Below are 57671 nucleotides of genomic sequence, written 5' to 3' on the forward strand. Positions count from 1 at the left end.
TAATGAATCCGGCCTCATCAGAACACAGGAACAACGCCAGATGTCCTACTTCTACCGGTTTCGCCATACGGCCAATGGGTTGTGTTTTACTCAGCTTTTCAAACATCTCTGCTTCTTTGCCCGGATAGTTTTTGGCAATAAATCCATCTACAAATGGTGTATGCACTCTTGCAGGCGATACGCAATTGCAACGGATATTAGCACCCAGATAATCTTTTGCTACAGATAATGTCATGGTCAATACCGCCCCTTTACTCATAGAATAAGCAAACCGGTCTGGTATACCTACACTGGAAGCAATAGACGCCACGTTGAGGATCACCCCACCGCCCTGTGCTTTCATTTGTTGAATAACGGCATACATACAGTTATAAGTACCTTTCACATTCACCTGGTATACGCGGTCGAAATCCTGTTCAGCAGTGTTTTCCAGGCTTCCCACGTGGGCAATGCCTGCGCAGTTCACCAGGATATCCAGCTTACCTGCTGCCTTCACAATACCATCCATCACGCTTTTCACCGCAGCCTGGTCGGCCACATTACAGGCATGTACTGTCGCCTGCCCACCTGCAGCTTTAATATCTTCTGCCGTGGCTTTACCACCTTCCTCATTCAGTTCTATGATATGCACCTGTGCTCCCTGTGAACCAAATGTCTTCGCTATTGCCTGTCCTATACCGCTACCACCACCTGTGATAACTGCCACTTTATTATCTAATCTGAACAGTTCCATCTTATAAAATTTTAAGGGTTCTAAAATACCTATTAAAATAAGGTGATTGCAATCCTATTTTCACCGTATTCTGTACTTTCTTGCCTAATTTTCGCAAAATTCAATAACAAAGCGCGAATTTGGGGCTTTTTCCTGACTTTTAGCCCATGAGAATATTCGGGATCATCACAGGCCTATGCGCCTTATTTTACCAGGTAGCCGCACAAAATATACCGGTCAATAAGTACGGACTGGCAGTACTAAGCAGCAAACAACAATATGAACAGCTGATCAAAGCAGACAGCAACCAACGACTGGTAAACCTGGAACATTATATACCAGGCATCCGCAAAGATGTGCGGTATGCTACTACCAACAACTTCACCAAACAACAACTCTATACCAAAACAGATATCTACCTGCGACTGCCAGCCGCCAAAGCACTGAAAGCCGTGCAGGAAGCGCTGCGTAAAAAAGGCTATGGATTATTAATATATGATGCCTATCGCCCCTATCACGTAACAGAAGCGATGTTTAAAATTGTTCCTAACGACCTGTATGCCGCCGATCCCAGGAAAGGATCAGGACATAACCGGGGAGTAGCCGTAGACCTGAGCATGGTATCCCTCAAAACAAATCAGCCCGTGTCCATGCCCACCGACTTCGATGACTTCACCTTCAAAGCACATCAAAATTATAACCCTGCAGACCCGGTAGTAGCGGCCAACCGCAAACTACTACGCGACACGATGAAACAGTTCGGGTTTAAAGGCAGTAGCACCGAATGGTGGCATTATTATTTACCGGACTATAAGAAATATCCTTTAATGGATATATTTTTCTGAGCAGAAAGCATAAAGCGGAAAGCAAAAAGCTATTGAAGCGATTGATCAACGCGAGTGAATAATATTATAATATCCGTTCTGATCAATCGCTTCAATAGCTTTTTGCTTTCCGCTTTATGCTTTCTGCTTCTTAATATATTTTATTCAAGGCATCTACATAAGCATGAACGGAAGCATTTACGATGTCGGTGGAAATACCGAAACCATAGTAAGATTGCCCGTTGTGCTTTACACGCATGTTTACTTTGCTCACATCATCGCTACCACCACGCATAGATTGGATATTGAATTCATCCAGTTCAATATCATCTTTGATGATATTATGAATAGCGTTGATAGTGGCGTTTACAGGACCGTTACCGGCAGCACTGGCTTCTCTTTCTTCGCCTTTGATGCGCAGTTTTACCGTAGCCATTGGACGCAGCGGATCACCACATACTACCTGCAGCAAAGTTACCTTGATAGCATTTTCATCGTATGTTTTGGCATCGCCATCGCCCATCAGTTCTAACAGGTCGGCGTCGTTGATTTCCTTTTTAGTGTCTGCCATCAGCAGGAAGCGTTGATATACTTCATCTACGTTGATGCGCTCCAGGTTATATCCCAGGCGGCTCAGGTGATGCTTCAACGCGTGACGGCCGCTACGGGCGGTCAGGATGATGGAATTGGAATTGATCCCTACGTCTTCCGGATTCAGGATTTCATAGTTTTCACGATGTTTCAGTACACCGTCCTGGTGAATACCGGAGCTATGTGCAAAAGCGTTACGGCCCACAATCGCTTTGTTAGGCTGTACCGGCATATGCATCATGGTTTCTACCAGGTTGCTGATTTCATAGATCCCTTTGGAATTGATCTGGGTATGATAGCCCATGGCATGATGCGTTTTCAGGATCATGGCTACTTCTTCCAGGGAAGTGTTACCCGCACGTTCTCCGATACCATTAATGGTACATTCTACCTGGCGGGCGCCATTGATAATACCAGCAATGGTATTGGCGGTAGCCAGACCGAGGTCGTTATGACAGTGTACGGAAATAATAGCTTTGTCAATATTAGAGACGTGATCTACCAGGTACTTGATTTTAGCGCCATATTGATCCGGGAGGCAATAACCGTTGGTGTCGGGAATGTTGACGGTGGTAGCACCGGCCGCAATTACGGCTTCGATCATTTGAGCGAGGTAAGCGTTATCTGCGCGGCCTGCATCTTCTGCATAAAATTCTACATCGTCGGTAAACTTACGGGCATACTTTACAGCGGCTACGGCGCGCTCCAGTATTTCCTCACGGGTGCTGTTGAATTTATATTTGATGTGCATATCGGAAGAACCGATACCGGTATGAATACGGCTACGTTTAGCAAAACGGAGCGCATCAGCGGCTGCATCTATATCTTTATTATTGGCGCGGGTTAACGCGCAAATTACGGGCTCCGTTACTGCTTTGGAAATTTCCACCACGCTCTGGAAATCGCCAGGGCTGGAGATGGGGAAACCTGCTTCGATAATATCTACGCCTAATGCTTCGAGTTTCTTTGCTACTTCAATTTTTTCTACAGTAGTCAGCTGACAGCCAGGGACCTGTTCTCCATCACGCAAGGTGGTATCAAAGACGTATACACGATTTTTATCCATGATAAGTGTAATAATTTTATGAATGATTAATTCAGATTCTCTAATACTTTAGCACCCATTGCATCGGTACCCATAACGAAATCGTTTACAATGTGCTTGTTCGCGATATCCATTGTTCTGTAGCCTTGTCTGAGCGTAGCTTCCACCGCTTTGATCACACGCTGGGATTCTGTTTTCAGACCGAAAGAAATATCCAGCATCAGGGCAGCAGATAAGATTGATGCCAGCGGATTGGCAATACCTTTGCCGGCAATATCATGCGCTGATCCGTGGATAGGCTCGTAGAAACCAATGCTGTCACCTACAGAAGCAGATGCCAGCATACCCATAGAACCTGCTATCTGAGAGGCTTCATCTGTCAGGATATCTCCAAACAGGTTACCGGTAACTACTACGTCGAAACGCTTTGGATCTTTGATCAGCTGCATGGCAGCGTTGTCGATGAACATGTGTTCCGTTTCCACATCCGGATATTCCTTCGCTACTTCCTGTACAACTTCTCTCCAGAGGCGGCTGGCTTCGAGCACATTGGCTTTATCCACAGAGCAGAGTTTTTTGCGACGCGTACGTGCTGCTTCGTAAGCTTTACGGGCAATACGTTCTACCTCATAGCGGTGATAAATCATCAGGTCAGAAGCGGTGTTGCGGTCTGCCGTTCTGATTTTTTCACCGAAATATACATCACCGGTTAACTCGCGGAAGAAGAGAATATCTGCACCACGGAGTATTTCCGGTTTAATGCTGGAGGCTTCCAGCAGTTCATCAAATAGTTTTATAGGGCGAAGATTGGCATACAATCCCAGTTCTTTTCTGATTTTCAGCAAGCCCTGTTCTGGTCTTACTTTCAGCGTAGGATCGTTGTCGTATTTAGCGTGACCAATGGCACCAAACAGGATGGCATCTGCCTTCCTTGCTTTCTGTAGAGTTTCTTCAGGTAGCGGATCTCCGGTAGCTTCTATGGCAACGTGGCCCATGATACCTTCTTCGAAGGTGAAAGTGTGCTGATAGTTTTTAGCTATTGTCATCAGCACTTTCTGGCCCCATGCGGTTACTTCCTGTCCGATTCCATCGCCGGGTATTACTAGTATTTTCTTCTCAACGCCCATATATGGTTTTAGTGTTTAGCTGTTTGTCTTTGGTAGATTAGAAATTAAATGGTCTGGTAGTTTCATATTGTTCAATTTCCTTGCGGAGACTGAGCAGGTAATCAATATCATCATAGCCGTTTAACAGGCAGGTTTTCTTATACTGATTGATGTCGAAGCTTTCTTTTTCGCCGGTAGCCACAATTTTGATGAACTGGTTTTCGAGGTCTACTTCCAGTTCAGCTTTAGGATCGGCTTCGATGGCTTTGAAGATATTGTCCAGGAAGTTTTCAGATACCTGTACCGGGAGAATGAAGTTGTTGAGGGCGTTATTCTTGAAGATATCTGCAAAAAAACTACTCACTACTACTTTAAAGCCTGCGTCAGCAATGGCCCAGGCAGCGTGTTCACGGGAGGAACCGCAACCAAAGTTTTTACCGGCTACGAGCACTTTACCACCATAGATCGGATTGTTCATCACGAAATCTGCTTTCGGTTGGTTGTTGGCATCAAAGCGCCAATCACGAAACAGATTCTCTCCGAAACCGTCTCTGGTAGTTGCTTTGAGGAAGCGTGCCGGGATGATCTGATCTGTATCTATATTTTCGATGGGTACAGGTACCGCAGATGAAACGAGGTGTTCAAATATTTTACTCATGGTGATTTTTACAATTTAAATTTTTGTGGCAGCAACTCTTAAACGTACATAGTCGGCATATAGGGCGCCATTTCTCATCAGCTGAGGCGCCAGCTCCTGCTGCACCTGTTGCAAAATGGCGGCTTTATCTTTTTCCGGTACGTTTGCAAAGAAGTGGCCACCAAACATTTCCAGCCAGTCGCTGATACCTGTTGCAGGATCTACCAGCTTGGAAGGACGATCAAAGAAATGCACGCGGTCTATTTTGAATCCGGCCTTTTCCAGCAGGGTGGCATATTCTGCGGGGGAAGGGAAATACCAGAATGGTTCGTAGGTATATCCACGTTGTGCCATGGCTTTCTCCAGTGTTGTCAGGATCTGCTGCACATTGCCTTTACCACCCATTTCCAGTACCAGCCGGCCACCTTGTTTCAGGTGGGCGTACATCCTTTCGATGGCTTGCTCTTTTTCACGTACCCAGTGCAGGGCAGCATTGGAGAAGATCGCATCAAACTGTTGTGGTAACGAGAAACTGGTAGCATCTCCCACCACAAAGGTCACTTCCGGGAAGTTGGCGCTGGCGCTTTGTATCATGGCTGGAGAAGCATCTATCCCGGTAACGATGGCGCCCTGTTGTGCCAGTTGCGCGGTTAGTTCACCGGTACCGCAACCCAGGTCCAGTATGGTTTCTCCGGCTTGTGGTTGGAGCCAGGCGTCTACCAGGCTGTTACCATATTCAAACACGAAGGCGTGCTTTTCTTTATATAAATCGGCGTTCCATTGATCCATGGCTGTTGTTATTTCCGTGCTAACTAAGCTAATAATGCTCTTACATCTGTTACTTTACCAGTGATGGCTGCTGCTGCTGCGGTGAGCGGGCTGGCCAGGAAGGTGCGGGCATTGGGTCCCTGACGACCTTCGAAGTTCCGGTTAGAAGTAGAGATGCAATACATGCCGGCTGGTATTTTATCTTCGTTCATGGCCAGGCAGGCAGAGCAACCGGGTTCACGCAACTGAAAGCCTGCGGCGGCAAATATTTTATCGATACCTTCTTCTATGGCCTGGGCTTCTACCTGTTTGGAACCAGGTACTATCCATACCACTACATCATCGGCCTTCTGTTTGCCTTTCACGAAGTCAGCTACGAGGCGGAGGTCTTCGATACGGGAGTTGGTGCAGCTACCGATGAACACATAATCCACTTTTTTACCCAGCAAAGCGGCGCCTGGCTGGAGTTCCATGTATTCGAGCGATTTTTTGAAAGAGGGTCTTTCTTTTTCGTCCAGTTGCTCCAGGGCGGGAATGTGGCGGGTGACGCCCATTCCCATACCTGGATTAGTGCCATAGGTTATTTGCGGCTCAATATCGGCCGCATCGAAAGTGAGTACTTTATCGAATTCGGCGTCCTGATCGGTGTACAGGGTTTTCCAGAAGGCGAGCGACTGATCCCAGTCGGTTCCTTTAGGCGCGAATTCGCGGCCTTTGATATATTCAAAGGTGGTGTCATCCGGTGCAATCAATCCACCACGTGCACCCATTTCGATGCTCATGTTACAGATGGTCATGCGGGCTTCCATGCTGAGGCTGCGGATGGCTTCTCCGGCATATTCCACAAAATAGCCTGTAGCACCGGAAGCGGATATCTTAGAGATAATATATAGAATGATGTCTTTCGAGAGTACGCCCTTGCCCAATTGTCCGTTCACTTCAATCTTCATGCGTTTGGGCTTGTATTGCAGGATACATTGGGTAGCCAGTACCTGTTCTACTTCGGAGGTACCGATTCCAAATGCTACTGCGCCAAAAGCGCCATGGGTGCTGGTATGGCTATCGCCGCATACAATGGTCATGCCCGGCAGGGTGATACCCAGTTCCGGTCCGATTACGTGCACAATGCCCTGGAACCGGTGTCCCAGACCATACAGTTCTACTCCAAATTCGGCGGTATTTTTAGTGAGCATTTCCACCTGGTGGCGGCTCAATGCTTCTTTGATAGGCTGATCCTGGTGCAGGGTAGGTACGTTGTGATCCGCGGTAGCCCTGGTTTTGGCAGGACGAAATACCGGAACGTTCCGCTTACGTAGTCCGTCAAATGCCTGGGGGCTGGTTACCTCGTGAATAAAGTGCGTGTTGATGTACACAGCATCGGGATGCCCCGGCTTATTCGCCACAACGTGGCCATCCCAGATTTTATCAAATAACGTTTTTCCCATCCTTTTGCTTCCTTTTAGAATTATTTATACCTTCAAATCTAACGGTCATTAATTAATTGACATATCGTTAAATTTGCTTTAATTACAACCTTTAACAGCCTCCGATACACATCAACATATTGTTTATCAGCATTTTACAAGATTTTAATAACGATGCCCAACAGTCAAAGCGACGCCTTATTCATATTAATAAAAACACTAACAAAAGCGGAAAAACGCAATTTTCAGCTGGCGTTTAATAAAAACAATACCAAGGAAGACGTATTATTCATCCAGCTTTTCACTACGCTGGACAAAATGAAAGAATACGATGAGGAGCAGATCTTAAAGAAGATCACCGATATCAAAAAGCAACAGTTGTCGAATGTAAAAGCCCATCTTTACAAACACCTGTTGTCCAGCTTACGGCAGCTATACAAGCAGAAAGACCCCCTGATCGATCTCCGCGAGCAACTGGATCATGCGCGGGTGCTTTACAACAAAGGACTCTATAACCAGAGCCTGAAGATCCTGGCCAAAGCTAAAACGATGGCGCTGGAACAGGAAGAAGTCATGCTGACCTATGAAATTGTGGAGTTTGAAAAGCTGATAGAATCCCGGCATATCACCCGTAGCCTGGAAAACCGCGCCGAAGTATTAAGCGCCGAGTCCAGACAAATAGAGCAACAACTCACGAATATCAGTCGCCTGTCTACTTTGTCGTTACGCATGTACGGCCTGTACCTCAAGCTGGGACACGCCCGCAACGAACGCGACGGAGAAATGGTGAAATCCTTCTTTGAGAGCCAGCTGCCTGCATTACAGCACGCGCACATGAGCTTTTATGAGAAAGTGTATATGTACCAGGCTTCCAGCTGGTATTACTATATTTTGCAGGACTTCGTGATGTATTACCGCTACACCCAGAAATGGGTAGACCTGTTCCGCGCCTATCCATCATTGCAACACACGGATATGGACTTATACATCAAGGCCCAGCATAACCTGCTGACCGCGCATTTTTATACGTCCAATTCAGAGAAATTTAAATCGGCGCTGCAAGACCTGGAAGAATTTATAAAAGAAAACCAGGACAGTTTCCACGAGAATACCCGCACTTCGGCGTTTGTGTATTTATACACCGCCAAAATCAACCGCTACTTCCTGGAAGGCACGTTCAGTCAGGGTTTGGCGATGGTACCAGAATTGGAAACGGAGATCAGTAACCATACCTTAAAAATAGATCAGCACCGGGTACTGGTATTTTATTACAAAATAGCCTGTTTATATTTTGGTAGCGGAGATAACAGCAAAGCCATTGTTTATCTCAATAAAATCATCAATTTAAAAATCGGTAATCTGCGGGCCGACATACAATGCTTTGCCCGCATCCTGCACCTGATTGCACACTATGAGCTGGAAAATTACAGCCTTGTAGAATACCTGATTAAATCGGTATATCACTTTATTTCGAAACACAAAGATTTGGGATTGGTGATGGAAGAAATTATGAAGTTTTTGCGCCGGTATATTTATGCCAACCCGAAAGCGTTACGTAGTGCCTTCGTAGACCTGAAGAGCCGACTGGAACAGATTTCACAGGACCCGTATGAGCGCCGTTCCTTCCTTTACCTGGATATTATTTCGTGGCTGGAAAGTAAAATTGAAAGTATCCCTGTACAGGAAGTAATTCACCGGAAATTTGTGAATAAAGAGAAGCGTATATAAATAGGCTTTTCCATCAATAAAAATATATATTCGCAGACATAAAACATCTGAGCATATGTCTGCGAAAAAAGAGTACCATTTTATTGCTATCTCCGGAAGTCTCCGTAAAGGGTCTTACAACACCATGGCGTTAAAAGCGCTGCAAAGCCTGGCGCCTTCTCACATCAAAATTGAGCAGGTACATTTTGATAATATCCCTTTCTACAATGCAGATTTACACACCGAGCAGTTACCTGAAGAAGTAGTGCCGCTGGTGAACAAAATCAAGGCAGCAGATGGCGTGGTGATTGTTTCTCCTGAATACAATTATTCTATTCCTGGTGCGCTGAAAAACTTCATAGACGTGGTTTCCCGGCACCCCGACAAACCATTTTCTGAAAAAGCGGTAGCGATTATGGGAGCGTCACAGGGGCAAATAGGCACCGCAAGAATGCAGTATCATTTACGCCAGGTGATGGTATTTCTGAATGCGTATGTGGTGAATAAGCCAGAGATCATGATTGGTCATGCGCCGCATAAATTTGATGAATCCGGTAACCTCACAGACGAATTTCTGCTCACGCAATTCCCGTTGTTACTGGAATCGCTGGCAAAGCTGAGTGATAAAATGAGCTCAGGAAGTTGATTCGATGTACGGTTCGTACTGACGATATTTTTTAAAGAAGATGATGGCCGATGCTACCTGTAACAACAGGACAGCCGGCCATTCATAATTTCCGAGCACCATGAATAATACAATGAAGGAGGTGAGCAGGGTATATCTGACATGTACTTCCGGATTCATTTTCGGAAAAAATAACAGAACGCGGAATAAGATGAGCAATGATAAAGCAGTAGCAAATACAGTGATCAGCCCCATCGGGGAAGTTTTCGTATAGGCGTTAGCGGTAATGATGATCATCTCCGGTAAAAACATAATAATATATACACCGATAAGTCGTGAATAATGTCTGGCTAACGAGATCGGCAGGTTTTCCATGAAATTGAGGTAGGTATCATCGAAAGCGCGGTGATGGACCATGAGTTGCATGTGTGTGAGCACACTCAGCATGACGCCAATTTGCAGTCCACGGAGATCAAAATATTCGCCGCGGCGCATGATCAGAAACGTGAGCCACAGCACAAAAGCAGAAAACAGCTTGGTGCTGACAATGCGGCGTGGGAAATTCGTGAGCAGTTCGTAAATAAAAAACAGTACTGGCGGTTTGGTGAAATGCCGGTTGATCCATCGTTGCAGGTGACCGGTGAAAAAGATGATATCGGGCTGCGACAATTTTCTTTCATATAATGCTAACGGCCATATGCAATTGGCAACATTAAGTATCAATATCAAGGCAGCGGGTAGGTAGTAATGTTGTTGTATGGCGAATAGGAACGCGATGCCTGCATATACCAGCACCGGCATATAAATAGCCGTATGCAGCAGAAACCAGATCCGTATGCGGGCTGTTTTTTGAATACTACCCATAGTAGGGTATAAAAAATCAAATCCCTGCAGGTTAAATGTTTTCAGGATAAATCCGCTGCATTTCAATGCGTAGGCGGTCCACAGCAGCAGTACAATGAAAAGGAAAGTATAATTTCCGAGGAAGCCCAGCATTAATCCTTTATGATAAGCTAAGAGGTTAGCGCCGTTTACTACGCCGAACAATCCATAAAACAGGACCAGGAAAAACCCGGTATTCTGAATATAAAATCGTTGTGTGAATATTTTACTGAGTATCGCTGAAGTGGTACGCATATTAACTGAGCGTAATGTTTTTATGAGCTACTTTCAGGGTGCCCGTTACCGTTAATTCTTCCGCATCCAGTGGCTGGTGGGAAGTGATACAAAAAGAAACGCCATTGGCGCTATAGGTGCGGATCAGGTCATACAATATGGCCAGTGCGCGGGTATCTATGGTGATCAGTGGTTCGTCGAGCAGGATCAGGGCGGGGTTGCCAGTAAAGGCCAACAGCAATGACAGCTTTTTGAGCATGCCACTGGAGTAGGTGCTTACAGGGTTATTAACATAGATATCCACACCCAGTCTTCCGCTAATGTCACGGATATGATCCCTGTCACCTCCTTTCGTGTTGAGATACAGGTCCAGTAAGTCGCGCCCCGTCAGGAAAGAGGGATATAATGGCTCTGCCTCCCCGTAGTTGATCAATCGGCGAAACTGCACCGGGTGTTCCCGGCTGCTTACATTGCCCTGTAGTACTATTTCCCCTTTAAAAGGGATTAAACCCGCCATCACCTTCATACAGGTGGTTTTACCGGCCCCATTTTCGCCCTGCATCCAGTAGATACCTGCAGGCAGTTCTAGCTGGGCAATATCCAGGATGGGCACATCCTGATAGTTCTTTTTAACAGCGCGAAAGGCAATAACCGGTTTGGACATACGTAATAGCTTAAAAATGTAAATATGAAAAATTAACGCATATATATACACTATATCCACCCTTTTTAACAAAAATTTTTTCCGGCGCATTTTTGATTGACCATCATAGCGTTAGGCCTGCCAGCAAAAAAATCATCATATATCGCGGTATTACCGCAGTTCCATTTTCACATGGGGATGATATTATATATAGTGTGGTTGTTCAACCCGTGAAACATGCTATGCCACTGTAATCCGAGAATGTTCTATATCTTTTTCCACACCTGTTGAAAACTAAAAAGCAGCTCCCTAAACTGGATGCTTACATTTGTAATCCTGAGCGTATGGATTTTAGGATGCAGGAATGTTGAAATATGATTGATGTGAGGAGATGAGGTGTAGATTTCAGTATGCTGACCCCAAACAGAAAAACCAAAAACCTTCGACAGTACCCATAAAATAATTAACAGATGAGTAACGAGAATGAAATTCTTTTAAAAGAGAACAAGGATCGTTTTGTGTTATTGCCGATCAAATACCCTAAAATTTGGGAGCAATATAAAAAGCACGAAGCGAGTTTCTGGACAGCAGAAGAAATAGACTTAAGCAGTGACCTGAAGGATTGGGCGGGGTTAAATGACGGTGAACGTCATTTCATCTCTCATGTACTGGCATTTTTTGCTGCCAGTGATGGTATTGTAAATGAGAACCTGGCGGTAAACTTTATGAGTGAGGTACAGATTCCGGAAGCCCGTTGTTTTTACGGTTTCCAGATCATGATGGAAAATATCCACTCTGAAACATATGCTTTGCTGATTGACACTTACGTGAAAGATGCGGCAGAGAAAGATCGTTTATTCCACGCTATTGACACCGTGCCTGCGGTGAAAAAGAAAGCTGAATGGGCTTTGCGCTGGATCGAGAACGGCAGCTTCGCAGAACGCCTGGTGGCTTTTGCCGCCGTAGAAGGTATTTTCTTCAGCGGTAGCTTCTGCTCTATTTTCTGGTTAAAGAAAAGAGGTCTGATGCCAGGTTTGACCTTCTCTAACGAACTGATCAGCAGAGACGAAGGACTGCACTGCGAATTTGCCTGCCTGCTCTATAGCATGCTGGAAAATAAGCTGAGCCAGGAACAGGTACACAACATCATCCGTGATGCGGTATCTTATGAAAAAGAATTTATCACAGAAGCCCTGCCAGTTGGTTTGATTGGTATGAACGCTGACCTGATGTCGCAATACATTGAATTTGTGGCCGACAGATGGTTAGGTGAACTGGGCTACTCCAAGATATTTAATGCGTCTAATCCATTTGACTTCATGGAAATGATTTCATTACAGGGCAAGACAAATTTCTTTGAAAAACGTGTGGGCGATTACCAAAAATCAGGTGTAATGGGTGGTACGAAAGAATCACAGACATTCACCCTGGAAGAAGATTTTTAAACTAATTGAATTACTAACCTCTTAAATTCGCAAACCCATGTTCGTAATTAAAAGAGATGGCAGAAAAGAAGCAGTGAAGTTCGACAAAATCACTGCCCGTATTGAAAAACTTTGTTACGGTTTCAATACTGAATATGTTGATGCAATTGATGTAGCAAAAAAAGTAATACAAGGTTTGTATGATGGGGTAACCACCAGCGAACTTGACAACCTGGCTGCAGAAACAGCCGCTTCCCTCACGACCAAACACCCGGATTACGCCCTGCTGGCTTCGCGCATAGCAGTAAGCAATCTGCACAAAAATACGATCAAGTCGTTTTCTAAAACGATGAAGAAACTGTATGATTACATTGATCCTAAAACCGGTAAATCAGCTGCGTTATTGTCTGATGAAATCTGGGAGATCATTGAAAATAATGCAGACATCCTGGATTCCAGCATTATCTACGACCGCGATTTTGCATTTGATTACTTTGGTTTCAAAACCCTGGAGCGTTCTTACCTGCTGAAAACAGATGGTAAAATACAGGAACGTCCACAGCACATGCTGATGCGCGTATCTGTAGGCATTCACAAAGAAGATATTGAGTCTGCCATCAAAACGTACAACCTGATGAGTGAGCGTTGGTTTACACATGCCACACCTACCCTCTTCAACGCTGGTACACCTAAACCGCAGATGTCTTCCTGCTTCCTCCTCACCATGCAGGACGATAGCATCGAAGGTATCTACGACACCCTGAAACAAACCGCCAAAATTTCCCAGAGCGCCGGCGGTATCGGATTAAGCATCCACAACATCCGCGCTACCGGTTCTTATATCAGCGGTACCAACGGTACTTCCAATGGCATCATTCCTATGCTGCGTGTATTTAACGATACTGCACGCTATGTAGACCAGGGTGGTGGTAAACGTAAAGGCGCTTTCGCTATTTACCTGGAACCATGGCATGCCGACATCTACGAATTCCTGGATCTGCGTAAGAACCACGGTAAAGAAGAGATGCGCGCCCGTGACCTGTTCTACGCCCTCTGGATGCCTGACCTGTTCATGAAACGTGTAGAAGCCAATGGCGACTGGTCATTGTTCTGCCCTCATGAAGCACCAGGACTGCACGAATGCTGGGGTGAAGCATTTGAAACACTCTACGAACAATACGAGAAAGAAGGTCGTGCCCGCAAAACCATCAAAGCACAAGACCTCTGGTTCGCCATTCTCGATGCACAAATTGAAACCGGTAACCCATACCTGCTGTATAAAGATTCTGCCAACCGCAAATCCAACCAGCAAAACCTGGGTACTATCAAAAGTTCCAACCTGTGTACAGAAATCATCGAATACACTGATGCAGACGAAGTAGCCGTATGTAACCTGGCTTCCCTCGCCCTGCCACGCTTTGTAATCGACGGTAAATTTGACCACGACAAATTATACGAAGTAACTTACCAGGCTACGCTGAACCTGAATAAAATCATCGACAATAACTACTACCCTATCGAAGAGGCCAGACGCAGTAACATGCGCCACCGCCCTGTTGGATTAGGTGTGCAAGGTCTCGCCGACGCGTTTATCCTGATGCGTTATCCGTTTGAAAGCGACGAAGCGAAAAAACTGAACAGCGAAATATTTGAAACCATCTACTTCGCCGGCTTAAACGCTTCCACCGACCTCGCTAAAAAAGACGGCGCCTACGAAACCTTCCCTGGCTCTCCTGCGTCTAAAGGTATCCTGCAGTTTGATATGTGGGGTGTAAAACCTTCTTCACGCTGGAACTGGGAAAAACTGAAGAAATCAATCGTAAAAGACGGTATCCGCAACTCCCTGTTGCTGGCGCCAATGCCTACCGCTTCTACTTCTCAGATCCTTGGTAACAACGAGTGCTTTGAACCATACACTTCCAACATCTACACCCGTCGTGTATTGAGTGGTGAGTTTGTGATTGTAAACAAACACCTGCTGAAAGACCTGGTAGAACTGGGCCTGTGGGATAATGACATGAAAACGAAGATTATTTCGCAGAATGGCTCTATCCAGAACATTGCCGAAATTCCTACCAATATCAAGGAACTGTATAAAACAGTATGGGAAATCAAACAACGTAACCTGATTGACATGGCGGCCGATCGCGGTGCTTTCATCTGCCAGTCTCAGTCACTGAACCTGTTTGTTGACACTCCTACCAATGCCAAACTGACCTCTATGCACTTTTACGCCTGGAAGAAAGGTTTGAAAACAGGTATGTATTATCTGCGTACCCAGGCTGCCGCTCAAGCCGTACAATTTACGGTGGAAAAACAAGGCGGTCAGCAAATGCAACCAGTGGTGGCTGCCGGCAGCGGTGGCAACCAGGAAGAAGAGATCATTGTGGGTGCAGTATGTACCATGGAAGAAGGTTGTGTTACATGTAGTGCATAAGGGTTTATGTAAGTATAAATGCAAATGCCCTCCGCAACAGCGGGGGGCATTTTTTGTAACAAACAACCAGCCACCACTATTTTTTGTTATTCCTACTCACCATCTTACATCCTGATTATGAAAAGCGCTTACCTTCTCTTCCTAGCCCTCTTTTTCGTTGGTTGCCAGCAAAATAACAGCAACCTCCAGGCAAAAATAGATTCGCTCCAAAATGCTTTAAAACAGGCTACTTCCGGCACTGGTGGTAATGCAATCATCACCGAACGACTACAACGCTTCGACACCCTCGACTTCGATTTCTATAGTCACCAAAAATGGGACTCTCTTAGCATCAGCCACGCAGGTGATATCATCGTCACCTATCCTGATGGACACCAAACCAAAAACCTGCCCGAACATATCAAACAACTGGAACCCATGTTCGTTTTTGCACCCGATACTAAAATAGTCAGCCACCCCGTAAAATTTGGCTCCGGCGACTGGACTTGCGTGATTGGTGAAATGACAGGCACCTTCTCTAAACCGATGCCTGTCGGTGATGGCAAAACCATTCCCCCTACCGGTAAATCCTTTAAACTCAGTATGTGTACTGTAGGACACTGGCAAGGCGGTAAAATGACCGAAGAGCTATTGTTCTGGGATAATGCAGCACTAATGCAGCAGATAGGCCTGGGTAAATGATATCAGTGATACTAACCTACTACACCAAAATAAAAATAGAGCATAGCTAGCAGGAAGATATTTATTAGCAGAAAATAAATGCTGATAAATATCTCCCTGTTGAGATACAACCAGATACTGCATCCGATCTGGAGATGCTTTCGCATCTGCTTAGCGTTTAAAAGCTATAGGTTAATTTTTGGGAGAAGAAGATTCTTCCACGAGGTTATATTTCTTAAAATATTTTCCGATGACAGAAATAAAAACAGTACCAAATATGATTCGCTCAATATCTTGATTCTCCTTATCTGTCAACCAATGCCAACGCTCGGGGGACAGAAAATGAAATGCTCTGATGAGAATCATCAAAATGATAATGGCGCCAATAACGTACATACCAATGCAGACAAGCCGATGAATATGGATACGATAATCTTCTCCCCGTATGCCCTCTTTAAATTGGCGCTCAAGTTCCTGATTGGCTAACTGGTCCCGTAAAGTATCTGGTGCATTTAATTCGTAATCTGAGCGGGATATAACATTCAACGCTTCTTCACTAATCAGACCAACTGCTTCTTCCCGGAACTCACTAGTTGCTGGCTGCTTGTTGTTCATTGGGAATACGCTGAATTTTTTGGAGATAATGTTGCCGTATAAGATTATTCGGAATAATAGCTGCGCGAAGTAGTTTTCCTCCTTTCTCATTCCAGGTAATATCCCAGGGGGTTCCAGGCTGATGGGTCATCGCGCTCAGCTGCACACCATCATATTTTTTATACACTTCCCATATCTTATTCAATAAGGGCAAGGCTGCTGAATCTGCCTGTGGATAACCATCTCCTGCCTTTATTAATTCAGTAATTTGCGAATTACCATAATGCTTAAAGTCTCTGTAAAGACTTTGAATAACAGGCCCATACTGCCAGGCTTGAATAACTTCATCCAGCAACGCTTCATTATACAACGCTAAATTCCAGCCATGAGCGATATAACATAATTTAATCAGCTTCATGGGTGTAAGCTCATCTCCAGTGTTCTGACTGGATCTAATGAAAAAATTTGCTATCTGGCGTGAATTGTATGGCATCTGATCAAAATTAGTCATAAACTACCATTATTTACAGATATTTAAAAATAAAAATCAAAGTGAAAATGCAGATACAATGCGTTGAAATGCCAGTGTTTACAAGGGCTACGCACATCATCTGCTGTTGCTAATTATATACCCGGTTTTAAAGGCAAGTGTACTATCCGGAAAATCTTTTTCCACTATTTATTTTATGGAACACTACTGTTATCCTGTATTTCCTCTGTTTCTAGATATTTCTTCCCTCCTACTACGTAGTTCATCTCTCACAAACGTATACTTATCTACCAGCTGGAATTTATTTACGAGAGATCTCCCTATACATTATTACGAACAGCCATAGCCGTAGCGCACATAAACCAGAATCATTTAAAACAACCCTTAACAATTCCACTATGAGTATGAAAAAGGTTTACTACATCTTACTATTCACGTTTTTTTATCTGGCCGCTTCGCAGGGCATACGTGCCCAAACGTACACCTGGAACCAGGTCCGGATAGGTGGCTCCGGTGCGCTGCCCTCTTTTGTGGCACACCCGGCAGTACCCGATCTGTATTTCATTACCACTGATGTAGGGACTCCTTACCGATGGAATAAAAACCTGCAGAAGTGGGAGCATTTAATGCTATTTGACAAGATACCGGTCAACTATTGGTCCTGGGATGGTAACGAACGTTGCGGCAGCATCGGCATAGACCCCAATGATGCTACCGGAAATATTCTGTATGCCACCGTAGAATATGCTGGCGGCTCTGGGCCCGGCAAAGGTGTCAACAATCCGGGTACTATCCTGAAGAGTACCAACAGGGGCGACTCCTGGACAGATCTCCATGTGCCCATCATTGTACGCCCCAATGAAACACAGGGTTATGGAGATCGCATACAGGTAGACCCAGCCAACAGTAACCGCGTATTGGTGGCCACCGACAGAAATGGTCTCTGGCAATCAGACAATGCCGGTGCTACCTGGACGCAGGTGAGCAATCTTACTACCACTGGCGTTTGCTCTTTTGTGCTTTTCGACAAAAGTGGAGGTACCACTACTATCAATGGCGCAGCAGTAAGCAGCCGGATTTATGTTGGCCGTCCTACTGGTGTATGGGTATCAAATGATGGCGGCGTTTCGTTCACCCTGATGAGCAACAGTCCATTGTTGCCACTGCGGGCTACTATCAACACAGATGGCACCCTCTATGTGTCTGCTGGTAGCGGCACCGTTCTAAAGGCAGTGTTTAAATACAAGACTGGCAGCTGGCAAAATATCTCTCCGATTGTTTTAACTGATACGACCCGGGTCTTCTCCAAAGTAGCAGTAAATCCTGCCAATTCGAACGAAATAGTGGTTACTACCCGTGGTACCTGGCAAAAAGACCCTTATTATATTTCAAAAGATGGGGGTGGCACTTATACTCCGGGGAAGTATACCCGCGACAATTCCGAAGCTCCACACTCTCCAAATGACGGCGCCGGCTATGGTGATCCTGCACATAATGCGTTTGGCTATACCTGGGACCCTTTTTATCCTAACAGGGTATGGATCAATGATCAGCTGGATGTATTGTCTACAGATAATATCTTCGATCCTGTCAGCAACTGGAAAATCCGTGTGGTGGGCCTTGAAGAAATCATGGTAATAGGCCCCATGGTGGCGCCTCCCAGTGGAAAAAACCAGCTACTCTCCGTTACAGCAGATGTTGGCGGTGCTGCCCACCGCTCTCTGACAGAGCCTTTGAACAAAGGCGCTGTTTCTTATACCTCCCTGCGCAGTAATATTTTCCATGCATTTGAAATGCAGGGAGTTGCTTTTCAGTATACCGACCCTGATTTCCAGGTACGTGTAGGCAGCGACGGCGCCGAGCTGAATGATACCAGTTTTTCGCGTGCCGGCTACTCCACCGATGGCGGCGACACCTATACCCGCTTTGGAAAAATGCCTGGTATACGTGGGCGTGTAGCCGTATCCGCTAACCGGAGAAACATACTCTGGCTGACCCAAATGGATAACAATAGCCTTGGTAACGTTTATTGGTCGGAAGATCTGGGCACCACCTGGACAAAATCCACCGGGCTTACTCCAGGGATACTGCGTTCAGGCAGCCAGTGGATGATAACTCCAGGGGAAAATCACCTGGTGGCGGATAAAGTCAATGGCGATTATTTCTATATCTGGGATCGTGGTTCCTTTTATGTGAGCGCTGATGGTGGAAAATCATTCCAGAAAGCAACGGCCGCCGGCCTGGCGGCAAATGGTGGTACCAGCCCCGATGGCTCAGCTTATGCTACTAACTCTAATATAGAGGTAACACCAGGAAAAACCGGAGATGTATGGATTGCATTTTACAATGATGATCCAACGTACAGTGGCCTTTTCCATACCTCAGACACCGGCAGAACCTTCAGCAGAGTAGGCGGCGATAATTTTAAACCTAAATGGATAGCTGCCGCTATGTCCGACACCACCGCCAATGCACACCTGGCGTTATACGTTACCAGCCAGACCAGTCCTATCAATGGCATTACTTACGGCGCCTTCCGTTCTGATGATACCGGGCGTACCTGGGTCACCATCGCGGATCGGTTGCCAGGCGTAGCCCCGAATATTACGGCCGACAACAAGGGAAGAATGTTTGTTGCTGCTGTGGGCAATGGTATCTTTTTCGGCTCTCCTGCAGGCGGCCCTGTGCAAACAGTAGAAATTACCAATGCCGCATCAGATACTATTGTAAAAGGCTTCTCCGTGAAGCTGAATGTAAAGCTCACGCCTACTTATCCGACTAATCCGGCGGTTACCTGGAGCACGTCGGATACCACCATCGCCAAAGTGGACCCATTCGGAAAAGTAAGTGGCATCAACGCAGGTACCGCCACTATTACGGTCACCTCGGTGGATGGAGGGAAAACGAATAGCCGGCAAATCGTCGTCATACCGCCGATCCTGTCAACAGGGGTTACGGTAGACAGTGTGGTGTACGGTACGATGAACACGCCTAAGCAGATAGTCGTTGCCGTTATACCTGCCAATACGACCAATAAAACACTGAACTGGTCAGTAGCAGATAGCACCATCGCCCGAGTAGACGCCAACGGCATGGTGACCGGCTTAAAGCAGGGCACTACTACCCTCACCATTGCTGCGATTGATAGTGGGTTCACCAAAACGGTACAACTGGTAGTGAACACCATTGTAACTGCCATCAACGCCGGCTCTACAGCTACCACCGGTAGCCCCTCCACGCCGTATCAGAACATAGCGATCGGTCAGTACCTACCGGAAGGACCTGCTGGCACCGATAAACTGTGGCATGCAGGATATACCTGGAGTGTTCGCAACACCGCCACCATGGACCTTAGCCAGGTGACATCGCCTGCTCCACGCCAGGTATATGAGTATATGCGCATCGCCAAAAATACCTCGGCCCAACTGCGTTACTATTTCCGTAACCTGATTCCGAATGCTAATTATTCGTTGCGCCTGCACTTCCTGGAGTCCAGTGATGTGGATAAACTAAACCGGGTATTTTCAGTAAAAACAGGCGGCGACAGCCTCGTCAACTTCAACCCTTACCAGGCTGCCGGCAATAAACTGAACACCGTAATTACACGCACCCTGCAAGCAAAAGCAGACAATGCAGGTATCATCACCGTGTACTTCTTTCCCAAGACAGGCACCAATGATCCTTACATGGCTTCCGTGGCCGCCCTGGAAGCGATTGTCATCCCCCTGCAGGCAATCAGCATCAATTCAGATAGCAGCAACTTGTATGTAAGCTATAAAGACACACTGAAGCTGATCACCACACCAGTAAATGCCACCAACCGGAACCTGGTATACAAATCCTCCAACGATACCATTGCTACGGTAGATCTGAATGGTATCGTCACCGGAAAAAAAGCAGGTATAGTTACCATCAAAGCAACATCTGCAGAAAACAATTTCACAGCTATCAAAACTTATACTGTCATCTACATACCTGTTACCACTTTAACATTGGATAGTACTGCTGCCAATGTATTTGTAGGATCTACTTTACAACTGAACGCTACTATTACACCGGCGAAGGCCAGCAATAAAGGAGTCCTATGGACTTCTTCCGATACCACCCTGGCCAAAGTAAGCAACACGGGTCTTATCAGCGGTATCAAACAAGGCAATGTCATCATCACCGCTACCTCAGCAGATAATCCCGCGATTGCCGCCGCTTCCAATATTCACGTGGCCAATGTACTGGCTACTGGTCTTACTTTGCAACCATCCACCGCCATCATCGGCGAGCGCGATACTCTGCGGGTAATACCTACTTTTATACCCGCAAATACTTCCATTAAAAAAGTAACCTGGAACAGTTCCGATCCAACATTAGCTACCGTTGATAGCGCCGGCTTTATCACGGCCATTAAACGAGGTACGGTTACCATCACGGTCAATACAATGGACAGCTCCGGCGTTTCCACCACGTTGCCTGTAACGGTGGTGCCGTTTGATTCCTGTGGAGGCATCCCTAATTACGGTTTTGAAAGTGGTCTTATTAACTGGATCACCTATAAAAATAACATCGCTACACCGGGTGTTATATATGCCGTTAGCGGCAAAGGCCATTCCGGCGATAAGGCCGCTGCATTGGGTAATAGCACAGTGGCCATTTCCATGAACATAAAAGATTCCATACCCGTAAGAGGTGGCAGCATCATTGTATTTAGTCAATGGGTAAAAGTAGAAAAAGACGCTACTAATAATTATCCCTGGTGGGGCGGATATGGAGTTGGTTTTATTGATAGCCTGGGCAAGGCTACCGGCAATGCCAGCTATCAAAAACAAGTGGATAATGTGGTGGCTTATCGCGATAACTGGGCGCAGATCAGAGATACCATCAATGTACCTGACACTGCTACCGGGCTAACTTACTGGGTGTCCAAGGTGGGACCTGGTACTGTGTGGGTAGATGATTATTGTATAGAAGTATTAAAGACCAATAAATCTGCGGTTTACGGCATCAATGCCGGTACCACCAACACGCCTCCTACTCCGTATGCCAATACTACCTTTGCGCAATATGTTCCCGAAGGTCCAACGGGCACGGATAAACTATGGCATGCCGGTTATACCTGGATTCAAAGCGTACCTTCACCGGTAGATGTATCTCATGTGATTGATCCCGCTCCACGACAGGTATATGAGTATATGCGCGTATTCAAAGACAATATCACCCAGATGCGCTACTATCTGCGTGGACTCACCCCTAACACTGTTTACGCCATTCGCCTGCACTTCGTGGAACCAGAGAATGCACAGAAAAACAACCGGATATTTAGCGTAAAAGCCACCAATGGACTGGATAGCCTGGCGGACTTCAATATATACCAGGCCGCAGGCAACAAACTGAATACCGCCGTTATAAAAACCATCCGGGCAAAAACAGATGCCAACGGTTTGATAATGGTATTTTTCTATCCTAAAAAAGGATTGTACGATCCTTACAGTGGCTCCATTGCAGCCATTGAAGTGCGGACTACCACGCCGGGAGATACGTTGCAAAGTTTGAATACCAATCCAAACACAATGGTACTCGCCAACAGCAAATTAAACACCCAAGGCAAGGTTGATTTTACAACAACGGTATATCCCAATCCTTCCAGTAGCGTATTTAATGTGAGAGTGGCAGCTACTTCAAAAGCCCCGGTATTATTGATGATGATGAATAATTCCGGCAACGTTATCTATTCTACAAAAATAAATAGCGGCATCAATTACCAACTTGGGCAAAACCTGACACCGGGTATTTACTATATCCATATCAGTCAGGGTACCCAAAGCAAAACAATGAAAGTGGTGAAACAATAATTTCGGCTTTCTCTCTAAATAAAGAAGCTGCCCCAAAAAATCGGGGCAGCTTCTTTCATGTATGCTATTTCCTATTTACCTAATTCCATCCATCCGTTTGTGCAAGATTGTTATTGAGTTGTATTTGCTCCAAAGGAACCGGTTCCAGATAATACTTATCCAGCCATCCTACCGGCACCGGGTAAAATACAACTGACCCGTTACTGTTTAAAGTGATTGGCGTACCTGCTCCATAATCGGATACCTTTACTTTAGCTCCTAACAATTGCTTATTAAAATATTCTCCTTTCTTCCATCTTTTTAAATCATTAAATCTAAATCCATCTCCCATCAACTCTACCCTTCTTTCTCTTCTTATTTCCCATAACACCGGGTTTACACTGGCATCTCTTTTACTATCGAATGCGCCATTGATATCTGCTACTACCATATTAGGCAGGCCCGCTCTCGGGCGCAATTTATTAATCGTTTTATCCGCAATGCCCTGATCAAATTGTCCGAGCTCCGACATCACTTCTGCATAGTTCAGCATCACTTCTTCTATCCGGAAAATGGGGAAGTCGGTAGATGCTACGCCGGTCGTACTTACGTCTGTGAAAGTATTGTATGGTTTGTAGTAGTAATATCCTGTAGATGTATTCATGAAACCCTGTGCTCCCGGTGTTTTATCATTCAGGAAGTGGGGGGCCCTGTACAGGTAATACCCCGCCCAGTTAGCCACTGGCAATCTTTTCCGGTTGGCATCATTGCCCGGCAACGTCGCCATAAAATCTATAAATTCATTATCGGAGGCATTAGCAGTACGTGTAAACGTAGTTACCTGACCAGACGCAATGACTCTATAAGGAGGCAACGCGGTAAAATATAACCTTCTGTCCCTTTTCCTGAATTCCGCATTCATGGTAGAGTCGCTGTAACCGGTAGTGGTGGTGGAAACAGGCTTACCATCTGCACATAAATAACTTTCTACGGCATCTTTCGATAAATCGCTGCCCCAGGAAGAAGTACGCACATAACGCGCAGCATTATGGCCTGTTTGTCCGGTGATATATTGACGCGCCAGGATAATACCCGGTTTACCTACCAGTTCATCGGAGTTAAATACATCATCATAGCTGCTCATTACATTCGGGAAAGAAGCCAGCAACTTCTCCGAATATGTTTTACAGGCATTGAGATAAGTATTTGCATCCGGCATATTCCGGTATTTACGCCAGGTGCCTTCAAACAACCCAAAGCGCGATAACAACGCCCGCACCGCATGTACGTTAATGGTATTAGGCCCATCTCCATCTGTTTTGATATGAGCTTCCGCCCAGATCAAATTGTCGAGGATATTTTTTGCTACCTGATCCCGCGGAGTCCGGGGACCATACAACACACTGGTAGAGGTATCTGACACCTTGTGCTCAATCCAGGGTACATCACCATAAGCGGCCATCAAATCATAATACTTCATCGCTCTGAAAAAGTAGCCTACACTTCTCCAATGATCTTTGTCTGTTTGACTCATCGCCGACTGGTCAATATTATCCAATGCAATATTCACCCTGCGCACAAAACTGAAATCCCACTGTGTACCGCCTGTAACAGCAGGAATAATCTTCAGCTGAAAGGCATAAGGTGATTTATTGGCAACATTATATCCATTGACGAAGTTATCAGAATTGAACTCCCCGGATGGTACATCAATATCATAGTAAGGTAGGTACTCATAGCAGCCCCACATATACGTTTTAAAGTTATCTGCTGTTTTGAAGGAAGTAGCTTCCGTCATCTGATCCAATGGTAATTTATTGAGATAGTCTTTATTGCAGGCCGCTGCAGTAAGCAAAGACAATAGTAGAAATGTACTTTTTTTCATTACACACATTTTAAATAATCAGTCATTAAAATGAAGCATTAACACCGAAGGAGAACATCCGCATCATCGGATAATTGATACCATAGCCTTTATCAATGGTAGAAGTAGGATCAAGACCTTTAGGGAACTTGCTGAAAGTAAAGAGGTTTTCTCCACTGAAGAATACCTGTAACTTGTTAAAGGATATTCTCTTCAGCATAGACTCAGGAATACTGTAAGCAAGGCTAAGGTTCTTGATACGCATGTAGGCCGCATTGGTCATATACCTGGTTTGCACCAGTTTGTTAATGGCGGAATTACCCGCTGCTTTGGCATAAATACGTCCGTAATGGGCATCCGTATTGGTAGGTGTCCAGTAGTTCAATTCGTGTTGAAAAATGGTACCGAATTCATAGTTGTATGGGAAGGTCAGGTTATTACTGATCCAGAGATCACGCTTACCTACACCGGCAATAACAAAAGAGAAGCTCCAGTTTTTATAGCTTACGCCACCATTGATACCATATTGTAACGCCAAACGGTTGTTACCGATAATAGCCATGTCGCCGTGGTTAGCCAGGGTATTTTGGCCATTGGTAATCACCCCATCGCCATCAAAGTCTTTGTACAGCACATCTCCGGGGTTAGGCGTTACCAGGTTGGAACCATTCCTGATTTGTTTAACAACACCGGATTTGATCACGCCATTGTCGAAGTCAGACTCCTGGTATAAACGATCGGTGGTATATCCCCATATTTCGGACAGGTCTTTACCCACATAATAAGTGCTGAGAGAGCCGGCTTTATTATTATCGAATTTGGTAATTTTTGATTTGAAGTCGTAGAGATTGGCAGAGATATAATAATTAAAATCGCCTACTTTATCTCTCCATTCCAACAGCAGTTCATATCCCTGTGATTGCAGATTGGCGGCATTTTGCAGCGGAGCGCCGGTACCTAATACCGCTGGCAGTTGAATGGCGCTGGTCAGCATATTTAATGTTTGCCGTCTGTACCAGTCGGCCGACAAATTGAGCCGGTTATCCAGGAAGCCTGCATTCAGACCAAAGTTCAGCGTCCTCACTGTTTCCCACGTAAAATTAGGACTAATCAAACCGGGTGTGCTTAAGGTAGTTGGACGCGTGCCGCCCACCAACCAACCTGTCAATGCCGGATTCATGGCATCCAGGAAACGATAGGGATCAATATCCTGGTTACCCACTTCGCCTAATGAAGCCCTGAGTTTCAACTCTGATAAAACAGGTTTGAAGCGTTGCATAAAACTCTCCTCAGAAACGCGCCATCCGGCGGAAGCGGAAGGGAAGAAGCCCCATCTGTGGCTGGCAGGAAATTTAGAAGATCCATCTGTTCTTCCATTAATTTCCAACAGATACTTTCCTTTATAGTCATAGTTGATACGTCCGAAAAAGCCTTGCACACTCCATTCCAGGTAGTTATCGTCGGCGGTAAGATTGCCTACTGCGGTAGAGATAGAAGGAAGATCAGCAGATATCATCTGTGTTTTATTTGCCCAAAGCGATTCCCGGTGAAAATCATCCTGGTTATAACCACCCATCACCGTGAAGTTATGATCACCGAATGATTTGTTATAGTTCGCATATAGGTTGAGCGTCCTTCTGTTATCGGATTGATTAAACTTATAGAAAGCCGCATTGTTAACAGGTACGGTCGTTTTAACAACAAACTCGGAAATGTCTGCATAGTTAAACGACTTATTATAACTGGTGACTGTTTCCCTTAGATTTTCAAAGAGATATTCACCGGTGAGGGTAAGGCCTTTTACTGGTTTGGCGATCACTTTTCCCATTAACCGGATATCATCTATTTTATCTGTTGTAGGTACGGAGTTCAGCAATAAATTTTTAGGCGTACCAGTAGGATATACTACTCCACCAATGGTCATCGTATCTGCTGTTGGCACATAGGATGGGCTATTGCTGGCAGTATTCCATAACCAGGAACTGTTCGGATCTGATTTAAGCGAGTTATAATAGCTGGCATCCAATTGGGCCGTAAGCCAATTGGTGACATCTGTGGTAACAAAAGATTTTACGTTGTAACGTTTGTAGGAATCCGCGCTGGACACCATGATACCATCTTCATTGACGGTACCCAGGGAAAGGCGATAGGCTGTTTTTTCAGATCCTCCGCTGATGGCAAAGTCGTGCATCTGTTGCACACCGGCGTTGTCAAATAACTGACCAATTACATCTGATTGCGCCAGCTGATACCTCACACCTGCATCGGTAGTATATCCCAGCGGATATTTGGCCGGATCTGTTTTGTAATCATTCAGGAATTGCAGCCATTTATCCACGTTTTGGCCGGTCCAATAGGCGCCATATCCCATGTCTTTATAAGCCTGTACGGTAGCCAGTGGGCTGGCTGCTTTGGGAATAGAGCTGGGAGTAGAAAATGTAAAGTTGTTGCTATAATCGAATTTTATTTTACTGTTTTTGGTTCCTTTCTTGGTAGTGATCAGTATAACACCAAAAGCGGCACGCGCACCATAAATAGCGGCTGATCCGGCATCTTTCAAAATGGTTACACTTTCAATATCATTTGGGTTCAGCATATTCATCGGGCCGCTGAAAGGAATGTTGTCTACCAGGATTAAAGGCCCGCCGCCATTGATGCTGGTGGTACCGCGAATATTGAAATCAAAGCCTCCGCCGGGTTCGCCGGTACCAGAGGTTACCTGTAATCCGGGCACAATACCCTGTAACAGGGTACCTGCCGTACTGGCCGGACGGTTGCCCGCTACTTCATCCATTTTAACTACGTTGACTGAGCTGGTAAGATTGGTTTTCTTCTGTGTGCCATATCCCACTACCACAAATTCATCCATCTTTTTGTCGACGGGTTTCAGCGTGATGTCGAGGTTACCTGATTTGGTAACGGGTATTTCCATTAGTTCATATCCTACGAAAGAAATGACCACAATACCGCCTTTATCAGGAATCTGCAGCGTGAAAGCACCATTGGCATCCGCGGTAGTTCCTTTGCTGGTGCCTTTGAGCGACACGGTAGCACCGGGTAGCCCCTGCCCTTTTTCATCGGTAACACGGCCTTTAATAATAATATCCGCCAACATCACCAGCGAAATAGGCGGCCGCTCTTTGATAATAATTGTCTTATCAAGGATTTTGTACTCAAAGGGCTGTCCGATGAAACATAAGGCCAGCGCCTTTTCTACGGGCATGTCCCGAATCGTCAGATCCACTTTGTTGGCGCGCTCCAACAAATGACTGTCGAACCAGAAGTCATAACCCGTTTGCCTGGTAATAGATCGCAGGACTTTCTCCAATGAAGTTTTGTCTGCAGTAATTGTCACATTCTGGGCACTGGTTTTGGCCGACAATTGCAGGCAGACAGCTAATAGGAATAACACTGTCAGTTTCATAATCAATAGCTTCTTAAGTAAAGACCATTGGCTGAATTCCCTTTTTTGAGAGGAACACAAGAAAATCATACTTTTGTTTTTAGGCGTGTCAAAAAATAGCTTCTTACCAGGAAGCCTTGTTTTACGATCAGATGTTTTGGGCATGCCTGAACCAGGCCGGCAGTCTTACCAGGACTTCCGGCTTTTTATATTCAAAGCAATTACTGTGGCAGGACCTAACGCTATGGCAGGACTGTCAACTTTTTACCTTCGAGCTGGAAGTTCATTCCATATAGCTCCATGATTTTTAATACCGCTGTTAAACTTTTGTCTCTTGAAATTTTTACAGTGAAGAAGCGGTCAGGTATGGTTCCTTTATAGACGATTTCTACATCATACCATCGTCCCAGTTGGCGCATAATGGATTTCAGGTCTTCATTTCTGAATTGAAATACATTGCTTTTCCAGGCAATGGCATCGTCTACGTCGACATCCTGATTTACTGACATTTGTCCTTCTGCCGTTGATATTGCTTGTTGCCCGGCAGTGAGCACTTTCATTGTTCCTGATTTACTTTGGTTGATCTGAATTTTTCCTTTTACTAACGTAGTTTTTATAGTTGACTCTTCCTCATACGACTTAATATTAAACGAGGTGCCTAACACCTTTATCTCCTGTCCTTTACTTTTTACTACAAAAGGCTGTACAGCAGCGGCTACTTCAAAATAGGCTTCTCCGGAAACACTGACCAATCGCCCTTTTTCGGAAAATGGCGTTTCAAATGAAATGGTAGATGCCACATTCATCCATACCTGGCTGCCATCCGGCAAACCAATCAGCAACGGCTTACTACCTCTGGGAACCGTGATAACAGCCAGTTCCGGGGTAGCGGCCTTACTGGTATTTGTATATTCGATTTTATCCGGCGATAATTTCTGCCCCTGGTTACTACCGGGTGTAATAGCCGCACCATTTTGTAAGCTATCTATATACACCCTTTTACCATTACCTAACGTTACATAAGCCCTATTAACAGCAGGCGAGGGAATATTAACGTACTCCTGATGTGGTGCATTTACCTGTGCCGGCGGCAGCATCTGCCAACGTTTCACCAGGTATACCGCAGTACTTATCACCAATACACAAATACTGGCGGCGTACAATGCCATCCTCCGGTAATTACGGACAGGACGCATACCGGTGGCCGTATATTGATCCAATTGTTGCCAGATGCGTGTTTTGGTATGGTAAATATCCAGCAACTCCTGTTTCACCACAGCCTCGTTGGAAAACTCGGCCATTAATGCGCGGTTGTCAGCATCGGATTCCAACCAGGCATCCAGCTGCAATTGTTCTTCCGCGGTAAGTTCTCCTGAAAGATGTTTCAGAATGAGTGCTACTATTTGTTCCTGTTCTGGCGGCATTCGTCGCGATTTAGTACTGGTTGTGCTATATAAACACCGCCGGTATCAAATTGTCCCGAAGTTTTTTTATTTTTTTTTAGTGAGATAGCAATAACACCAGGTGCAACAATTCGTTCTTCAACAATTTTGTACGCAATTGCTTAATGGCTTCCGTTTTAAGATTTCTGACAGTTTTTTCGCTGATGCCTGTCTGCTGGGCTATTTCAGCATTTTTCAATCCCTTAAGACTCAATCGGAGGATGTTGGCCATCTTTCCAGGAAGTTTTTCAATCTCCAGGTACAGGTGCTGATAAATTTGCTCCCTTGTGGTACTAAATGATTCCAGCTCTAACTGTTCGTGCGATTGTTGCCTGGCTAGTTCCTCATGCCGCCGGTTCATCCGGTCTTCATTTCGCAGATGATTCAGACAAGCATTTCGGGCAATGGTATATAATAAAGCACTAATATTAGACTGGGCAGATAAGTTGCTACGTTTATCCCACAGCTTTACAAATGTTTCCAACGTAATATCTTCCGCCACCTGCCGGTCCTCCACGAATTTCATGGAGAAAGAAAATACCAACAGGAAGTAATCATTGTACACTGTTTCAAATGCTCCTCTGTCGCTATCTGACAGTTGACGGAGCAATAATATTTCATCGATTGGTAAGTAGGCAGACATTTAATAATCAATCCAGTATCATTGGCTAATATAATCAATGCCCTTGTTCCGGACAATTAATCTTTCCTAGTTATCTTCCAGATCTCCTGCCTTAAAGCCCCACTCTGTCAACAGGGCATTGTACCGGTTGTCTGGCAGGCCTTGTTGCTGATAGTGGCCGGCGATTGTTTTCTGGCGCATGGCTTCATAAATGCTGACAGCGCATGCCACCGAAATATTTAAGGAACGGATGATCCCCATTTGCGGGATGATAAAATTCCCGTCCGCCATTGCCCTGGTGGTATCACTCACGCCATTCTGTTCGTTACCGAAAACCAGGGCCACTGAACCTTTAAAATCAATATCGTATAAACTTACCGCATCTGCAGCCAGATGTGTGGTGAGTATTTTGTCGTAATGCTTGCGCAATTCAGTAAAACAATCTGCGGCATTATTAAAATCATGAATGGTCAGCCATTGTTTAGCGCTACTGCTGCTACGGTGGCCCCAGTTCTTGTCCCGTGGCGGTTTTGAGGTGATAATATAAACATCCTGTATGCCCACAGCATCACAGGTACGCATTACTGCTGCTACATTGTGGGGGTCCTGTACATCTTCCAGCACCACTGTTAAATTGACCTGCCGTCTCTTTAAAACCGACAGTAATCGTTCCTTTCTTTCTGGTGTCATGCTGCAAAAGTAACGAAAGCGGGTGTATTTTATCTTCCGGCAGGATTAGCCGGATGTTGGTGATTTTTTATTTTTTTGTTTTTCTGGTTATAGAAAGATGGCAAAAAGATTTATAGCTCCGTCGGGGTCAATCTGTTATCATCTTCTTAAATCTTTTAAAATGTAATCAGCAACAGGCGGTAAATCCTGCCGAAACACAAAATCCGCTCCAATCATCTGCCTTAATCATTTTCTCCTTTCCCCTTTCTCCTTATCTTCACCGCAAAAAAAAGCCTATGCTCAAAAAGATCCTAAAAATTGTGGGCATCACAATAGTGGTCTTGATACTGGCAGCCATCGCCATTCCCTATTTCTTCAAAGACAAGATCATTGCGAAAGTTAAAACGGAACTGAACAACCGGCTCAATGCCAAAGTGGACTTTAAAGATGTGGACATCAGTTTGTTCCGGCATTTCCCACGACTGGCCGTTGGGTTGGAAGACCTGCAGGTAATTGGTACCGGTGAGTTTTCCGCAGATACCCTGCTGGCTGTAAAACAGATTGATGTGGCCCTGAACCTCATGAGTGTAGTGAAAGGCGATAAGATGGATATCTATAATATCGCGCTCATACAGCCACGGATACACGCTATTGTAAACAAAAACGGCGCCGCCAACTGGAATATCACCAAACCCGATACCAGCGCCGCCACGCCGGCTGATACCAGCAAAAGTAAATTTGCCCTCAGCCTGCAACAATATAAAATTGAGGACGCCCTGATCAGTTATGACGACCGCCAGGGAAATATGGCCTTACTCATTACTGGCTTAACCCACCAGGGTAAAGGTGATTTCACGCAGGATCAATTCCTGCTACAAACCAACACCGTAGCTGAGGGCATCACTTTCCGCTATGGACTGATCCCTTATTTATCGCAGGTAAAAACCAAACTGGATGCCGCCATCCAGGTAGATAATAACAGCAACACCTATACGCTAAAAGATGGTAAAGCCGCCATCAACAACCTGGAACTGGCGCTACAAGGATTCTTCAAACTGGTAAATGATTCTACCTATGGTATGGACATGAGCTTTAAAGCCCCTTCTACCAATTTTAAAGACCTGTTGTCGCTGGTACCTGCAGTATACAAAACAGATTTTGATAAGATAAAAACCAGCGGTACGGCCGCTTTCGATGGGTTCGTAAAAGGGAACTACTCTCCTGTGCAAATGCCTTCGTTTGGACTGAACCTGGCCGTGAAAGATGGTTTCTTCCAATATCCTGATCTGCCTAAACCAGTAAAAAATATCCAGATCGCCATGAAGATCAGCAACCCGGATGGCGTACCCGATCATACCGTGGTAGATATGCCTACCGGCCACCTGGAAATGGACAATACTCCACTGGACCTGCGCATGCTGGTGAAAACACCGATCTCTGATTTATATGTAGACGCTGCTGCCAAAGGCAAACTGGATCTCTCTAAAATCACCCAGTTCGTGAAACTGGAAGCCGGTACCAACTTATCCGGCTTACTGGATGCAGACATCAACGCCAAAGGCAACATGAGTGCCATCGAAAAACAACAATACGATCGCTTCTACGCCGCCGGTACCCTGCAATTGAGCAACATGCTCTATAAAAGCAAGGACTACCCCGATGGCGTGAAAGTAAATAACCTCTCCCTGCAGTTTAACCCTAAAAACGTAACGGTAAAAGACCTGAACGGACAATACATGGGCACCAACTTTGAAGCCAACGGAGAAGTGAATAACCTGCTCGCCTATACGTTCAAAAATGCCCCGCTGGATGGTAAAATGAACTTCAAAGCAGATGAAATTAACCTGAATAAATGGATGGGCACTACACCGACCGCTCCTGATCCGGCTACTGCTAAGAAAGATAGCGCTGCAGCTGTACCGTTTGCAGTTCCGGCTAACCTGAATCTCGGACTGGTAGCCAATGTGAACAAAATCCACTACGACAAAGCCGACCTCACCAACGTAAGCGGTAACCTGCTCGTAAAAGATGAAACCGTGACCATGCAACAGCTGAAAGCCAATGCACTGCAGGGTACCATGGAAATCAATGGTAGTTATAGCACCAAAGCCAGCAAAATAAACCCGGATATTAACCTGGCGTACAATGTGCAAAACCTCGATGTACAACAAACCTTCAATACCTTCAACACCGTGCAGAAGTTAATGCCGATTGGTAAATTCCTCTCCGGTAAAATTACGTCGCAGTTAACCGTGCGTGGTAAGCTGGGCAAGGATATGTCGCCAGAGCTGAATACCCTCACCGGCGATGGTAACCTCCTGCTGATACAGGGCTTCCTGAAACAGTTTGCACCAGTAGATCAATTGGCCAATAGCCTGAATGTAGCGCAACTGAAAGATCTTTCCCTGCGTGATATCAAAAACTACTTTGCTTTTGAAAACGGCCGCGTAAAAGTGAATCCGTTCAAAGTAACCGTAGGTGGCGTGCGCATGGATATTGCCGGTTCACATGGCTTTGATCAGTCGCTCGATTATACCCTGCAACTGGCGCTGCCACGTAGCCTGATGGGCTCGGCTGGTAATGCACTGGTGAACAACCTGGCATCACAGGCGCAAAGCAAAGGCATTCCCGTAAACCTGGGTGATAGCGTTCATCTGCAGGTATTAATGGGTGGTAACATCCTGAAACCAAGCGTTAAAACGGATCTGCGCGAATCTGCCAACAGCCTGAAAGCACAAGCGGCTGAACTGGTAAAAAATAAAGTGGATTCGGTAAAACATACCGTAAAAGACAGCCTCAACCAGCTTAAAAACACCGCAGTGAATTCCCTGAAAGACGAACTAAAAAATCAACTCAGCGGAAAGAAAGATTCTACCAACACTGGCAAACCACTGGAAAATGTGGGCAAACAAGCCGGAGAAACGGTGAAGAATACACTGAATGGATTGTTTAAGAAGAAGGCCACTGATACCACGAAACATTAAAGAATTACGAATTACGAATTACGGATTTGTGGGTAGATAGTAAACACGAAGATCACTTCGCTTCTATCTACCCACAAATCCGTAATTCGTAATTCGTAATTCTTTCGTAACTTATGGTAACCAAAACCCCGGACCATGTTGTTGCGTTTCCTCCATACTACGTACTGCAACGCGGCTATCTTTGCCGGCGTATTGTTTTTCCTGATGGGATACATCATTCACCGCTTTCCGCCGAAAACGACCAAATCATGGTATGGTTACCGCAGTGTGCTATCTACCAAAACACTGGAAATGTGGCATTCCGCCAATGAATATGCTGCCGGTATTTCTAAACGCATTGGCGTTATCCTGCTGGCCACCGGACTCGCCTGTGCGCTGATATTCGACAGTCAAACTGATTGGTTCCTCTACATCACTGTAGGCGCGGTGGTAGCCGGTACTATGTATATGGTGGGAGATACGGAATGGCAGTTAACCCGGCATTTCGACAAAGATGGTAAACGCATCCTGCCGGAATAAAACAGGAAAAGGCGCCGCTTTCGCAACGCCCTTCCTGCTTATGTATAATTATAAACCCTCTCTTTTACGCTTACAGTTTTCCCTGTATATCATGTTCAGGTACTGACTGATAGCTCTCTTTCATTTTACGCAGTTTTTCTTTACCATACGCCAAACGGGTAATGACCACATACAATACCGGCACAATAAAGATGGCCAGGAAGGTAGCGGTAAACATACCACCTAATACCGTCCAACCCATGGTTTTACGCGCTTCCGCACCTGCACCGGAAGAAAATACCAGCGGCAGAATACCTAAGAGGAATGCCATGGAAGTCATGATGATAGGCCGTAAACGGAGCTTGGCCGCTTCTACTGCTGCTGTTACCACATCCATGCCTCTGTCCACACGTTCCTTCGCAAATTCCACAATCAGGATGGCGTTCTTGGCCGACAACCCAATCAATGTAATCAAACCAATCTGTGCATATACGTTATTACTCAGCTTAGGCAGGAAGGTCAGCACCAGAATGGCCCCAAAGGCGCCAATAGGAACCGCCAGCAGTACAGAGAAGGGTACGGACCAGCTTTCATACAATGCGGCCAGAAACAGGAACACAAAGATGATGGAGAGGGCAAAGATATATACCGTCTTAGACCCTGATAATATTTCCTCGCGGCTCAAACCGGAGAATTCATAACCATATCCATCGGGTAATGTTCCCGCAGCCACTTCTTTCAGGGCGTTGATCGCATCACCACTACTAAAGCCAGGCGCCGGTCCTCCGTTGATTTCGGCAGAGCGGAACAGGTTATAGTGAGATATCACCGGCGCGGTTTCTATCACTTTATAAGAAGTCAACGCACTGATAGGCACCATAGATCCCGCACTATTACGTACAAATAACTGGTTCAGGTTTTTGATATCTCCCCGGTAAGTAGAATCGGCCTGCGTTACCACACGGAAATTACGTCCGTAAATGGTGAAGTCGTTGATATAAGCACTACCCATATATGTTTGCAGGGCAGACGCGATATCTGAAATTTTCACGCCCATTTTCTTCGCCTTCTCACGATCTATATCCAGCTGATAACCCGGTGTACGCGCCGTGAAGAAAGAGAAAGCCTGTGCTATTTCCGGACGCTTGTTGGCAGAATCAATGAAGTTCCGCAATACGCCTTCAAAGGCCTTGATTTCTCCCGCCCCTCTTTGCTGCAATACGAAAGAGAAACCGGCTGTTTGACCCAGACCCGGAATAGCCGGCGGCTGTATCACTACCACATTGGCCTCTTTATACTTACTCAGCTTTTTCTTTACCGTCGCAACCAAAGCCGTAATCTGCAGGGAATCTGCCTTACGCTCTGCCCATGGTTTCAGGGAACAGAAAATGGTACCACTGTTGGATTTAGTGGCAAAGCTCACCGCATTCAAACCTCCCAGCGCCGCATAGTGTGCAATACCCGGCGTTGTTTCCAGGTCTTTCATCATCTGCGACATCACACCTACCGTACGTTCTGTAGAAGAAGATTCCGGTAAGTCGAAAGTGATAATCAAACGGCCTTCATCTTCTGTAGGAATAAAGCCGGTAGGTTTGGATTTGAATAACATCATCGTACCTACGAAAATGCAAAGCAGGATTACCACCGCAAAACGGAAGTAACGGATACTTTTCTTCACGCCCATAGAGTAGCGGGAAGTAGTATGTCCGAACCAACGGTTGAATTTAAAGAAGAATTTGTTCAGCCCTTTTGAATCCTTATCCAGGTGCATCGGTTTCAGCAACAGGATACACAATGCCGGTGTTAATGACAACGCCACAAAAGCAGAGATCATTACGGAAATAGCAATGGTGATCGCAAACTGTTGGTACAAACGACCTACGATACCAGGTATAAATCCTACCGGTACAAACACCGCGGCCAAAATCAATGCAATGGCGATTACCGGGCCGGAAATTTCTTTCATTGCCTGTGCCGTTGCATCTCTGGGCGTCATTTTCTCGTGGTCAATATTATGCTGTACCGCTTCCACCACCACAATGGCATCATCCACCACAATACCGATGGCGAGTACAAAACCGAACAACGTCAGCGTATTGATGGTAAAGCCAAGCGGGATAAAGAAGATGAAAGTAGCAATGATAGATACCGGAATGGCCAGGATAGGAATCAACGTAGCGCGCCAGCTCTGCAGGAACAGGAACACCACAATCACTACCAGTATCAGGGCTTCTACCAGGGTATGCACCACTTCTTCAATAGATACTTTCACCACGGATACCGACTCAAACGGCACTACATATTCCACATCTTTCGGGAACTGTTTTTTCAGTTCTTCCATGGCAGCGGTTACGTTGGCCGCGGTTTCCAGTGCATTACTACCGGGTGCCTGGTATACGAGCAGGTAAGCCGCACGTTTACCGTCCACATAGTTGTTACCGGCATAATTGAATTTACCCAACTGCACGCGGGCTACATCTTTCAGGTATACCAGTGATCCATCCGCAGGACGGGTTTTCACCACGATATTGCCGAATTCTTCCGGTGTGGATAAACGTCCTTTCGTAAAGATGTTGTATTCAAATGTTTGCCCGGTTTGTTGTGGTGGCGCACCAACAGATCCGGCAGTAATCTGCGCGTTCTGTTCTGCCAGTGCGGCACGGATATCATCGGCGGTAACGCCCATTTCAGCCAGCTTATCGGGCTTCAGCCAGATACGCATACTGAAATCATCTGCACGCGTGAAGATGTCACCTACTCCTTTGGCTCTCAGCAATGCATCTTTTACATATACGTTGGTGTAGTTGTCGAGGAAGGTGATATCATGTGTGCCCTTAGGTGAATACAGTGCTACCAGCATTAAAATGCTGGGGTTACGCTTTCTAACGGTTAAGCCTAAACGCTGTACTTCCTGCGGCAGGGTAGGTTGTGCAATCCCCACACGGTTCTGCACATCCAGCGCGGCAATATTGATGTCGGTACCTACTTCGAAGTTTACCGTCATACTCATTTGTCCGCTGCTGGTATTGTTGGTGTTGATGTACGTCATACCAGGCGTACCATTCACCTGTACTTCCACAGGAGTGGCCACGGTTTGTTCCACCGTTTGGGCATCGGCCCCGGTGTAGGTACCTGTTACCTGTACGGTGGGGGGCGAGATCTCCGGATACTGGCCCACGGCCAGGTTCATCATCGCCAATATTCCCACCAGCACCAGCACTATAGATATCACTATGGCCGTTACGGGTCGTTTTATAAAAGTATCTGCAATCATGATCTTCGCTGTTGATTCTACTGATAAACTATTTCTTCGCAGGCGCGCCTTGTGGTGCGGCTGGTATTCCAATCTGTATTTTACCGCCATCGCGTAAGCGCTGGAAGCCTTCAACAATGACCTTGTCACCAGCCTGTACGCCGTCCATGATCACTATTTTATCACCCAGTTTAGGTCCGAGGTGTACTTTCTGCTGGGCCGCTACTGAATCTTTCGCTACAAACACAAAGTATTCGCCCATTTGCTCTGTTACGGCTTTGAATGGGATGATCAATCTTTCGCCGGACTGTTCGTTGAGTACACGTAACACACAGCTCATACCATCTTTCAGCTTATCATCCGGGTTGTTGAATTCAATACGTACGCGGATGGTACCGGTTTGATTATCTACCCCGCGATCGATGGCCAGTATTTTACCGGCATGTACATAAGCGGTGCCATCAGACAATTGCAGGCGGAACGTACTATCGTTGCCGTTACCTTTGCCCTGCATGGCTGCAAAACGGGGAATATCATTTTCTGTTACCACAAAATCCACTGCTATAGGATTTTCACTGGAGATGGTGTTCAGCAGCGTGCTTCCGGGGCTCACTTGTGCGCCCAGTTTCACCTGAGAAATACCAATGCGTCCGGTGAACGGTGCTTTGATAAGGGAGTAATCCAGGTCGGTACGTACTGCTGCCAGGTTGGCTTCTGCCGCAGCCAGCTGGCTCCGGGAAGTTTCGAGCGTTGCCCGGGCGTTATCCAGTATCTGACGGGCTACCGCATCCTGATCGGCCAGGCGCTGATAGCGGTCGTCATCTTTTTTAGCTCTTTCAAAGCTGGCCTTTGCACTGGCTACGTTTGCCTGTGCAGACAGCACCGCTGCTTCATATTTACGACGATCTATTTCATACAATGCTTTTCCCTTCTGCACAACTTCTCCTTCTTTGAAAAAGATGCCGGTGATAAATCCACCCACCTGAGAGCGCAGTTCCACCTGATTGATGGCCACCACCGTGGCGGGATATTTATCGTAATAAACGGCCGGCGATACAGCTGCTTCCGTAACATTTACCGGTGTAGGGGGCATCACAGGCGCCGTTTTTTTAGCAGGACCACTGCAGGCCGATAAGCCCAGGATACTGGCAGCGCTGATTAAGATAATGTTGTTCATTTTTTTCATATCCGTTCCGGTTACCATTTAATAATTAGCTGTTAAGGTTCCTAATGCTTTTTGCAAGTCTATCCTGCTGGATAATACCTGGTACATAGAATTGTAGTAATTCAGTTGCGCACTCCGCAACTCTGTTTCAGATATCAGTACGTCGAGATACGTTTTGATGCCTTCTTTATATTGTAGCTGTAACATATCGTATACATCCTTTGCCATCTGCACATTTTCTTTCAGGGTCAGATAGTCGTTGTAGTTACTCTTGTACGTGGCCATGGCCTGCACATACTGCGAATTAATCTGACTTCTCAGGGCGGCATAATCCCACTGCGTACGCTGCAATTGCAGCTCCGCCATACGGATGTTATGTATCCGTTTTCCTCCCTGAAAAATAGGCAGGGATAATTTCAATCCTGCTAATGAGTTAGGATAATCATGGCTGTATAACTTGTTGAATTCTGCATTCTGATAGGCGAAGGAATAGTTAATAAACGCCGATACGGTAGGCAGGAAACTCCATTTATTGTATTTCAGGTTGGCCTGCAGCAGGCTTTCCTGTGTTTGCAGCAACTGGTATTCAATACGACCTTTATAATCTGCTACCTGTAAGGTATCATCACCGGTTACCTGAGATGATACAGCGGCAGAATCGGAGGTGAGTGGTATATCGCTGGCATTGGTGGGATATCCCATCAAGTCTTTGAGATACGCCTGTTTCGCTGTCAGCAGTTCGCGGGCCGACTTTTGTTGGGCGCGGGCATTGTTCAGGGAAATGGTGGCGCGTTTGGCGTCTGTTTTATCAACTACACCGCTGGCGTACTGGTTGTTGGCATCCTTCAGACTGCGTTCCAGGCGAATGATGTCTTCACTCAACACTTTAATTTGTTCGGTGGTGAGCAACACATCATAATACGCTTTGCTGACGCTGGCTACCAGGTCAATCTGGTTGCGGGCAGTGGTTTGCTGGCTTTGTTTTCGTACATCCTTGGCCGTATTGCGGGCCAGCAACAGGTCACGGGTAAAGATGTTCTGGTTTAATCCAAACAGGGCAGCGGAAGAATTGGCAACGCCCGCCTGAATAGGATTCCCACCTAAAATAGAGGTGGGTATTTTCAGGTAGTGCTGGATGTTGTAATCCAGGTTGATCTGCGGATACCAGTCGGCCAGTTTACTCTTCACAGTTCTATCGGTGATCGCTTCATCAATCAACGACTGGCGGATGACCGGCTGATGCGAAATAGCATACCGGATACATTCCTGCAGGGTAGCACTGGTTAACAGGGAATCCGACGATGACTGTGCAAACAACTGCGGCGTTATCAACAATCCGCAGGACACAGCTAACAAATAAAATGCTCTTTTCATAAAAGGCTTTTGACATTCAGTTCATCATTGTACCAATCAAAAGAAAATAATACCAGTATGAAAAGTGGAAAAGCTGAAAGCCAACTACTTCTTACGGCATAGTATTAATATTCCTTGTTGTTAAGCAGCTATTTACTGCGTAACAATATTTTATTACTGCAAAAACATGTTAAGCCGTAATCGCTACAGCAAACAGGTAGGTTTGATAAATGAGTTGCTTATTCAAAGGATCTGAAACAGTAGCTGCACGGCGTCCGGGTTTAGATTCCAGGTATTTGAAAACAACGTATAACAGAGAAGTAGGTTAGACAACAAACATTTTGTTGTTAGGTAAAAGTATTTCGGGCGCTAAGATAGTGTTATGAAAACAAAAATCCACCCTTTCAGGTGGATTTTAACAATTACATGAAATTTAGTTCCGGTCATCCTTTATTTCGACCGCTAACAATATGTTTTTCCGCATGATAAGAGGACCTAACTAACGGTCCGGACTCTACGTAGTCCAGTCCCATGTTGTATCCTATTTCGCGTAACTCTGCAAATTCATCAGGATGTACAAAGCGCGCTACCGGCAGGTGCTTAGGGGTAGGTTGCAGGTACTGACCTAGTGTGACTACATCACAACCGTTGTCGTACAGATCCTGCATGGCTTGTACTACTTCTTCCTTGGTTTCACCCAGGCCGAGCATGATACCACTCTTGGTACGCATACCACCTTCTTTCAGGCGACGGATGACTTCCAGGCTGCGGTGATATTTGGCTTGTATCCTCACCTGCTTGGTTAAACGTTCTACCGTTTCCAGGTTATGTGAAACTATTTCAGGCGCTACATCAATGATACGTTGGAGATTTTCCCATTGACCACGAAAATCCGGGATCAGGGTTTCCATGGTTGTTTCGGGATTTAACGCCCTTACTGCATTGATGGTGTTAGCCCAGATGATAGAACCACCGTCTTTCAGTTCATCTCTATCAACGGATGTGATGACCGCATGCTTTACTTTCATCAGGTAAATGGCTTCTGCCACACGCTGAGGTTCGTCAAAATCTACGGCTTCCGGGCGGCCGGTAGCTACGGCACAAAAGCCGCAACTGCGGGTACAGATATTTCCCAGGATCATGAAAGTGGCCGTACCGGCTCCCCAGCACTCACCCATGTTAGGGCAGTTACCGCTTTCACAGATCGTATGTAATTTATGGGTATCTACCAGGTTCCTCACCTGCTTATAGTTCTCGCCTATCGGTAATTTAACGCGCAGCCAATCAGGCTTTTTTACTCTTGTTGTAGCCGGTTCGGCGGCTATTACGGGTAGTTCTTGCATCGCTTATTCCTTTCTTTAGAAAAGCAAAGTTAACACTTATCTCTTATTCCAGCGCTTCCCGAATTGAAGGCTTACATATGCGCCAAAAAAGAACTGTTTATTATAGTCTATTCCACCATATTCCACCATAATAGGGATTTTTTTGGTATACATTTCCGCATTCATCCCCACTTCCAGGGCGCTTACCACCTCATTAAAATGGGCCCAGTCGAAGCGCATCCCCAATTTAGCGTGCAAACCCGGCACCACACTCAGGTTATTCCAGCCCTTCCCAAAACCACCGGCGCCAATAATATCGTTTACCTTCAGGAATTGCTCAGCATTTTCCGGACTATACTTTATCTCCTCACTTCCTCCATTCACCTGCATATTCAGGTAATAAGGCTTCAATAATCCCACAGACAAGCCACCATAGTAGATCAAGTCCACTTCTACCCCGTTTTTATTGGCTTTTCCACCCAACATATAGCGCTGACCTACGCCCAGCTTAGCCTGGTAAAAGTTATTCTGTTTTCCGTATATAAAAGGACGCTGTGTAAAGTAAGCACTGCTTTTCTTCACTTCCTTATTACTCTTCTTCTCCGAAAAGTCAAACTGGAAATAAGTGACTTTCTTCCTGCTTTTCCGATAACCCAGTTCCACGAAGCCTGTCCAGCCATCGGTATTAAGTCTGCCACCTACCGAAAAATCACGCTGAAAAACATTCTCCCCCTCTTCCTGCTCCCGAAAAACAGAAATCCTTTTCAGCTTACGCTGTTCCTTATCGCTTTTCTTGCTTTTTTGCGTGGAAGTGTTATTGGTATTGGATTGCGCAAATAAGCCGCCGGATATTATTGCCAAAAACAGGATTAAGTATATTTTTTTCACAGTGGGCTATTATTATAATAAGTAAACGCTTGAACCAAGGTATTGTTATGTATATATTACAAACGTAGCTAATTTTTTTTTAGTTTAACAGCACCTCCGCTTTCCATATTGCTCATATCCTGAAAATACTATTAATTTTACCTCCAGATCATAAAAAGAATCAATATGCAAACAGCATCTATCATTTATAACGGGGAGTTACGCACCACAGCTACCCATCTCCGCTCCGGCACTGTGATTGAAACAGACGCACCAGTAGATAATAAAGGTAAAGGAGAAAGATTTTCTCCTACTGACCTGGTAGCCACCGCGCTGGGCTCCTGTATGCTTTCCATTATGGGCATCAAAGCCATGGAAAACAACTGGGCTATTGAAGGTACCAAAGTAAGTGTACTGAAAACCATGGGCACAGAACCCCGCCGTATTACCGGTGTAACTATCGTATTCGATTTTCCTGCCGGTCATAACCTGGGCGAAAAAGAAAGAACTATACTCGAAAGAGCGGCACATACCTGTCCAGTGGCAGAAAGCGTACATCCGGATATGGTGCAGGATGTTACTTTTAACTGGTAATACGGGGGCAGAAAGCAAAAAGCAGAAAGCAAAAAGCTATTGTAGCGAGTGACCATTGCGGATATTACTACGCTTTAATCATTCGCTACAATAGCTTTTTGCTTTCTGCTTTCCGCTTTCTGCTCTTCTAAACCCCACCTATAATTTTTATCCCCACAGCGCAATGCAGGCACCGCTTCTCATCGCAGTAGTACTGCTTCAACTGCAATAATGCCTGCGACTCCATCGCACTTTCCTGTGTTACGCCCAACTGTTCCCATGCTGCGGTGATCCGGTTTCTTTCCGGTGGCAGCTGCTCTAAAAAATGCAAGGCCTTTTCCTGGTAATATTTCAGCTGCTTTTGCTGTCCATACAGGAACAGCAACGGCAGTACGGTATTAATCAGAATACCGTGAACCGCCTGTTTTCCTGGTAGCTGGGTGTGCCCTACGACCTGTCCAAACCGGTAATGGCTACGCCAATACGCCGACGGCTGTACGAAAAATAACCGCTCCAGCTCCGTTATATCATTCGCATCCAGTATCCTGGAAAACAGGCGGGGACTATGTTGCAGCAAAGCCGAAAAAGTAGCCAGCCGCATGGTGGGGAACGCCGCCGGCCGCATCCGCAACCAGTTCCAGTGATGCGCAGCAATAGGACAAAGCCCATACTTATGCTGCAGATGTACATATATGGCCTGTAGCTGCGCCATATATTCATCTGCCGGCGGTTGGCTCAACATGCCCGCCTGCCCAAACAGCAGCGCCTCCAGCTGCAGGCGTTCCTGCCGGTATCGCATCAGCAGGGTGTAAGAGAGCGACTGGGCTACTTCCAGCATGGGCAGGGCATTTACCGGCATCCCATAACTCTGCGCCACCGCCCAATAACACACCTCTTCCCAATTGGATTGGCTGCTTTGCAGCCAGGCCCGCAACACCCCCAACTTGCGCTCCCAGCGTTCGGCCAACAGCCTTTCCTTCCAGCTTAACCACGTGAGCGGCGGAACAGCGGCCACATAAGCCGCACAGGGAACAAAGGGCGACAACTGCCGCAGCTGCTCATAGCGCTCCAACAACAGTTTGGGAATATGCTGCTGCAATTCCAGACAGGGTACACCCGGAATACGATCAGCCGGCATGTCATGTACAAATACCACATGCAGGATCACCCGCCCGTATTGTGGATTGTGCTGATGCTTATGCCGGAACCAGTCGGAAGTACGCAGGTGCAGCTCTACCTGCCCTACCCATAAAGTGGCGCCAATCCTGATTTTTGCAGCAGAAAAATCAGGGCCGCCATGATGATTATGTAGTCCGGGATATAAAATCTGTACCGGTTCTCCACCGGTAGTGGCCAGGTGATCCTGCTTAAACAGCCGGAAGGCCCAGATGTACTGGAATAGCTCTTCTGAGAGCAACGGGTTAACAAACATAAAGATACGGTTGGTATAAAATAGTATCAGCTAAAGGTAATAAAACATCGTTTAATAAATAAATTCAAACTTCCATTTGGAAATCTCATCAAAGTCACATTACCTTTGCGCCAGTTCTTACACATCACTTATCCAGAAAGGCGGAGGGACTTGGCCCTGCGATGCCTTAGCAACCTTTCCTGATTTTATGATCAGGAAAAAGGTGCTAATTCCTGCCCATGCGCAAGCGTGGGAAAGATAAGTTGGCAGAGATAATACTTCACAGATATATATAACTTTCTAAGAAAGCTCTTCCAACACACGGAAGAGCTTTTTTTATGCCCACTCCGCCCCCTTTTCATGGATTTGTTGTTGTTTAAGTTGATCTTTAATGATAAAGTTGCAGCAGATTATTGTGCACATTGAACATCATTAAAAATAATTTATAACATGAAAACAGCTACACAACTGATTCATAGCATTCCGGTAGACGAACTGACAGGCGCCATTTCTGTGCCTATCTATCAAACATCCACCTTTGTGCAGGAATCACCGGGCATCAATAAAGGCTTTGAATTTTCGCGGGCAAATAACCCCACGAGAAAAGTGCTGGAAGACCTCATCTGCAACCTGGAAGAAGGATTTGCCGGATTTGCGTTCGCCAGTGGCATGTCGGCCATTGATGCGGTACTGAAGCTGTTAAAGACCGGCGATGAAATCATGGCGGTAGAAGATACCTACGGTGGCATCTTCCAAATCTTTAACCACATGTTTGAACGCTTCGGTATCAAAGTTAATTTCGTAGATACCAGCAACATCGACAAAGTATTGGCGGCTATTACCCCCAACACCAAAATCATCTGGCTGGAATCCCCTACCAATCCAACATTGCGCATTTCTGATATCAAATCTATCAGCAAAATTGCCAAACAACATAACATCTTGCTGGTAGTAGATAATACTTTCAGCACCCCACTATTACAACAACCTATCACCCTCGGCGCGGATATCGTTATCCACAGCGCTTCCAAATATCTTTCCGGACATAGCGATGTAATTGCCGGACTGGTGGTGGTGAACAGCAAAGTACTGGCAGACCAGATCCGCTATAACCAAAATATTTCCGGTAGTATACTCAGTCCTTTTGAAGCATGGCTGACTATCCGCGGGGTGGAAACATTGTACCTGCGACTGGAAAAACAATGCAGCAATGCCAATGCTATCGCTAACTGGCTGGCCGCACATCCTGCTGTGGATAAAGTGTTTTATCCCGGACTGGCTACGCATAAAAATCATCATATCGCCCGTAAACAACAGAAAAATTACGGCGCACTGGTAAGCTTTTCCCTGAAAAGCGACAATATCAAAAATGCCATCCGCATCGTGAACGCTACCAAGTTATTTAAACTGGCAGAAAGTTTCGGCGGCGTGAAAAGCATGCTGGCCCATCCGGCTACCATGACGCATCGTAACATACCGGAAGAATTCCGGAAAAGAACAGGGCTGCAGGATTCCTGTATCCGTTTATCAGTAGGTATTGAAGATGCCGACGACCTGATTAACGACCTGAAACAAGCGCTGGATAAGCTAAACCATCCGGCTGGCAAGCAAATTACTGTTTTACAATAAAGCCCTTAGTGATTAACCACCACTTTGACTGTACAGAACCTGATCATCTCTGCATCGTTAAAGACTAATTGCTGAAGGCTGCAAGCTCAAAAAATGTATGGAAAATAAGATCATCAATTTAGGTATTTTCGGTTTCGGCGTCGTAGGACAAGGACTCTATGAAGTGTTGAACAGAACAAAAGGTATTAATGCACGGATTAAAAAAATCTGTATTAAAGACCCTAATAAGTCAAGACCTATCGATAGCAGCTACTTTACTACCGATAAAAATGAAATTCTGGAAGATCCTACCATTGACGTGGTAGTAGAACTGATCAATGAAACCGAAGCAGCCTTTGAAATTGTGAGCACCGCCCTGCGTAACGGCAAAGCGGTAGTAAGCGCCAGCAAAAGAATGATCGCGGAAAATTTGCCAGCCCTGTATCAACTGCAGGCTGAAAACAAAGTACCGTTCCTGTATGAAGCGTCCAGCTGCGCCAGTATTCCTATTATCCGCAACCTGGAAGAATATTATGATAACGACCTGCTCAATGCTGTAGAAGGTATCTGTAACGGCTCTACGAACTATATTCTCACCAAAATATTTGAAGAAAACCTCAGCTTCGAAACCGCCCTGCAACAAGCGCAGGACCTGGGTTTTGCCGAAACAGACCCTACCCTCGACATCGAAGGATACGATCCGAAATTTAAAATCGTGATCCTCCTCCTCCATGCCTTCGGTACTTTCGTGAAACCCGAAGAAGTATTCAACTTCGGTATTCATCACCTGAATGATTTTGACATCCAGTTCGCCAAACAGCGCAACTGTACCATCAAACTCATTGCACAATGCCGTCGTCAGAACGGACACGTATTCTCTTACGTACTGCCGCACCTGATCAAGGAACATAACCTGCTCTACGATGTATACAATGAATACAATGGTATTCTGCTGGAAAGTGCTTTCACCGACAAACAATTCTTTGTAGGTAAAGGTGCTGGTGGTACCGCTACCGGTAGCGCCGTACTGTCCGATATTTCCGCGTTGTTATACAACTATCGCTACGAGTACAAAAAGATTAAACAAAACAATCAGCCCAGCTTTACCAATGATGTAAATCTAAAGGTATACCTGCGCTATAAAACACCCGACCAGGTAGATCTGGCAGAGTTCTTCAATATCTCTGAAAAATACGAATCCAGCGAATGGCGTTATGTGGTAGGTACCATTAACTTACAGAAGCTGAGAGAAGCTGGCTGGCTGAAAAATAAAGATGTTAATATTCTGGTATTAGAATAAAGAGATGTAAATAAGCAAAAACCAATCGTAAAAACGGCGCTGATCACAGCGCCGTTCTTATTATTAAAAGTTTTCCAGTTCTTCCACTACTTTACTCACCGGTAACCCCATTACATTGTAGAAACAGCCATTAATGCTGTCGATCCCCACTGCGCCGATCCATTCCTGTATCGCATAAGCACCGGCTTTATCGAATGGTTTGTAATGATCCACGTAATAAGTCAGCTGCTCCACATTCAGCGGTTTAAAATGTACCGACGTAATTTTGGAAAAAGCCACTTCTTTTGCGCCCTGTTGTATAATAACGCCCGTGACTACACGGTGTTCACGGCCACTGAGACGGCCAAGAATATCAATGGCATCCTGCCGGTCTTTCGGCTTGCCAATAATGTCATCATCCAGCACCACTACCGTATCTGCAGCAATAATAATATCGTTGGGAGCACAAAGGTCACGCACAGCGGCCGCTTTCTGCCGGGCTATATGCACCGGAATATCAGGTATCGCCAGTTCCGGAGGAAAGGTTTCAGCGGTTTCCACTACTTTCACTTCGAAAGGAATGCCGGCCTGCTCCAACAACTGCTTTCTACGGGGCGACTGTGAGGCCAGAATAACAGGTTTTCCTTTATACATCTCTATAAATAAATTTTAAAAAATATCATGGACAAAATGCCGGTCAGCATCACTACTTTCACGAGCGTACTCACTTTATGATAGTGCTCCGGCAGATGTGCTTTTTTCAGCTGTAAATAAATATATCCACAAGGTAGCTGCACAAACAACAACAGATAAACAACGGCTGCATACCAATCTAATATCCACACCCTTATTTCCACGGCCAGGATAATCACCACCAGTGCCAGCAACAATACATTACAAAAGCGTTTGGCGGCCAACACACCCCAGGCGATAGGCAGGGTGCGGCAACCATCTTTGCTGTCGCCCATCATATCTTCCAGATCTTTCACCACTTCTCTGACCATAGAAATCAAAAACGCAAACAACGCATATACGCCGATAATCTGTATCAGCTTGCGGCCGGTAGCAGACATAATCGCTTCAAAGCTATGGTAGATCTGTTTCTCATAAAATCCTACCACTACTACGGCGAGTGCCGTCAGCAGCGAAATAACCACATTACCGATTAAGACCTGCCGTTTAAAAGAAGTGGAATAAAACCAGAGTAGCAGGGAACAAATCACCTGCGTAAAACCCAGATAGAACTGTCCTGTTTTAAAAGCGACCATAAAGCCCAGGGATACGCCGGCCATATTCAGCAGGGTATGCCAGGCCATGGCCCAACGCCGGCTGATAATTTTGTCCAGCACCATTTTATCCGGCTTATTGACGATGTCAATATTGATGTCGAAATAGTCGTTGATAATATAACCGGCAGCCGCCACCAGGATGGTAGACAAACTCAGTAATACAAATTGAGGAACAGGGAGCGACGGCTCTTCGCCAGAGCTGCGCAACACGGGTTCCACTACGCAGTATTGCAGTAAAAACTGGGTAAGGCCAATATATATCAGGTTTGGGTACCTGATCAATTTAAAAAATGCAGCCCAGAGCTTCATAGTTTTCTCTTTTATTATTTCGATGCAATACCTTCATCCATTAGCCAATGTCCATTCAGTTTCAGCACTTTTTCCATTACTTCCCTTACGCAGCCGTGGCCTCCGGGCAAAGGGGATATATATTTTGAAATACTTTTAATTTCCTGGGCAGCATCTGCAGGGCAAGTCGGTAATCCCACCAATTGCATCGGCTGATAATCGGGTATATCATCTCCCATATAAAGTAGTTCATCCCAGCGCAGGTCATTTTCAAATACATAATCCTGCAGCTTTTCCTGCTTATCATGTATGCCGGTATAAATATCCTTAATGCCTAGTCCCTGTAGCCTGCTTACTACGCTTTCTGATTTTCCTCCGGAGATGATAACCACCCGGTAGCCTTTTTTCACGGCCAATTGCAGTGCGTAGCCATCTTTGATATTCATTCTGCGCGACATCTCTCCACCCGGCAACAATTGCAGGGTACCATCAGTAAGTACACCGTCTACATCCAGCACAAATGTGGTGATAGATTTAAATAAAGCCAATACGTTCATGGGGCCAAAAGTAAAGAATTACGAATTAGGAATTACGAATTACGAATTTGCAGGTAGATATAAGCGAAAAATACCCACGTTTACTCTCTCCCCACAAATCCGTAATTCGTAATTCCTAATTCGTAATTCTATTTATTATGGAACTGATAAATAGCATCAGACATCACCTGGTATACCAGCTGCAAATATTCGTTTCCTGCCAGCAAATCGCGGTGCAGGCTCATTGTATTTTCATCCTGGCGCAGTGCCGGCCCGGTTTGCACTGCTTCCGGCGGAAATTTCTCCAGCCGGTCAAAAGTTTCCTTTATAATCGGCTGCAACAAGGTGAAATCCAGCTGTTCTTTTTCACAATAGGCTTTCGCCTGGGCAATCAGATGGTTGGTGAAATTATTACAAAGCACCGCGGTGAGATGATACTTCAGCCGCTGGGCAGAGGTAGTAACAGTTACACTTCCGGAAATACTCTGCGCCAAAGCCTGCAGTCGCCGCAACACGTCATCATTACTGGCTTCCAGCATTACCGGGATCGGGGGATAACTTTTAATTTCTTTGCGGATAGACTGTAACGGATATACGACACCGGTATTCGACGAAATCCTGGAGATGGCATCCAGTGATACCGCACCTGCGGTATGCGCCACAAAACGCTTTCCAAGACGCAACTGGTCATTCAATTCAGCAATAGCACTATCACTTACCGCCAACAGATAAATATCTGCCTCCATATTAATATCCTGCAAATCGTCGGTATAAGCCGCATTCAGCATTTCGCCCAATTCCTGCGCATGTGCCTTTTGCCGGCTCACTACCTGCTTTACCTGGTGACCATGAATCTTTAAAAGATGTCCGAAACAATGTGCCACATTGCCCGTACCCACAATGACTATATCCATTATATTTTTTTTAAAATAATAAAACGCCGGGAATGAGCCAGCCTGCATCATTCATTCTTTCTAATATACGCGATTTAGTGCGTCAACGTTCTTTCCTTGTTGAATAACCGGTATACATATGTAATTAATCATTTAATATTGTAAAATTTTTTAAGCATAAAAAGACTATAGCTACCAGCTAAATAACACCCGACTGGTGCCACTGTAGCAATATAAAATACGTCCCTGCAATGCAATTTTTTGAAAAACTCCTTGCCCGGCTTGCATCCTCAGGTCCGGCATACCAATACCAATCACTTCATTCCGGTATTGAAATACTCAACTTCTGGCCCGGTCAGGCGCCGGAAGATCTCTGGTTACATCGTTTTTTTCAAAACAGGCTGCAGGATGTTGATTTATCTGACCAACGGCTTACTATTGCTTCGCTCTTTGGTCCCCGGAATCATATCCGGCAAAGTCCCGGCAAAACGAAAATCTTTTTTAGCGGGGAAAACCTGGACCGGTTTCCCAAATATAAAGACTATTGCATAGATGAAGTGGACCTGGCAATGGGGTTTGACTACTTACAACATCCCAAATACCTCCGGCTACCACTATGGCTGCTTTATTTATTGGACCCCGTTCCAATGCGGCAGGCGGATATTCAAAAAAGGCTCGATAACATCATGGCTAAAATCCGGGCCAATTATAAAGCAGATAAAAGATTCTGCTCGCTGATCTCCAGCCACGATAAAAACGGGATACGTTCCCGCTTACTGGATGCTGTCAGCACCATTGAAAAAGTAGACAGTGCTGGTAAGTTCCGAAATAACACTAATCTCCTGAAAGAGCAGTATCAGGATGACAAGCCTGTTTTCCTGGCAGCCTACCGGTTTAATATCTGCCCTGAAAATACCAATAAAGCAGGCTATGTAACCGAAAAGCTATTTGAGGTGATCCTGGCCGGAGCAGTCCCCATTTACTGGGGTAGCAACAACCGCCCTGAACCCGAGGTGCTGAACCAGGATGCTATATTGTATTATAATGGTCGCCGGAAAATAAACACCTTATTAAAAGAGATCTCCGACCTTCATCATAACGAGCATGCTTATAGGGAATTTTCGCTGCAGGACCGGTTTGCTCCCCATGCGGCAGAATATATTGCAGAAACACTGAATACCCTGGAGCAATCTGTCCGGAAATTGATAGCCACCAAATAGGGTACTATGTAATGTGCTTTTTTTCAGAATGGCTATATTAATAGTTTTGTTATCTTTAACAGCCTTGATTCCAGTTGATACCGGCAGGTTTATGATCCTGCCGCCTGTCAGGTCAGGCAGTGTTACTATCTGAACTAAACAGGGTGGCCTTTTTCAAAGCCTCCATCGTTAATTATTTGATAACTAAACACATCTGGTGTTGGAATCACAAAGCCGGTGTGTGCTGTCCCTACGGAAAATATCTCACCGTGATTGGGCTATAAAGACCAATATCAATATAATTTTATATCATTGCAAAATTCATTGAAGTAATTATTTCACAGAATTTTGCGTATTTAGCAGCATATTAAAGAAGCATACATGGCAAAAAATTTAGTTATAGTTGAGTCCCCGGCGAAAGCCAAGACCATAGAAAAAATATTGGGCAAAGACTTTGAGGTCAAGTCCTGCTTCGGTCACATCCGTGATCTGGAGAAAGACGACATGGGGATAGACATCGAAAATAACTTTAAGCCGAAGTATGTAATACCAGAGGATAAAGAAAAGGTAGTAAAAGAACTGAAGAAGCTGGCGAAGGAAACCGATGAGGTATGGCTGGCAACGGATGAGGACCGTGAAGGAGAAGCCATTTCCTGGCATTTATGTGAGGTGTTGAAACTGGACCCTAAAACTACCAAACGAATTGTTTTTCATGAAATCACCAAGCCTGCTATAGAAAACGCCGTTCAACATCCGCGTAAGCTGGATATGGACCGTGTAAATGCGCAGCAGGCCCGTCGTATACTGGATCGTATTGTGGGTTTTGAAATTTCCCCGGTACTGTGGCGTAAAATGAGCATGCGCAATTCCCTGTCTGCCGGCCGTGTGCAATCCGTGGCGGTACGACTGATTGTGGAGCGTGAAAGAGAAATTAACCACTTCCAGTCTGTTAGCACCTTCAAAGTAGAAGCTTACTTTACTGGTAAAGATATTAATGGCAAAAACATCTCCTTTAAAGCAGAAGGCCCCGGCAAATTCAAAACTGCCGAAGACGCCGAAAAATTCCTGCAACAATGTGTAGGTGCTGCCTATACCGTTAAAGACATACAGGTAAAGCCTGGTAAAAAATCGCCCGCTGCGCCATTTACCACGTCTACCCTGCAACAGGAAGCCAGCCGCAAACTGGGCTACAGCGTTTCCAAAACCATGTTGCTGGCCCAAAAGCTGTATGAAAGTGGTAATATCACCTACATGCGTACGGACTCCGTAAACCTGTCGGATACTGCAGTAGGTGAAATAGAAAAAGCAATTAAAGGCAGTTTTGGTGATAAATACCACCAACACCGCAAATTCAAAAATAAAAATGAATCCGCTCAGGAAGCGCACGAAGCCATCCGCCCCACCTACATGGAAAATACCACAGTAGATGATGCGGATACACGCAAGCTGTACGAACTGATCTGGAAACGTACCATCGCCAGCCAGATGGCAGATGCCGAACTGGAAAAAACCATCGCTAAAATCGATATCTCTACCAACCACGATGAGCTTACTGCCAGCGGTGAAGTACTGAAATTCGATGGCTTCCTGAAAGTATATATGGAAAGCCACGATGACGAAGAAGAACAAGACGAACAGGAAGGTTCTTTACCTCCATTAGCGGTAAAACAATCACTGGACCTGAAAGAAATGAAGGCCACTGAAAGATTCTCCCGCCCGGCGCCACGCTACACAGAAGCCAGCCTGGTAAAGAAGCTGGAAGAACTGGGCATCGGCCGTCCATCTACTTATGCACCTACTATTACCACTATTCAGAAGCGTAATTATGTAGAGAAAAGAGAGAAAGAAGGTGTAAAAAGAGACTACCGCATCCTGACACTGAAAGCAGATAAAATCAGCAAACAAACCGAGTCGGAAAATACCGGCGCGGAAAAATCCAAACTATTCCCTACCGATCTGGGAATGATCGTTACCGACTTCCTCAACCAATACTTTAATAATGTAATGGACTATGGCTTTACCGCCAAAATTGAGGAAGAATTCGATGAAATTGCCAGCGGTAAAAAGGAATGGAATAACATGATCAGCGACTTCTACTTCCCTTTCCATAAAGATGTGGAAAACACACTGGAAAACGCTGAACGTGTAAAAGGCGAACGCCCGTTAGGTACAGATGCTGCTTCCGGCAAACCTATTGTAGCACGTATGGGCCGCTATGGTCCTATGATTCAGATAGGCAGTGTAGAAGATGAGGAAAAGCCACGCTTTGCCAAATTAAAGGCCACCCAGAGCATTGAAACCATCACGCTGGACGAAGCCATGGAATTATTTAAATTGCCCCGTAACCTGGGTCAGTTTGAAGACTCTGACGTGATCGTCAATATTGGCCGCTTTGGTCCTTACGCACAACACGATAAAAAATTCTATTCCCTGAAAAAGGAAATGGACCCGTATACAGTGGAACTGGACGAAGTAGCACCGCTGATTGCGGAGAAACGTACTGCCAAAGACGAGCGTACTATCAAAATATTTGAGAAAGAAAAAATACAGATCCTGAAAGGTCCATATGGTCCTTACATCAAACAAGGATTGAAGAACTTTAAAATACCAAAAGAGAAAATTGATACGGCTGCTGACTTAACGGTAGAAGAAGCCAAAGCTATTATTGAAGAGGCGAAGGCAAATCCACCTAAGAAAAAAGCACCACCAAGGAAGAAGAAAGCTGAATAACGCAGTGGTACGAATATGATGAAAATGGGGGCAATGATAATAACTGCAGTGTAAGTGATATGCTTATTATTTAATTTGCCAACAGGATCACATCATTTGATGATTGCCAACTGATCATAGATAATGGTATGAACGAAAACAGAGAAATAAACGCTTTGTTCCACCTGTTGGATGATCCTGATCTGGAGGTATTTGATACTGTTGCCAGTAAGATACTACTGTACGGTAAAGATATTATTCCAAACCTGGAGAATTTGTGGGAGAATACAATTGACGAAGCTATTCAGGAAAGGATAGAACTGCTCATTCATCGGGTACATTACCAGGATTTGCAGGCAGCATTGCGTGTGTGGGCACATTCTGAAGCACAGGACCTGATGCAGGGCGCCATACTGGCCGCCAAATACCAGTTCCCAGACCTGAGCGATTCCCAGATTACCACAGAAATAGACCGCATCAAACGTAATATCTGGCTGGAGCTGAATAATTACCTTACTCCACTGGAACAGATCAATGTGCTAAACAGCATGATCTACAATTATTTCGGACTTAAAGGAGAAGAGGTTTCTTATCAACGTAAAAATCAATTTTTCATTAACCAGGTAATAGAATCCAAAAAAGGAAATCCTATTACCAATGGTATCATCTATCAGAGCCTTTGCGCCATGCTGGACTTACCGGTATACGCCGTTAATATTCCCCGGCAGTTCATCCTGGCTTATTTCGATAGCTACGTTGATTTTTCCGCTCCGATTGAACCAGATGATCACCGGATACTGTTTTTCATAGATCCTATCCAGGGGCAAATCTATACCCAACAGGATGTAGATACCTACCTGAAAAGAGTACAGGTACCTTCTGTTCCTTCTTACTTTAAACCACAGTCGAACAAACGACTCATACAATTCCTGCTGGAAGAACTATCCAAATGCTTCCAGGACGATAAAGACGCTTATAAGCAGGATGAATTAATGAATTTGGCCAGTATTCTGGAAGATTAAGATGGTTTTCGTCCAGGTACAGGATTATACTGATTACACTGATTTTGTTTTTGATAATTTATAAAGATAAAAGATGAGGGGAGATATAGGCATTCGCTTATATCTCCCCTCATCTTTTAAAATAAAAATCAGTGTAATCAGTATAATCCTGTACCAAGACAAAATCTGTCTCAATTAAAAAGCCCACCGCTAAGCGATGGGCTTCTTAATTTCTTGCAAGAAAGATATATTATGTAAATAATATTCTCTTACTTAGCTGGAGTTGCAGCAGCAGAATCAACGTGAGCTGGAGCAGTAAGAGCAGCAGAATCAACGTGAGCAGCAGAATCAACTGGTTGTGCTACTGGAGCAGCGTTCATAGTGTCAACTGGAGCAGTTGCAGCAGAATCAGTACCGTTAGAAGCACCACCATTACAAGCTACGAAGAACATACCAGCAGCTACAGCGAATACGAATAATTTTTTCATTTTGTGTTTGTTTTATTTTTTAAAACCGGCGCAAAGGTATGGAAATTTTATAAATTACAAAATCCTACCATCTCTTTTTTTTGCGCAATGGTTTATTTTTGTCTGAAGAATATTTTCAATGGTACGCCAGTGAAATTAAAGTTCGTACGGATCTGGTTTTCCAGGTAGTTACGATACGGTGATTTCACATCATCCGGCAGGTTACAGAAAAAGGCAAATGCCGGTGTATGCGTAGGCAACTGCGTAACATACTTGATGCGGATAGGTGTACCCCTTACTACCGGTGGATGATACGCTTCAATCGCTTTCAGCAGAATTTCGTTTAATACGGAAGTCTGAATTCTGCGCTGACGGTTATCAAATACTTCCAGTGCCGTTTCTATCGCTTTGAAAATACGTTGTTTCTCTGTTACAGAAGTAAAGATGACAGGAACATCAGAGAATGGCGCCAGGCGCTTCTTCAGTTCTTTTTCATAATCTCTTGCAGTGTTGGTACCCTTTTCCATCATATCCCACTTGTTCACCAGCACTACAATGCCTTTACCTTTACGGGTAGCCAGACTAAAGATGCTGAGATCCTGTGCAGTCACGCCTTTTTCGGCATCCAGCAACAGCATCACTACATCAGATTCATCCACTGCTTTGATAGCACGGATCACAGAATAAAACTCCAGGTCTTCATTTACCTTGTTCTTACGTCTGATACCTGCAGTATCAATCAGCATGAAGTCCTTCTGGAACATATTGTAACGGGTGTGAATGGTATCACGGGTAGTACCGGCAATATCAGAAACGATATTACGCTCCACACCTACCAGTGCATTCAGCAGGGACGATTTACCCACGTTAGGCTGACCAATGATCGCGATTTTCGGGAGATCATTATCGAGGGTAGCGTCTCCCATTTCAGGAGTAATATGTGTCACTACTTCATCCAGCAATTCACCGGTACCGCTACCGGTCATGGAGGAAAGGAAGTAAAGATGTTCAAAACCCAGGCTGTAAAACTCGGTGGCTTCCAGCTGACGTTGATGGTTATCTACTTTATTTACCACTACGTATACCGGTTTGGAAGTGCGGCGCAAAATATTGGCAACATCCTGATCCAGATCGGTAATACCTGTAGTTACATCACACATAAAGATGATCAGGTTAGCCTCTTCCATGGCTACTTTCGCCTGCTTACGGATTTCCCGCTCAAATACATCATCACTGTTGGTTACAAATCCACCAGTATCAATTACGTTAAAGGTTTTGCCATTCCAGTCGGCAACACCATATTGTCGATCACGGGTTACACCGCTCTGGTCATCCACGATGGCTTTGCGTTGTTCGAGTAAACGATTAAACAACGTTGACTTGCCTACGTTCGGGCGTCCCACTATAGCTACTGTAAATCCTGCCATTTTTATTTATATTTTGTCGTACTAACCTGGATAATACATCCAGGAATTTTTCATTATTAATATCCGTATTCCTTCAGGAAGGTATCGTTATCACGCCATTTACCACGCACTTTCACAAACAGTTCCAGGAATACTTTTCTTTCGATGAATTTCTCGATTTCCTGGCGGGCCAGGGTACCTAATTCACGAATAGATTTACCTCTTTCTCCCAGGATAATACCTTTCTGGGTGTCGCGTGTAACAATGATTTCCGCGGTTATTTTAGTGAGGGTATCCTTTTCCTGGTATTGAGTTACAATAACAGTGGTGTGATAAGGAATTTCTTCTTCGAATAACTGGAATATTTTTTCACGGATCATTTCTGCCACAAAAAAGCGTGTAGACTTATCCGTTAGTGTGTCATCAGGATAGAAAGCATTTGCTTCCGGTATGCGTGCTACTATTTCAGTGAGCAATTCTTTGATACCTTTTTTCTGCATAGCAGACACCGGTACTACGGCTGCTGCTTTTCCCCAGGCTTTTGCCCTTTCTATTAAAACGGCCATTTCCTCTTTGAGGATGTTATCCATTTTATTGATGATGAGGATAATGGGGACTTTCAGTTTCAGCGAGTCAAACAGCTCCAGATTCTCTTCCATGGAGTCTTTCGCGTCCATGATCAGCAGGGCAACATCTGCATCTTCGAGGGCAGATTTTACGGCACCCATCATTTTCTCGTGCAGCTTATACTTGGGATCAATAATACCGGGGGTATCAGAAAATACAATCTGGTACCCAGGGTCTGTTAATACCCCTGTAATACGGTGCCTGGTGGTTTGCACTTTGGGAGAAATAATCGCCAGCTTTTCGCCGATAATGGCGTTCAGCAATGTGCTTTTCCCCGCATTGGGCTTACCGAAAATGTTTACAAAACCTGCTTTGTGC

General features: G+C 45.3%; 43 protein-coding genes and 1 riboswitch (2 of these 44 cut by a window edge). Of the genes, 15 read left to right on the forward strand and 28 right to left on the reverse strand.

What is annotated here, in order from left to right:
- Positions 1-733: the 5' portion of an SDR family NAD(P)-dependent oxidoreductase gene (locus AC1DFM_RS00250; RefSeq protein ID WP_477074718.1), read on the reverse strand. Its footprint begins 50 nt before the window's first position; the window shows 733 of its 783 coding nt (coding positions 1-733); the start codon lies at positions 731-733; its stop codon lies off the left edge, out of view.
- 146 nt (positions 734-879) lie between these two features.
- Between AC1DFM_RS00250 and AC1DFM_RS00255 the strand changes: the two genes are divergently transcribed.
- Positions 880-1557: a M15 family metallopeptidase gene (locus AC1DFM_RS00255; RefSeq protein ID WP_477074719.1), complete on the forward strand. Its 678-nt coding sequence runs from the start codon at positions 880-882 to the stop codon at positions 1555-1557.
- 130 nt (positions 1558-1687) lie between these two features.
- Here AC1DFM_RS00255 and AC1DFM_RS00260 read toward each other — a convergent pair whose 3' ends face one another.
- Genes AC1DFM_RS00260 through leuC form a run of 5 tightly spaced genes read right to left on the reverse strand, consistent with a single transcriptional unit; the run spans position 1688 to position 7128 of the window.
- On the reverse strand, positions 1688-3193 hold the full coding sequence (locus tag AC1DFM_RS00260) for a 2-isopropylmalate synthase (RefSeq protein WP_477074720.1): 1506 nt from the start codon (positions 3191-3193) through the stop codon (positions 1688-1690).
- 26 nt (positions 3194-3219) lie between these two features.
- On the reverse strand, positions 3220-4299 hold the full coding sequence (gene leuB, locus AC1DFM_RS00265) for a 3-isopropylmalate dehydrogenase (protein WP_477074721.1): 1080 nt from the start codon (positions 4297-4299) through the stop codon (positions 3220-3222).
- A 37-nt stretch (positions 4300-4336) separates the two neighbouring features.
- Entirely contained in the window at positions 4337-4936 is a 600-nt protein-coding gene (gene leuD / locus AC1DFM_RS00270) for a 3-isopropylmalate dehydratase small subunit (protein ID WP_477074722.1), read from the reverse strand.
- 15 nt (positions 4937-4951) lie between these two features.
- Entirely contained in the window at positions 4952-5704 is a 753-nt protein-coding gene (locus AC1DFM_RS00275; RefSeq protein ID WP_477074723.1) for a class I SAM-dependent methyltransferase, read from the reverse strand.
- Positions 5705-5727: 23 nt separating this feature from the next.
- On the reverse strand, positions 5728-7128 hold the full coding sequence (gene leuC, locus AC1DFM_RS00280; RefSeq protein ID WP_477074724.1) for a 3-isopropylmalate dehydratase large subunit: 1401 nt from the start codon (positions 7126-7128) through the stop codon (positions 5728-5730).
- A 153-nt stretch (positions 7129-7281) separates the two neighbouring features.
- Between leuC and AC1DFM_RS00285 the strand changes: the two genes are divergently transcribed.
- Both AC1DFM_RS00285 and AC1DFM_RS00290 read left to right on the forward strand, forming a co-directional pair.
- Positions 7282-8835, forward strand: a complete 1554-nt coding sequence (locus AC1DFM_RS00285) for a hypothetical protein (RefSeq protein WP_477074725.1) — start codon at positions 7282-7284, stop codon at positions 8833-8835.
- Between the two features lie 55 nt (positions 8836-8890).
- Positions 8891-9460, forward strand: a complete 570-nt coding sequence (locus AC1DFM_RS00290) for an NADPH-dependent FMN reductase (RefSeq protein ID WP_477074726.1) — start codon at positions 8891-8893, stop codon at positions 9458-9460.
- Here the strand turns inward: AC1DFM_RS00290 and AC1DFM_RS00295 are convergent.
- Both AC1DFM_RS00295 and AC1DFM_RS00300 read right to left on the reverse strand, forming a co-directional pair.
- Complete coding sequence (locus AC1DFM_RS00295) at positions 9449-10576, reverse strand: hypothetical protein (protein ID WP_477074727.1); 1128 nt, start codon at positions 10574-10576, stop codon at positions 9449-9451. The two genes, AC1DFM_RS00290 and AC1DFM_RS00295, sit on opposite strands and share 12 nt — an antisense overlap.
- 1 nt (position 10577) lies before the next feature.
- The gene (locus AC1DFM_RS00300; protein ID WP_477074728.1) at positions 10578-11219 is read right to left on the reverse strand and encodes an ABC transporter ATP-binding protein; all 642 of its coding nucleotides are present in this window, start codon (positions 11217-11219) and stop codon (positions 10578-10580) included.
- Positions 11220-11668: 449 nt separating this feature from the next.
- Between AC1DFM_RS00300 and AC1DFM_RS00305 the strand changes: the two genes are divergently transcribed.
- The 3 genes from AC1DFM_RS00305 (at position 11669) to AC1DFM_RS00315 (ending at position 15740) form a co-directional block, all read left to right on the forward strand.
- Positions 11669-12643 carry a ribonucleoside-diphosphate reductase small subunit gene (locus tag AC1DFM_RS00305; protein WP_477074729.1) on the forward strand — a complete coding sequence of 325 codons (975 nt, stop codon included), beginning with the start codon at positions 11669-11671 and terminating at the stop codon, positions 12641-12643.
- 37 nt (positions 12644-12680) lie between these two features.
- Positions 12681-15059: a ribonucleoside-diphosphate reductase subunit alpha gene (locus AC1DFM_RS00310; protein WP_477074730.1), complete on the forward strand. Its 2379-nt coding sequence runs from the start codon at positions 12681-12683 to the stop codon at positions 15057-15059.
- A gap of 117 nt (positions 15060-15176) precedes the next feature.
- Positions 15177-15740, forward strand: coding sequence for an ester cyclase (locus tag AC1DFM_RS00315; protein WP_477074731.1), 564 nt, complete (start codon positions 15177-15179; stop codon positions 15738-15740).
- 171 nt (positions 15741-15911) lie between these two features.
- Here the strand turns inward: AC1DFM_RS00315 and AC1DFM_RS00320 are convergent, their stop codons facing one another.
- Both AC1DFM_RS00320 and AC1DFM_RS00325 read right to left on the reverse strand, forming a co-directional pair.
- Complete coding sequence (locus AC1DFM_RS00320) at positions 15912-16334, reverse strand: hypothetical protein (protein ID WP_477074732.1); 423 nt, start codon at positions 16332-16334, stop codon at positions 15912-15914.
- Positions 16309-16824: a Panacea domain-containing protein gene (locus AC1DFM_RS00325; protein ID WP_477074733.1), complete on the reverse strand. Its 516-nt coding sequence runs from the start codon at positions 16822-16824 to the stop codon at positions 16309-16311. The genes AC1DFM_RS00320 and AC1DFM_RS00325 overlap by 26 nt, the downstream gene beginning before the upstream one ends.
- Positions 16825-17201: 377 nt before the next feature.
- Here AC1DFM_RS00325 and AC1DFM_RS00330 point away from each other — a divergent pair, with 377 nt between their 5' ends.
- Positions 17202-22646: an Ig-like domain-containing protein gene (locus AC1DFM_RS00330; RefSeq protein WP_477074734.1), complete on the forward strand. Its 5445-nt coding sequence runs from the start codon at positions 17202-17204 to the stop codon at positions 22644-22646.
- A 79-nt stretch (positions 22647-22725) separates the two neighbouring features.
- On the opposite strand, the gene AC1DFM_RS00335 is transcribed toward AC1DFM_RS00330, so the two are convergent.
- The 5 genes from AC1DFM_RS00335 to AC1DFM_RS00355 all read right to left on the reverse strand — a co-directional run bounded on the left by AC1DFM_RS00335 (position 22726) and on the right by AC1DFM_RS00355 (position 30646).
- Positions 22726-24510, reverse strand: coding sequence for a RagB/SusD family nutrient uptake outer membrane protein (locus AC1DFM_RS00335; protein ID WP_477074735.1), 1785 nt, complete (start codon positions 24508-24510; stop codon positions 22726-22728).
- 25 nt (positions 24511-24535) lie between these two features.
- Positions 24536-27913 (reverse strand): TonB-dependent receptor, encoded by a 3378-nt coding sequence (locus AC1DFM_RS00340; RefSeq protein ID WP_477074736.1) that lies wholly within the window; start codon positions 27911-27913, stop codon positions 24536-24538.
- A 221-nt stretch (positions 27914-28134) separates the two neighbouring features.
- Positions 28135-29316 carry a FecR family protein gene (locus AC1DFM_RS00345; protein WP_477074737.1) on the reverse strand — a complete coding sequence of 394 codons (1182 nt, stop codon included), beginning with the start codon at positions 29314-29316 and terminating at the stop codon, positions 28135-28137.
- Between the two features lie 76 nt (positions 29317-29392).
- Positions 29393-29977 carry an RNA polymerase sigma-70 factor gene (locus AC1DFM_RS00350; RefSeq protein ID WP_477074738.1) on the reverse strand — a complete coding sequence of 195 codons (585 nt, stop codon included), beginning with the start codon at positions 29975-29977 and terminating at the stop codon, positions 29393-29395.
- 66 nt (positions 29978-30043) lie between these two features.
- Positions 30044-30646, reverse strand: coding sequence for a TrmH family RNA methyltransferase (locus tag AC1DFM_RS00355; RefSeq protein ID WP_477074739.1), 603 nt, complete (start codon positions 30644-30646; stop codon positions 30044-30046).
- 275 nt (positions 30647-30921) lie between these two features.
- Here AC1DFM_RS00355 and AC1DFM_RS00360 point away from each other — a divergent pair, with 275 nt between their 5' ends.
- The gene (locus AC1DFM_RS00360) at positions 30922-33609 is read left to right on the forward strand and encodes a hypothetical protein (protein WP_477074740.1); all 2688 of its coding nucleotides are present in this window, start codon (positions 30922-30924) and stop codon (positions 33607-33609) included.
- 135 nt (positions 33610-33744) lie between these two features.
- Positions 33745-34128: an SdpI family protein gene (locus AC1DFM_RS00365; RefSeq protein WP_477074741.1), complete on the forward strand. Its 384-nt coding sequence runs from the start codon at positions 33745-33747 to the stop codon at positions 34126-34128.
- Positions 34129-34198: 70 nt separating this feature from the next.
- Here AC1DFM_RS00365 and AC1DFM_RS00370 read toward each other — a convergent pair whose 3' ends face one another.
- The 5 genes from AC1DFM_RS00370 to AC1DFM_RS00390 form a co-directional block, all read right to left on the reverse strand.
- On the reverse strand, positions 34199-37381 hold the full coding sequence (locus AC1DFM_RS00370) for an efflux RND transporter permease subunit (protein WP_477074742.1): 3183 nt from the start codon (positions 37379-37381) through the stop codon (positions 34199-34201).
- Between the two features lie 28 nt (positions 37382-37409).
- On the reverse strand, positions 37410-38537 hold the full coding sequence (locus AC1DFM_RS00375; protein ID WP_477074743.1) for an efflux RND transporter periplasmic adaptor subunit: 1128 nt from the start codon (positions 38535-38537) through the stop codon (positions 37410-37412).
- Between the two features lie 27 nt (positions 38538-38564).
- Positions 38565-39899: a TolC family protein gene (locus tag AC1DFM_RS00380; protein ID WP_477074744.1), complete on the reverse strand. Its 1335-nt coding sequence runs from the start codon at positions 39897-39899 to the stop codon at positions 38565-38567.
- Between the two features lie 422 nt (positions 39900-40321).
- On the reverse strand, positions 40322-41221 hold the full coding sequence (gene lipA / locus AC1DFM_RS00385) for a lipoyl synthase (RefSeq protein WP_079468971.1): 900 nt from the start codon (positions 41219-41221) through the stop codon (positions 40322-40324).
- A 36-nt stretch (positions 41222-41257) separates the two neighbouring features.
- Complete coding sequence (locus AC1DFM_RS00390; RefSeq protein ID WP_477074745.1) at positions 41258-42061, reverse strand: hypothetical protein; 804 nt, start codon at positions 42059-42061, stop codon at positions 41258-41260.
- A gap of 192 nt (positions 42062-42253) precedes the next feature.
- Here AC1DFM_RS00390 and AC1DFM_RS00395 point away from each other — a divergent pair, with 192 nt between their 5' ends.
- Entirely contained in the window at positions 42254-42661 is a 408-nt protein-coding gene (locus tag AC1DFM_RS00395) for an OsmC family protein (protein ID WP_477074746.1), read from the forward strand.
- A 127-nt stretch (positions 42662-42788) separates the two neighbouring features.
- On the opposite strand, the gene AC1DFM_RS00400 is transcribed toward AC1DFM_RS00395, so the two are convergent.
- Positions 42789-44072 carry a DUF2851 family protein gene (locus AC1DFM_RS00400; protein WP_477074747.1) on the reverse strand — a complete coding sequence of 428 codons (1284 nt, stop codon included), beginning with the start codon at positions 44070-44072 and terminating at the stop codon, positions 42789-42791.
- Between the two features lie 125 nt (positions 44073-44197).
- A riboswitch (SAM riboswitch) is annotated at positions 44198-44316 on the forward strand.
- A gap of 185 nt (positions 44317-44501) precedes the next feature.
- On the opposite strand from AC1DFM_RS00400, the gene AC1DFM_RS00405 reads away from it, so the two are divergent.
- Together AC1DFM_RS00405 and AC1DFM_RS00410 are read left to right on the forward strand one after the other, a co-directional pair.
- Positions 44502-45680 carry a trans-sulfuration enzyme family protein gene (locus AC1DFM_RS00405; protein WP_477074748.1) on the forward strand — a complete coding sequence of 393 codons (1179 nt, stop codon included), beginning with the start codon at positions 44502-44504 and terminating at the stop codon, positions 45678-45680.
- A 97-nt stretch (positions 45681-45777) separates the two neighbouring features.
- Positions 45778-46959, forward strand: a complete 1182-nt coding sequence (locus tag AC1DFM_RS00410; RefSeq protein ID WP_477074749.1) for a homoserine dehydrogenase — start codon at positions 45778-45780, stop codon at positions 46957-46959.
- Between the two features lie 63 nt (positions 46960-47022).
- On the opposite strand, the gene AC1DFM_RS00415 is transcribed toward AC1DFM_RS00410, so the two are convergent.
- The 4 genes from AC1DFM_RS00415 to AC1DFM_RS00430 all read right to left on the reverse strand — a co-directional run bounded on the left by AC1DFM_RS00415 (position 47023) and on the right by AC1DFM_RS00430 (position 49965).
- Positions 47023-47592 carry a Maf family nucleotide pyrophosphatase gene (locus tag AC1DFM_RS00415; protein WP_477074750.1) on the reverse strand — a complete coding sequence of 190 codons (570 nt, stop codon included), beginning with the start codon at positions 47590-47592 and terminating at the stop codon, positions 47023-47025.
- 2 nt (positions 47593-47594) lie between these two features.
- The gene (locus AC1DFM_RS00420; RefSeq protein WP_477074751.1) at positions 47595-48536 is read right to left on the reverse strand and encodes a geranylgeranylglycerol-phosphate geranylgeranyltransferase; all 942 of its coding nucleotides are present in this window, start codon (positions 48534-48536) and stop codon (positions 47595-47597) included.
- Between the two features lie 14 nt (positions 48537-48550).
- Entirely contained in the window at positions 48551-49072 is a 522-nt protein-coding gene (locus AC1DFM_RS00425; RefSeq protein WP_477074752.1) for a KdsC family phosphatase, read from the reverse strand.
- Positions 49073-49200: 128 nt separating this feature from the next.
- On the reverse strand, positions 49201-49965 hold the full coding sequence (locus AC1DFM_RS00430) for a Rossmann-like and DUF2520 domain-containing protein (protein ID WP_477074753.1): 765 nt from the start codon (positions 49963-49965) through the stop codon (positions 49201-49203).
- Positions 49966-50195: 230 nt separating this feature from the next.
- Here AC1DFM_RS00430 and AC1DFM_RS00435 point away from each other — a divergent pair, with 230 nt between their 5' ends.
- The 3 genes from AC1DFM_RS00435 (at position 50196) to AC1DFM_RS00445 (ending at position 54874) form a co-directional block, all read left to right on the forward strand.
- Positions 50196-51164 carry a glycosyltransferase family 10 domain-containing protein gene (locus AC1DFM_RS00435; protein WP_477074754.1) on the forward strand — a complete coding sequence of 323 codons (969 nt, stop codon included), beginning with the start codon at positions 50196-50198 and terminating at the stop codon, positions 51162-51164.
- A 360-nt stretch (positions 51165-51524) separates the two neighbouring features.
- On the forward strand, positions 51525-53873 hold the full coding sequence (gene topA / locus AC1DFM_RS00440; protein WP_477074755.1) for a type I DNA topoisomerase: 2349 nt from the start codon (positions 51525-51527) through the stop codon (positions 53871-53873).
- A 128-nt stretch (positions 53874-54001) separates the two neighbouring features.
- On the forward strand, positions 54002-54874 hold the full coding sequence (locus tag AC1DFM_RS00445) for a transglutaminase-like domain-containing protein (RefSeq protein ID WP_477074756.1): 873 nt from the start codon (positions 54002-54004) through the stop codon (positions 54872-54874).
- A gap of 248 nt (positions 54875-55122) precedes the next feature.
- Here AC1DFM_RS00445 and AC1DFM_RS00450 read toward each other — a convergent pair whose 3' ends face one another.
- From AC1DFM_RS00450 to era, 3 genes are all read right to left on the reverse strand, one after another.
- A complete protein-coding gene (locus AC1DFM_RS00450) occupies positions 55123-55341 on the reverse strand; it encodes a hypothetical protein (RefSeq protein ID WP_477074757.1) in 219 nt (72 codons plus the stop codon).
- Positions 55342-55433: 92 nt separating this feature from the next.
- Positions 55434-56747: a ribosome biogenesis GTPase Der gene (der, locus tag AC1DFM_RS00455; protein ID WP_477074758.1), complete on the reverse strand. Its 1314-nt coding sequence runs from the start codon at positions 56745-56747 to the stop codon at positions 55434-55436.
- Between the two features lie 56 nt (positions 56748-56803).
- A protein-coding gene (era, locus tag AC1DFM_RS00460) for a GTPase Era (RefSeq protein ID WP_477074759.1) crosses the window boundary here: on the reverse strand, positions 56804-57671 show its 3' portion. It continues 2 nt past the right edge of the window; only the last 868 of its 870 coding nucleotides appear in the window; its start codon straddles the right edge of the window (only 1 of its three bases is visible, at position 57671); it ends in the stop codon at positions 56804-56806.

This window comes from Chitinophaga sp. 05T412 (genome assembly GCF_056396465.1).

What these genes read in the sequence shown, in the direction of transcription:
- AC1DFM_RS00255 (WP_477074719.1), top strand. Translation starts at nt 880, where the DNA reads ATGAGAATATTCGGGATCATCACAGGCCTATGCGCCTTATTTTACCAG.
- AC1DFM_RS00260 (WP_477074720.1), bottom strand. Translation starts at nt 3,193, where the DNA reads ATGGATAAAAATCGTGTATACGTCTTTGATACCACCTTGCGTGATGGA.
- leuB (WP_477074721.1), bottom strand. Translation starts at nt 4,299, where the DNA reads ATGGGCGTTGAGAAGAAAATACTAGTAATACCCGGCGATGGAATCGGA.
- leuD (WP_477074722.1), bottom strand. Translation starts at nt 4,936, where the DNA reads ATGAGTAAAATATTTGAACACCTCGTTTCATCTGCGGTACCTGTACCC.
- AC1DFM_RS00275 (WP_477074723.1), bottom strand. Translation starts at nt 5,704, where the DNA reads ATGGATCAATGGAACGCCGATTTATATAAAGAAAAGCACGCCTTCGTG.
- leuC (WP_477074724.1), bottom strand. Translation starts at nt 7,128, where the DNA reads ATGGGAAAAACGTTATTTGATAAAATCTGGGATGGCCACGTTGTGGCG.
- AC1DFM_RS00285 (WP_477074725.1), top strand. Translation starts at nt 7,282, where the DNA reads ATGCCCAACAGTCAAAGCGACGCCTTATTCATATTAATAAAAACACTA.
- AC1DFM_RS00290 (WP_477074726.1), top strand. Translation starts at nt 8,891, where the DNA reads ATGTCTGCGAAAAAAGAGTACCATTTTATTGCTATCTCCGGAAGTCTC.
- AC1DFM_RS00295 (WP_477074727.1), bottom strand. Translation starts at nt 10,576, where the DNA reads ATGCGTACCACTTCAGCGATACTCAGTAAAATATTCACACAACGATTT.
- AC1DFM_RS00300 (WP_477074728.1), bottom strand. Translation starts at nt 11,219, where the DNA reads ATGTCCAAACCGGTTATTGCCTTTCGCGCTGTTAAAAAGAACTATCAG.
- AC1DFM_RS00305 (WP_477074729.1), top strand. Translation starts at nt 11,669, where the DNA reads ATGAGTAACGAGAATGAAATTCTTTTAAAAGAGAACAAGGATCGTTTT.
- AC1DFM_RS00310 (WP_477074730.1), top strand. Translation starts at nt 12,681, where the DNA reads ATGTTCGTAATTAAAAGAGATGGCAGAAAAGAAGCAGTGAAGTTCGAC.
- AC1DFM_RS00315 (WP_477074731.1), top strand. Translation starts at nt 15,177, where the DNA reads ATGAAAAGCGCTTACCTTCTCTTCCTAGCCCTCTTTTTCGTTGGTTGC.
- AC1DFM_RS00320 (WP_477074732.1), bottom strand. Translation starts at nt 16,334, where the DNA reads ATGAACAACAAGCAGCCAGCAACTAGTGAGTTCCGGGAAGAAGCAGTT.
- AC1DFM_RS00325 (WP_477074733.1), bottom strand. Translation starts at nt 16,824, where the DNA reads ATGACTAATTTTGATCAGATGCCATACAATTCACGCCAGATAGCAAAT.
- AC1DFM_RS00330 (WP_477074734.1), top strand. Translation starts at nt 17,202, where the DNA reads ATGAGTATGAAAAAGGTTTACTACATCTTACTATTCACGTTTTTTTAT.
- AC1DFM_RS00335 (WP_477074735.1), bottom strand. Translation starts at nt 24,510, where the DNA reads ATGAAAAAAAGTACATTTCTACTATTGTCTTTGCTTACTGCAGCGGCC.
- AC1DFM_RS00340 (WP_477074736.1), bottom strand. Translation starts at nt 27,913, where the DNA reads ATGAAACTGACAGTGTTATTCCTATTAGCTGTCTGCCTGCAATTGTCG.
- AC1DFM_RS00345 (WP_477074737.1), bottom strand. Translation starts at nt 29,316, where the DNA reads ATGCCGCCAGAACAGGAACAAATAGTAGCACTCATTCTGAAACATCTT.
- AC1DFM_RS00350 (WP_477074738.1), bottom strand. Translation starts at nt 29,977, where the DNA reads ATGTCTGCCTACTTACCAATCGATGAAATATTATTGCTCCGTCAACTG.
- AC1DFM_RS00355 (WP_477074739.1), bottom strand. Translation starts at nt 30,646, where the DNA reads ATGACACCAGAAAGAAAGGAACGATTACTGTCGGTTTTAAAGAGACGG.
- AC1DFM_RS00360 (WP_477074740.1), top strand. Translation starts at nt 30,922, where the DNA reads ATGCTCAAAAAGATCCTAAAAATTGTGGGCATCACAATAGTGGTCTTG.
- AC1DFM_RS00365 (WP_477074741.1), top strand. Translation starts at nt 33,745, where the DNA reads ATGTTGTTGCGTTTCCTCCATACTACGTACTGCAACGCGGCTATCTTT.
- AC1DFM_RS00370 (WP_477074742.1), bottom strand. Translation starts at nt 37,381, where the DNA reads ATGATTGCAGATACTTTTATAAAACGACCCGTAACGGCCATAGTGATA.
- AC1DFM_RS00375 (WP_477074743.1), bottom strand. Translation starts at nt 38,537, where the DNA reads ATGAACAACATTATCTTAATCAGCGCTGCCAGTATCCTGGGCTTATCG.
- AC1DFM_RS00380 (WP_477074744.1), bottom strand. Translation starts at nt 39,899, where the DNA reads ATGAAAAGAGCATTTTATTTGTTAGCTGTGTCCTGCGGATTGTTGATA.
- lipA (WP_079468971.1), bottom strand. Translation starts at nt 41,221, where the DNA reads ATGCAAGAACTACCCGTAATAGCCGCCGAACCGGCTACAACAAGAGTA.
- AC1DFM_RS00395 (WP_477074746.1), top strand. Translation starts at nt 42,254, where the DNA reads ATGCAAACAGCATCTATCATTTATAACGGGGAGTTACGCACCACAGCT.
- AC1DFM_RS00400 (WP_477074747.1), bottom strand. Translation starts at nt 44,072, where the DNA reads ATGTTTGTTAACCCGTTGCTCTCAGAAGAGCTATTCCAGTACATCTGG.
- AC1DFM_RS00405 (WP_477074748.1), top strand. Translation starts at nt 44,502, where the DNA reads ATGAAAACAGCTACACAACTGATTCATAGCATTCCGGTAGACGAACTG.
- AC1DFM_RS00410 (WP_477074749.1), top strand. Translation starts at nt 45,778, where the DNA reads ATGGAAAATAAGATCATCAATTTAGGTATTTTCGGTTTCGGCGTCGTA.
- AC1DFM_RS00415 (WP_477074750.1), bottom strand. Translation starts at nt 47,592, where the DNA reads ATGTATAAAGGAAAACCTGTTATTCTGGCCTCACAGTCGCCCCGTAGA.
- AC1DFM_RS00420 (WP_477074751.1), bottom strand. Translation starts at nt 48,536, where the DNA reads ATGAAGCTCTGGGCTGCATTTTTTAAATTGATCAGGTACCCAAACCTG.
- AC1DFM_RS00425 (WP_477074752.1), bottom strand. Translation starts at nt 49,072, where the DNA reads ATGAACGTATTGGCTTTATTTAAATCTATCACCACATTTGTGCTGGAT.
- AC1DFM_RS00430 (WP_477074753.1), bottom strand. Translation starts at nt 49,965, where the DNA reads ATGGATATAGTCATTGTGGGTACGGGCAATGTGGCACATTGTTTCGGA.
- AC1DFM_RS00435 (WP_477074754.1), top strand. Translation starts at nt 50,196, where the DNA reads ATGCAATTTTTTGAAAAACTCCTTGCCCGGCTTGCATCCTCAGGTCCG.
- topA (WP_477074755.1), top strand. Translation starts at nt 51,525, where the DNA reads ATGGCAAAAAATTTAGTTATAGTTGAGTCCCCGGCGAAAGCCAAGACC.
- AC1DFM_RS00445 (WP_477074756.1), top strand. Translation starts at nt 54,002, where the DNA reads ATGAACGAAAACAGAGAAATAAACGCTTTGTTCCACCTGTTGGATGAT.
- AC1DFM_RS00450 (WP_477074757.1), bottom strand. Translation starts at nt 55,341, where the DNA reads ATGAAAAAATTATTCGTATTCGCTGTAGCTGCTGGTATGTTCTTCGTA.
- der (WP_477074758.1), bottom strand. Translation starts at nt 56,747, where the DNA reads ATGGCAGGATTTACAGTAGCTATAGTGGGACGCCCGAACGTAGGCAAG.